The sequence below is a fragment of the Streptomyces sp. TSRI0107 genome, from assembly GCF_001905845.1.
Classification (GTDB): Bacteria; Actinomycetota; Actinomycetes; order Streptomycetales; family Streptomycetaceae; genus Streptomyces.
Genome location: NZ_LIVZ01000004.1, coordinates 339,050 through 396,070, shown reverse-complemented (window position 1 = coordinate 396,070; position 57,021 = coordinate 339,050). Strand labels below are relative to the sequence as shown.

48 protein-coding genes and 1 riboswitch (2 of these 49 only partly in view) are annotated in these 57,021 nt (G+C 73.2%); of the genes, 29 read left to right on the top strand and 19 right to left on the bottom strand.

Annotated elements, in window-relative coordinates; genetic code table 11:
• From AMK31_RS12160 to AMK31_RS12150, 3 genes are all read left to right on the top strand, one after another.
• Positions 1 to 727: the 3' portion of a class II aldolase/adducin family protein gene (locus tag AMK31_RS12160; protein WP_073940471.1), read on the top strand. Its footprint begins 77 nt before the window's first position; only the last 727 of its 804 coding nucleotides appear in the window; the start codon falls outside the window, past its left edge; its stop codon occupies positions 725 to 727.
• Between the two features lie 198 nt (positions 728 to 925).
• On the top strand, positions 926 to 2,215 hold the full coding sequence (locus tag AMK31_RS12155) for a hypothetical protein (RefSeq protein ID WP_073940470.1): 1,290 nt from the start codon (positions 926 to 928) through the stop codon (positions 2,213 to 2,215).
• A gap of 189 nt (positions 2,216 to 2,404) precedes the next feature.
• Complete coding sequence (locus AMK31_RS12150) at positions 2,405 to 2,941, top strand: DoxX family protein (protein ID WP_073940469.1); 537 nt, start codon at positions 2,405 to 2,407, stop codon at positions 2,939 to 2,941.
• A gap of 60 nt (positions 2,942 to 3,001) precedes the next feature.
• Here AMK31_RS12150 and AMK31_RS12145 read toward each other — a convergent pair whose 3' ends face one another.
• Together AMK31_RS12145 and AMK31_RS12140 are read right to left on the bottom strand one after the other, a co-directional pair.
• Entirely contained in the window at positions 3,002 to 3,241 is a 240-nt protein-coding gene (locus AMK31_RS12145) for a hypothetical protein (protein WP_073940468.1), read from the bottom strand.
• Positions 3,228 to 4,712, bottom strand: coding sequence for a PspC domain-containing protein (locus tag AMK31_RS12140; RefSeq protein WP_073940467.1), 1,485 nt, complete (start codon positions 4,710 to 4,712; stop codon positions 3,228 to 3,230). The genes AMK31_RS12145 and AMK31_RS12140 overlap by 14 nt, the downstream gene beginning before the upstream one ends.
• A gap of 143 nt (positions 4,713 to 4,855) precedes the next feature.
• Between AMK31_RS12140 and AMK31_RS12135 the strand changes: the two genes are divergently transcribed.
• Complete coding sequence (locus AMK31_RS12135; protein ID WP_079186812.1) at positions 4,856 to 6,190, top strand: ATP-binding protein; 1,335 nt, start codon at positions 4,856 to 4,858, stop codon at positions 6,188 to 6,190.
• A complete protein-coding gene (locus AMK31_RS12130) occupies positions 6,187 to 6,933 on the top strand; it encodes a LuxR C-terminal-related transcriptional regulator (protein WP_073940466.1) in 747 nt (248 codons plus the stop codon). Before AMK31_RS12135 ends, AMK31_RS12130 begins: the two co-directional genes overlap by 4 nt.
• A 52-nt stretch (positions 6,934 to 6,985) precedes the next feature.
• On the opposite strand, the gene AMK31_RS12125 is transcribed toward AMK31_RS12130, so the two are convergent.
• Both AMK31_RS12125 and AMK31_RS12120 read right to left on the bottom strand, forming a co-directional pair.
• Positions 6,986 to 7,615 (bottom strand): hypothetical protein, encoded by a 630-nt coding sequence (locus AMK31_RS12125; RefSeq protein ID WP_073940465.1) that lies wholly within the window; start codon positions 7,613 to 7,615, stop codon positions 6,986 to 6,988.
• A gap of 120 nt (positions 7,616 to 7,735) precedes the next feature.
• The gene (locus AMK31_RS12120) at positions 7,736 to 8,803 is read right to left on the bottom strand and encodes a C40 family peptidase (protein WP_073940464.1); all 1,068 of its coding nucleotides are present in this window, start codon (positions 8,801 to 8,803) and stop codon (positions 7,736 to 7,738) included.
• Between the two features lie 409 nt (positions 8,804 to 9,212).
• On the opposite strand from AMK31_RS12120, the gene AMK31_RS12115 reads away from it, so the two are divergent.
• Complete coding sequence (locus AMK31_RS12115; RefSeq protein ID WP_073940463.1) at positions 9,213 to 9,566, top strand: hypothetical protein; 354 nt, start codon at positions 9,213 to 9,215, stop codon at positions 9,564 to 9,566.
• Here AMK31_RS12115 and AMK31_RS12110 read toward each other — a convergent pair.
• Both AMK31_RS12110 and AMK31_RS12105 read right to left on the bottom strand, forming a co-directional pair.
• Positions 9,544 to 10,554: a tellurite resistance/C4-dicarboxylate transporter family protein gene (locus tag AMK31_RS12110; protein ID WP_073940462.1), complete on the bottom strand. Its 1,011-nt coding sequence runs from the start codon at positions 10,552 to 10,554 to the stop codon at positions 9,544 to 9,546. The two genes, AMK31_RS12115 and AMK31_RS12110, sit on opposite strands and share 23 nt — an antisense overlap.
• 102 nt (positions 10,555 to 10,656) lie before the next feature.
• On the bottom strand, positions 10,657 to 11,862 hold the full coding sequence (locus AMK31_RS12105) for a C40 family peptidase (RefSeq protein ID WP_073940461.1): 1,206 nt from the start codon (positions 11,860 to 11,862) through the stop codon (positions 10,657 to 10,659).
• Between the two features lie 7 nt (positions 11,863 to 11,869).
• A riboswitch (cyclic di-AMP (ydaO/yuaA leader) is annotated at positions 11,870 to 12,039 on the bottom strand.
• A 105-nt stretch (positions 12,040 to 12,144) separates the two neighbouring features.
• On the opposite strand from AMK31_RS12105, the gene AMK31_RS42090 reads away from it, so the two are divergent.
• Both AMK31_RS42090 and pcrA read left to right on the top strand, forming a co-directional pair.
• The gene (locus tag AMK31_RS42090; RefSeq protein WP_274535962.1) at positions 12,145 to 12,276 is read left to right on the top strand and encodes a hypothetical protein; all 132 of its coding nucleotides are present in this window, start codon (positions 12,145 to 12,147) and stop codon (positions 12,274 to 12,276) included.
• A 53-nt stretch (positions 12,277 to 12,329) separates the two neighbouring features.
• The gene (gene pcrA / locus AMK31_RS12100) at positions 12,330 to 14,807 is read left to right on the top strand and encodes a DNA helicase PcrA (protein ID WP_073940460.1); all 2,478 of its coding nucleotides are present in this window, start codon (positions 12,330 to 12,332) and stop codon (positions 14,805 to 14,807) included.
• A gap of 72 nt (positions 14,808 to 14,879) precedes the next feature.
• Here the strand turns inward: pcrA and AMK31_RS12095 are convergent, their stop codons facing one another.
• Positions 14,880 to 16,424: a M23 family metallopeptidase gene (locus AMK31_RS12095; protein WP_073940459.1), complete on the bottom strand. Its 1,545-nt coding sequence runs from the start codon at positions 16,422 to 16,424 to the stop codon at positions 14,880 to 14,882.
• Between the two features lie 259 nt (positions 16,425 to 16,683).
• Positions 16,684 to 17,619 (bottom strand): esterase/lipase family protein, encoded by a 936-nt coding sequence (locus AMK31_RS12090; protein WP_073940458.1) that lies wholly within the window; start codon positions 17,617 to 17,619, stop codon positions 16,684 to 16,686.
• A 381-nt stretch (positions 17,620 to 18,000) separates the two neighbouring features.
• On the opposite strand from AMK31_RS12090, the gene AMK31_RS12085 reads away from it, so the two are divergent.
• On the top strand, positions 18,001 to 18,417 hold the full coding sequence (locus tag AMK31_RS12085; protein WP_073940457.1) for a cobalamin B12-binding domain-containing protein: 417 nt from the start codon (positions 18,001 to 18,003) through the stop codon (positions 18,415 to 18,417).
• A gap of 7 nt (positions 18,418 to 18,424) precedes the next feature.
• On the opposite strand, the gene AMK31_RS12080 is transcribed toward AMK31_RS12085, so the two are convergent.
• Positions 18,425 to 20,077, bottom strand: coding sequence for a DUF5691 domain-containing protein (locus tag AMK31_RS12080; RefSeq protein WP_073940456.1), 1,653 nt, complete (start codon positions 20,075 to 20,077; stop codon positions 18,425 to 18,427).
• Positions 20,078 to 20,187: 110 nt separating this feature from the next.
• On the bottom strand, positions 20,188 to 21,540 hold the full coding sequence (locus AMK31_RS12075) for an SWIM zinc finger family protein (RefSeq protein WP_073940455.1): 1,353 nt from the start codon (positions 21,538 to 21,540) through the stop codon (positions 20,188 to 20,190).
• A 145-nt stretch (positions 21,541 to 21,685) separates the two neighbouring features.
• Between AMK31_RS12075 and AMK31_RS12070 the strand changes: the two genes are divergently transcribed.
• The 7 genes from AMK31_RS12070 to sucD all read left to right on the top strand — a co-directional run bounded on the left by AMK31_RS12070 (position 21,686) and on the right by sucD (position 32,315).
• Complete coding sequence (locus AMK31_RS12070) at positions 21,686 to 22,807, top strand: ATP-binding protein (protein ID WP_073940454.1); 1,122 nt, start codon at positions 21,686 to 21,688, stop codon at positions 22,805 to 22,807.
• An 85-nt stretch (positions 22,808 to 22,892) separates the two neighbouring features.
• Positions 22,893 to 25,334 (top strand): DUF5682 family protein, encoded by a 2,442-nt coding sequence (locus tag AMK31_RS12065; protein ID WP_079186828.1) that lies wholly within the window; start codon positions 22,893 to 22,895, stop codon positions 25,332 to 25,334.
• Positions 25,331 to 26,566, top strand: a complete 1,236-nt coding sequence (locus tag AMK31_RS12060) for a VWA domain-containing protein (RefSeq protein WP_241842626.1) — start codon at positions 25,331 to 25,333, stop codon at positions 26,564 to 26,566. The genes AMK31_RS12065 and AMK31_RS12060 overlap by 4 nt, the downstream gene beginning before the upstream one ends.
• Positions 26,567 to 26,753: 187 nt before the next feature.
• Entirely contained in the window at positions 26,754 to 27,617 is an 864-nt protein-coding gene (locus tag AMK31_RS12055) for a hypothetical protein (RefSeq protein WP_073940452.1), read from the top strand.
• 174 nt (positions 27,618 to 27,791) lie between these two features.
• Positions 27,792 to 29,780: a hypothetical protein gene (locus AMK31_RS41480; RefSeq protein ID WP_241842625.1), complete on the top strand. Its 1,989-nt coding sequence runs from the start codon at positions 27,792 to 27,794 to the stop codon at positions 29,778 to 29,780.
• Between the two features lie 440 nt (positions 29,781 to 30,220).
• Positions 30,221 to 31,402 carry an ADP-forming succinate--CoA ligase subunit beta gene (sucC, locus tag AMK31_RS12045; RefSeq protein ID WP_073940451.1) on the top strand — a complete coding sequence of 394 codons (1,182 nt, stop codon included), beginning with the start codon at positions 30,221 to 30,223 and terminating at the stop codon, positions 31,400 to 31,402.
• 28 nt (positions 31,403 to 31,430) lie between these two features.
• Positions 31,431 to 32,315: a succinate--CoA ligase subunit alpha gene (gene sucD / locus AMK31_RS12040; RefSeq protein ID WP_073940450.1), complete on the top strand. Its 885-nt coding sequence runs from the start codon at positions 31,431 to 31,433 to the stop codon at positions 32,313 to 32,315.
• A 79-nt stretch (positions 32,316 to 32,394) separates the two neighbouring features.
• Here the strand turns inward: sucD and AMK31_RS12035 are convergent, their stop codons facing one another.
• Positions 32,395 to 33,522 (bottom strand): helix-turn-helix domain-containing protein, encoded by a 1,128-nt coding sequence (locus AMK31_RS12035; protein WP_073940449.1) that lies wholly within the window; start codon positions 33,520 to 33,522, stop codon positions 32,395 to 32,397.
• Between the two features lie 99 nt (positions 33,523 to 33,621).
• Between AMK31_RS12035 and AMK31_RS12030 the strand changes: the two genes are divergently transcribed.
• A complete protein-coding gene (locus AMK31_RS12030; protein WP_073940448.1) occupies positions 33,622 to 35,505 on the top strand; it encodes a cell division protein PerM in 1,884 nt (627 codons plus the stop codon).
• Here AMK31_RS12030 and AMK31_RS12025 read toward each other — a convergent pair.
• Positions 35,502 to 36,272: a hypothetical protein gene (locus AMK31_RS12025; protein WP_073940447.1), complete on the bottom strand. Its 771-nt coding sequence runs from the start codon at positions 36,270 to 36,272 to the stop codon at positions 35,502 to 35,504. The genes AMK31_RS12030 and AMK31_RS12025 overlap by 4 nt on opposite strands.
• Positions 36,273 to 36,597: 325 nt before the next feature.
• Between AMK31_RS12025 and purN the strand changes: the two genes are divergently transcribed.
• Both purN and purH read left to right on the top strand, forming a co-directional pair.
• Positions 36,598 to 37,227, top strand: a complete 630-nt coding sequence (gene purN, locus AMK31_RS12020) for a phosphoribosylglycinamide formyltransferase (protein WP_073940446.1) — start codon at positions 36,598 to 36,600, stop codon at positions 37,225 to 37,227.
• A 17-nt stretch (positions 37,228 to 37,244) separates the two neighbouring features.
• Complete coding sequence (gene purH, locus AMK31_RS12015) at positions 37,245 to 38,804, top strand: bifunctional phosphoribosylaminoimidazolecarboxamide formyltransferase/IMP cyclohydrolase (protein ID WP_073940773.1); 1,560 nt, start codon at positions 37,245 to 37,247, stop codon at positions 38,802 to 38,804.
• Between the two features lie 91 nt (positions 38,805 to 38,895).
• Here the strand turns inward: purH and AMK31_RS12010 are convergent, their stop codons facing one another.
• From AMK31_RS12010 to AMK31_RS11995, 4 genes are all read right to left on the bottom strand, one after another.
• Positions 38,896 to 39,255, bottom strand: coding sequence for a hypothetical protein (locus tag AMK31_RS12010; protein WP_241842624.1), 360 nt, complete (start codon positions 39,253 to 39,255; stop codon positions 38,896 to 38,898).
• Positions 39,256 to 39,426: 171 nt separating this feature from the next.
• Positions 39,427 to 40,959, bottom strand: coding sequence for a protein kinase domain-containing protein (locus tag AMK31_RS12005; RefSeq protein WP_073940769.1), 1,533 nt, complete (start codon positions 40,957 to 40,959; stop codon positions 39,427 to 39,429).
• A complete protein-coding gene (locus AMK31_RS41475; protein WP_073940445.1) occupies positions 40,956 to 41,726 on the bottom strand; it encodes a hypothetical protein in 771 nt (256 codons plus the stop codon). The genes AMK31_RS12005 and AMK31_RS41475 overlap by 4 nt, the downstream gene beginning before the upstream one ends.
• Before the next feature lie 144 nt (positions 41,727 to 41,870).
• Positions 41,871 to 42,527 (bottom strand): hypothetical protein, encoded by a 657-nt coding sequence (locus AMK31_RS11995; protein ID WP_073940444.1) that lies wholly within the window; start codon positions 42,525 to 42,527, stop codon positions 41,871 to 41,873.
• Positions 42,528 to 42,771: 244 nt separating this feature from the next.
• Here AMK31_RS11995 and AMK31_RS11990 point away from each other — a divergent pair, with 244 nt between their 5' ends.
• The 9 genes from AMK31_RS11990 to AMK31_RS11950 all read left to right on the top strand — a co-directional run bounded on the left by AMK31_RS11990 (position 42,772) and on the right by AMK31_RS11950 (position 54,553).
• Complete coding sequence (locus tag AMK31_RS11990; RefSeq protein ID WP_073940443.1) at positions 42,772 to 43,626, top strand: bifunctional methylenetetrahydrofolate dehydrogenase/methenyltetrahydrofolate cyclohydrolase; 855 nt, start codon at positions 42,772 to 42,774, stop codon at positions 43,624 to 43,626.
• 43 nt (positions 43,627 to 43,669) lie between these two features.
• On the top strand, positions 43,670 to 44,134 hold the full coding sequence (locus tag AMK31_RS11985; RefSeq protein WP_073940768.1) for a DUF3017 domain-containing protein: 465 nt from the start codon (positions 43,670 to 43,672) through the stop codon (positions 44,132 to 44,134).
• A gap of 383 nt (positions 44,135 to 44,517) precedes the next feature.
• Positions 44,518 to 45,738: a helix-turn-helix domain-containing protein gene (locus AMK31_RS11980; RefSeq protein WP_073940442.1), complete on the top strand. Its 1,221-nt coding sequence runs from the start codon at positions 44,518 to 44,520 to the stop codon at positions 45,736 to 45,738.
• Between the two features lie 402 nt (positions 45,739 to 46,140).
• Positions 46,141 to 47,130: a malate dehydrogenase gene (locus AMK31_RS11975; protein ID WP_073940441.1), complete on the top strand. Its 990-nt coding sequence runs from the start codon at positions 46,141 to 46,143 to the stop codon at positions 47,128 to 47,130.
• A gap of 190 nt (positions 47,131 to 47,320) precedes the next feature.
• Positions 47,321 to 48,847 (top strand): aldehyde dehydrogenase family protein, encoded by a 1,527-nt coding sequence (locus AMK31_RS11970; protein WP_073940440.1) that lies wholly within the window; start codon positions 47,321 to 47,323, stop codon positions 48,845 to 48,847.
• A 55-nt stretch (positions 48,848 to 48,902) separates the two neighbouring features.
• Complete coding sequence (locus tag AMK31_RS11965) at positions 48,903 to 50,435, top strand: GMC family oxidoreductase (RefSeq protein ID WP_073940439.1); 1,533 nt, start codon at positions 48,903 to 48,905, stop codon at positions 50,433 to 50,435.
• Positions 50,432 to 51,607: a quaternary amine ABC transporter ATP-binding protein gene (locus AMK31_RS11960; protein WP_073940438.1), complete on the top strand. Its 1,176-nt coding sequence runs from the start codon at positions 50,432 to 50,434 to the stop codon at positions 51,605 to 51,607. Before AMK31_RS11965 ends, AMK31_RS11960 begins: the two co-directional genes overlap by 4 nt.
• Positions 51,607 to 53,553 carry an ABC transporter permease gene (locus tag AMK31_RS11955; protein ID WP_073940437.1) on the top strand — a complete coding sequence of 649 codons (1,947 nt, stop codon included), beginning with the start codon at positions 51,607 to 51,609 and terminating at the stop codon, positions 53,551 to 53,553. The genes AMK31_RS11960 and AMK31_RS11955 overlap by 1 nt, the downstream gene beginning before the upstream one ends.
• Before the next feature lie 118 nt (positions 53,554 to 53,671).
• Entirely contained in the window at positions 53,672 to 54,553 is an 882-nt protein-coding gene (locus tag AMK31_RS11950; protein ID WP_079186827.1) for an ABC transporter substrate-binding protein, read from the top strand.
• Between the two features lie 41 nt (positions 54,554 to 54,594).
• Here the strand turns inward: AMK31_RS11950 and AMK31_RS11945 are convergent, their stop codons facing one another.
• From AMK31_RS11945 to AMK31_RS11935, 3 genes are read right to left on the bottom strand one after another with little or no spacing between them, the layout of a single operon-like run.
• Positions 54,595 to 55,314 carry an isocitrate lyase/PEP mutase family protein gene (locus AMK31_RS11945; protein ID WP_385310949.1) on the bottom strand — a complete coding sequence of 240 codons (720 nt, stop codon included), beginning with the start codon at positions 55,312 to 55,314 and terminating at the stop codon, positions 54,595 to 54,597.
• On the bottom strand, positions 55,308 to 55,757 hold the full coding sequence (locus AMK31_RS11940; protein ID WP_073940436.1) for a carboxymuconolactone decarboxylase family protein: 450 nt from the start codon (positions 55,755 to 55,757) through the stop codon (positions 55,308 to 55,310). The genes AMK31_RS11945 and AMK31_RS11940 overlap by 7 nt, the downstream gene beginning before the upstream one ends.
• Positions 55,754 to 56,266, bottom strand: coding sequence for a carboxymuconolactone decarboxylase family protein (locus AMK31_RS11935; protein ID WP_073940435.1), 513 nt, complete (start codon positions 56,264 to 56,266; stop codon positions 55,754 to 55,756). Before AMK31_RS11935 ends, AMK31_RS11940 begins: the two co-directional genes overlap by 4 nt.
• Before the next feature lie 46 nt (positions 56,267 to 56,312).
• On the opposite strand from AMK31_RS11935, the gene pdxR reads away from it, so the two are divergent.
• Positions 56,313 to 57,021: the 5' portion of a MocR-like pyridoxine biosynthesis transcription factor PdxR gene (pdxR, locus tag AMK31_RS11930; RefSeq protein WP_073940434.1), read on the top strand. It continues 680 nt past the right edge of the window; only the first 709 of its 1,389 coding nucleotides appear in the window; the start codon lies at positions 56,313 to 56,315; the stop codon falls past the right edge of the window.

The window sequence follows — 57,021 nt, the reverse complement described above, 5'->3', positions numbered from 1 at the left end:
CGAGAGCGTCGAGGACGAACGCCGGCACCGCAGGGAACGGCTGGCCGGCGCCCTGCGGATCTTCGGGCGGCTCGGCTTCGAGGACGGCGTCTCCGGACACATCACCGCACGCGACCCGGAATTCACCGACTGCTTCTGGGTCAACCCCTTCGGCATGCCGTTCAAGCACGTCACCGTCAGCGACCTCGTGCTGGCCAACGCCGACGGACAGGTCGTCGAGGGCCGCTACCACGTCAACCAGGCCGCCTTCACCGTCCACGCCCAGGTCCACGCCGCCCGCCCGGACGTCGTCGCCGTCGCCCACTGCCACTCCGTGCACGGCCGCGCCCTGTCGGCCCTCGGCGACCTGCTTGACCCCATCACCCAGGAGAGCTGCGCCTTCTACGAGGACCACGGCCTCTACGACACCTACACCGGCGTCATCGTCGACACCGAGGAAGGCCGCCGCATCGCCTCCGCGCTCGGCTCCCGCAAGGCGCTCGTCCTGCGCAACCACGGCCTGCTGACCGTCGGCGACTCCGTCGACGCGGCCGCGTGGTGGTTCCTGTCGATGGAGCGGTCCTGCCAGGTGCAGCTGACGGCGCAGGCGGCGGGCCGCCCGGTGCTCATCGACCACAAGGCCGCGGTGGCGACCCGCGAGCAGCTCGGCGGCGACCTCGTGGCCTGGATCAACTACCAGCCCCTGTGGCAGGACATCAGCCGCAGCGAACCCGACCTGCTGAGCTGACCCCCCTGCCCGCTCTCGGCCATATCGGGATTCTCCCAGCCGGGTCAACACGGTGACCGGGATTTCACTCGCCCTGACCAGACTTGTGGGCCGCGCACGGCGTGTCGTACGGCACAATTCGCTGTCGTCGTAGGGGAGTTGTACGGCGGCGTCGGACGGGCGTCGCGAGGCGGTGGCCGGGAAAGGCAGGCGTCGGGCGTGGCGGTGCAGGAGGCGAGGCAGAGCGCGGAGCCGGGGGCGTACGGAAGTCCCCACGGGGGCGGCTGTACCTGCGGGGGCTGCCCGCACGGGGCGCGCGAGGGACACCGGCGGGCCGTCGCCGCGTTCCTGCTCAGACGCGACGAGTTCGCGGCCGGACAGGGGCTGCCGGCGGCGGTGGTGCACTCCGCCTCGGCGTCCCGGCAGTGGATCTCGGACGAGCTGACCCAGTCCGCCCAGCTCGTCGCCGAACGCGGCCGTGCCGAGGGCGCGGCCTGGCTGGCCCGGCTGTGGCGGAGAACGACGATCACGGTGTGGGCGCTGGTCCTGCTGTTGCTGCTGGTCCAGTCGCTGACCGCGATCGGCGCCGGCTGGACGGCAGCCCGCACCGCCGGGCTGCTCGCCGCGCTGGTCGCGGCCGGTGCGCTGACGGCCGCTTCCTTCTTCCACCGGGCGCGCGGCGGAGTGCTGGCGCCGGTGATCGGCGAGGACAACCGGCTGTCCACATCCCGGGCCGTGGCCGCGGCGTGGGTGCTGTTCGTCGCCTACGCGGTGCTCTTCCTGGCCGGCCGGCTCGCGGCCGCCTCGGACCACGAGGAGCGTGACGCGCTGATCGCCGGGCTCGAACTCGCCCGGGGCGCCGGAGTGGTGACCGTCCTCGCCGTGGTCTGCGCGATCGCCGTGCTGGTGCGGCGCGTGGTCGGGCTGCGGGTGCTCGGCCAGCGGCTGCAGAAGGTCCGCGCGGACCGGCCCCGGGCGGCCGACCTGCTCACCGACGACGCGGGCCGGGGCAGCTTTGCCGACCTGCAGTACGTCGTGATCAGCGCCGTCGCCCTGGTGTTCGGCGTGGTCCGGCTGGCCCGCCGCCCGGACCAGCTGCCCGACCTCCCGTGGGCCCTCGCGGTGGTCGTCCTGGTCTCCGCCGCGACCTACCTGGCCGGCAAGTACGCGGAGGGCGGCCGTCCCGTGATCCTCTCTGTTGTGCGCGCCCGGGAGGCGGGCGACCTGGACGCGCCGATCCGCACCGGCGAGGACATCGAGATCCGCGGCGCCGGTTTCGTCCCGCTCGGCGCGCAGGGCGCCGAGCGGCTGTCGCGGATGGCGGTGCGGATCGGGGCCGTGCACGTCCATGTGCCGCTCGTGCCGGTGGCCGGCGGCTTCAGCAACCCCACCGACACACTCCTCACCGTCCCGGTACCGGTCGACGTCGAACCCGGCCGGGTGACCGTCCAGGTGGTCACGGCGGCGGGCGTGGAGACGAACCCGTATGTGATCGAGGTGACGGACTAGACGGCGGGGCCGCCTGCGACGAAGGGGGTCAAGGGGGCGAAGGGGGCTGGACAGGACGCGTGGGACGCGGGAGCGGAAGCGGGCCACATGCCTGAAAACCGACCGGAACATGAGTGAGCGGGTCCTCTCCTGCGTACGTATCGTCTGATGAGGAGTCACGGCACGGCGGGCGAGAGGCGGCTATCAGCGATGACTTACGGTATTCGTCCCGACACCCACATCTCGCGCTACGGTGGCGGCGGCACCCGGCGGGTGCGGGACACCGCCACCCACTACGCCCTGCTTCCCCTGCGCGTCTTCCTCGGCGTCACCTTCATCTACGCCGGCCTCGACAAGCTCACCGACAGCGCCTTCATGCAGAGCGCCGGATCCGGTTCGGTCGGCGACCTGATGCGCTCCGTCCGCGACTCCTCGGCCATCCCGGCCCTGGTCGACCTCGCCCTGAAGAATCCCGTCGGCTTCGGCTACGCCATGGCCCTCGGCGAACTCGCCGTCGGCATCGGCACCCTCCTCGGGCTCTTCGCCCGCCTCGCCGCGCTCGGCGGCGCGCTGATCTCCCTCTCCCTGTGGCTGACCGTGAGCTGGGCGTCCGACCCGTACTACTACGGCAACGACCTCGCCTACCTCATGGCGTGGACGCCCCTCGTCCTCGCCGGCGCGCCGTACCTGTCCGTGGACGCGGCCCTGCGGACACGGGGACGCCTGCGGGCGGACGGGGACCGGTAGCGGGCGCGTCCGCGACCGACGGCGTCCCCCCCCCGCATCCGCCCGGTGGGGCCGTCGCGGTCAGCCCCGTGCCTCCGGCCGGGCCTCACCGGGGCGGGACCGGGCCGTGTCCCGGCGGCGTATCGCTCTGCCGAGCACGCCCGTCACGCCGGCCAGGAAGAGACCGCCCACGACCAGGGGGATCATCACGAACCACGGTGTCTCCCAAGCACCGCCCGCGTCCCCGGCGTACGTGACACCCGCTGCGGCGAGGAAGATTCCCGCGACGAGCCTCCCCGGCTGGAACTCATGACGCAGCACGGCTCACCTCCACCTGTCCCACTCCGACCCGGAGGTCGAGATCGATCGTGCCGGTGCCCTTGGTGCCCGCCTTCGGCGGGATCGTCACCTGCTTGTACTTGCCCGGCGCCACGTCGACGTCCTGGGTCTTGTCACCCGGCAACTGGATGTCGCCCACCCCCACGTCGATGTCCGCCTTCAGCGTCACGTCCGGCGGCAGGATCACCCGCAGCTTCCCCACGCCCACCTCGGCCCGCGCTGCCAGCGTCTGCCCCTCGGCCGGGTCCAGCCGGGACAGGTCCAGGGTGCCGACGCCGGTCCCCACGTGGTACTTGTCCCGCACGTCCGCCACCGCGGCCGGCTGCCACGTCGTCCGTATCCAGTCCGTGCCGATGTCCTTGGGCAGCGCCGCCGAACCGGCGAGCAGCGCGGCCGTGACCACCGCCATGAACACCGAACCCGCCCCGGTCCGGCCCAGGAACGCGCTGAGCGCGATGCCGAGACCGAAGACGGCGAGCGCACAGGACAGACCGGTCTGCAGGCTGGTGCCGAGCGGATGCCCGTCCCACGTCAGGCCGGTGCCCAGGCCACCCGCGACGAGTGCGAGGAGGAAGACCCAGCCGCCGATCCAGCGGGGACCGCGCGGCTTCGGCGCCGGCCCGCGGGTGCGGCCGGTGTCGCGGCCGTGCGGGTAGGCGTCGAGGTCGAGGCTCACGGCCGCCGCGATGTCCTGTTCCCGGGAGTCCCGAGGGCCCCACAGATATCCCGTGCCGCCGACATGGGTGCCGTCCTTGACGATGGGGTCGCGCCACCACGAGTACGCGGCGAGCACCGGCGGGGCCTGCGCCTCCGGCGGGGCGTCGGCGGCGGCCTGCGCCGCCAGTGGATCCGGGTCGGGCGCACCGCGCCGCTGCGACCAGTAACCGGCGCCCGCGAGAAGCAGGGAGAGCACGACGGCGAAGGTCAGCACGCCGCCGTTGTTCAGCATCGACAGGAAGACGCCGCAGCCGACCAGCGCGAACAGCACCGCCGCCAGCGCGTGGCCGTCGACGCGGCCGGTCAGCAGTTTGCGGACCTCGTTCTCCTCCTCGTCGTCGTACGGGACGAAGAGCCAGGCGAAGCCGTAGAAGATGAGGCCGATGCCGCCGGTGGCCGCCAGCACCGCCAGCGTGATCCGGAAGATCACCGGATCCATGTCGCACTGCCGCCCCAGCCCGGAACAGACACCGGCGATCATCTTGTGCCGCCGGTCCCGCCGGAAACTCAGCGGCCCGTCGCCGGCCTGCGTCTCCGCCGCCGCGTCGGCCGTGCCCGGCTGTCCGTCCTTGCCCAGCCCCGCCGGCGCGTCCCCTTGATCGCGCGCGCCCGCCCGCCCCTGCGTGCCCGCGCGCTCGTGCGCACGCGATTCCGCACCGGCGGAGGCCGTGGGCGCCGGGTCGGACGCGGAGCCCGTGTCGGGCCCGGTGTCCGCGGCGTGCTGGTGATCAGTCATGTGTCCATGGTGACCGCTGAGCCGCGCCGACGGCAGTCGGAACAACCCTGGCCCGACCCTGATATCGCCCCTGACACGGCGCGAGGGCGGCGGGCGCCGGGACGTCCGCTCGGAGATCAGGGGAGTCTCGGGGGTCGACCCTGATGCCCGTGGCCGCCCGGCGTGTGACCATCGATGGCATGCCGGAAGCCGCGCCCACAGCAGCGCCACTCGTCGAACCGCGGCCGCCGCGCAAGCTCTACCGCAGCAGTGACGGACGCTGGCTCGGTGGCGTGGCGCGGGGGCTCGCCGGACATCTCGGGCTGCCCGTGATCTGGGTGCGCCTGGTCTTCGTCGGCCTGTTCATGGCCAACGGCCTCGGCGCGCTGCTGTATGCCGCGTTCTGGTTCTTCGTGCCGCTCGGCGTCGGAGGCGTCGACGCGGACAAGCCGCCGTCCTTCGTCACCACCGAGACCGCACCCGACGGCCGCCGCAGACGCGTCACACGCAAACCCGACCGGGGCCAGATCGTCGCGCTGCTGCTCATGGTCGTCGTGGCCATGGTCTTCGTCAGCAGCGTGAACCTGGGCAGCGGAGCCAAGGCCTATCTGCTGCCCGCCGTCCTCGTCGGCGCCGGTGTCGCCCTCGTCTGGCGCCAGGCGGACAACGCCCGCCGGGCCCGCTGGGTCGAGGTCGGGCGGCGTCGGCGCACGCTCACCCTGCTGCGCGCCGGGGCCGGCGTCCTGCTGGTGACGGCCGGCGTCTCCGGCATCTTCGTCCTGCAGGGCTCCGCCGCCCACCTCGGCTCGGTGCTTCAGGCGGCCCTCGCGGTCCTCGTGGGCATCACGCTGCTCGCCGGCCCGTATCTGGTGCGCATGACGCAGGACCTCTCCGAGGAGCGACTGATGCGCATCCGCGCCCAGGAGCGTGCCGAAGTCGCCGCCCACGTGCACGACTCGGTGCTGCACACCCTGACGCTGATCCAGCGCAACGCGGAGAACGCGAACGAGGTGCGCCGCCTCGCCCGTGCCCAGGAGCGCGACCTGCGGACCTGGCTCTACAAACCGGAGGGCACCGGCAAGGACGAGGCGGACGAACCCGCCACGCTCGCCGACGCGGTGCGACGCAACGCGGCGGAGGTCGAGGACAAGCACGGCGTGCCCATAGAGGTCGTGGTCGTCGGCGACTGCCCGCTCGACGAGGGCACCGGCGCACAGATGCAGGCCGCGCGTGAGGCGATGGTGAACGCCGCCAAGTACGGTGGCGAAGGCGGCGCCGTCCAGGTCTACGCCGAAGTCGAGGGCAGGACGGTCTTCGTGTCCGTCCGGGACCGCGGCCCCGGCTTCGACCTCGACTCGATACCCGCCGACCGCATGGGCGTTAGAGAATCGATCATCGGCCGCATGGAGCGCAACGGCGGCACGGCCCGGCTGCGGGCGGTGCCCGGCGGCGGCACGGAGGTCGAGCTGGAGATGGAGAGGGCGGAGAAGACGTCATGAGCGACCCGACCGAGGCGAACGGGACAGCGGGAGCGGCGGAACCGGCCGAGCCCGCGGAGTCGGCCGGCCAGAGCACCGGTGAGCGTCGGGTGCGTGTCGTCCTGGTCGACGACCACCGGATGTTCCGTACGGGCGTCCAGGCCGAGATCGGCCAGACCGAGCAGACCGGTGTCGAGGTCGTCGGCGAGGCGGCGGACGTCGACCAGGCGGTCACGGTCATCACCGCGACCCGGCCCGAGGTCGTCCTCCTCGACGTGCATCTGCCGGGTGGCGGCGGCGTCGAAGTGCTGCGTCGCTGCGCGGCGTTGATGGGGGACACCGAGCGTCCGGTCCGCTTCCTCGCCCTGTCCGTCTCGGACGCGGCGGAGGACGTGATCGGGGTGATCCGGGGCGGTGCGCGGGGTTACGTCACCAAGACGATCACGGGCTCGGACCTCGTCGACTCGATCTTCCGGGTCCAGGAAGGGGACGCGGTCTTCTCTCCGCGTCTCGCCGGGTTCGTCCTCGACGCGTTCGCCTCCACCGACGCGCCGCCGGTCGACGAGGACCTGGACCGCCTCACCCAGCGCGAGCGCGAGGTGCTGCGGCTCATCGCCCGGGGGTACGCGTACAAGGAGATCGCCAAGCAGCTGTTCATCTCCGTGAAGACGGTCGAGTCGCATGTCTCCGCCGTCCTCAGGAAGCTTCAGCTCTCCAACCGGCACGAGCTGACGAGATGGGCGACGGCGCGGCGGCTGGTGTGACGGCCACCGGGGCGGCGCCTCTCGCCGGAGCCGGAGCCGGAGCCGGAGCCGCTCAGCGGTGTCCCGGCTGCGGTGCCGGCACGGCTCGCAGAGCCCACCGGTAGTGCCGTACGGCCTTCGTCACGCCGATCAGCCCCGTGACCCAGAGGATCAGGCCGATGCCCATGCCCAGGGCGGCGTCGTAGTAGGCCGACCGGCCGGGTTCGGCCTCCGCCGCGGCCGCGAAGGAGGCCCACAGGCCGATCGCGCAGATCAGCATGGAGGAGAGCAGCCAGAAGAGGCTGAGGCCGGGGGAGCGCAGGCGGGCGTCGGTCGGCGGGTGGGTGTCCAAGGCCAGCCAGGCGTCGATGAGTTCCTGTATCCGCCGGTCGCGGCGGATGGCGAAGGCGACCGCGATGACGGACGGGGCGAGTGAGGCGAGGCCGAGGAACGCGAAGACCGGGCCGAGGATGAGGCCGAGAGGGTCCTTCTCCTCGATCTGCTGGAGCGGCAGTACCAGCAGCGACCACCCGATGATCGCCGCGACCGCCAGCAGCCACAGCAGCAGCACCCGGTGCACCCCGAGGCTGCGCCGCCGCAGGTCCTCCAGCGCTCTTCCCCGGTCGGCCAGCAGCGCCGCCCGGTCCGGCCAGGTCCGGATGTGGGGCGGCGGCGGAGGCGGAGGCAACGGGGAGCGGGGCATCGGGACCTTCCGGCGGACGGGGACTGCGTGGACGTGGGAAGCGGCGCACACCGCCTTGGCGCCCGACGCTACCGTGCCGCCGTGCTCATGCCATGCCCGTGTCGCTCCCGTGTGGCGTGTTCACACCACGCGTGTGGCGCCCGCGAACGGCATCTCGTCGATCGGTGCCACCCGTACGGGAGCCGAGGGGTTGGGGGCGTGGACCATCTGCCCGTTGCCGACGTAGATGCCGACGTGGCTGATGCCGGAGTAGAAGAACACCAGGTCACCGGGGAGGAGTTCGGAGCGGGTGACACGGCGGCCGGCGCCGATCTGGGCGTACGTCGTGCGGGGCAGGCTGACGCCGGCGGAGCGGTAGGCGGCCTGGACCAGTCCCGAGCAGTCGAAGGCGTCGGGGCCGGTGGCGCCCCAGACGTAGGGGCTGCCGAGCTTGGAGTAGGCGTAGGAGACAGCCGACGCCGCGCGGGAGTCGGGTGCCGCGACCGCCCCGCCCGGGGCCGTCAGGCCGTCCCGGGCCGCCGTCGCGTCCCGTGAGGCGCGGTCGGTGCCGGTGCCGTCCTGTGCGAACCGCGCCCGCTCCTCGGCCGTGAGCCGGGACAGCAGCCGGCGGGCGGCGTCCAGCTTGTTGGTGACCGTCTTCTTGTGCCGCTCCAGTTCCGCCTGACGCGAGGCCAGCGAGGCCACCTCGACGCGGGCGGCACCGCGCAACTGCTCCAGTTCCCGCAGTTGTTCGCGGACGCTGGAGACGGTGGTGGTCTGCCGGTGCTCGGCCCGTTCGGCGAGCGAGGCGCCGTCGAGGTACCGGTCGGGGTCGTCGGAGAGCGCCAGTTGCAGTGCGGGGGAGAGGGCGCCGCGGCGGTACTGTGCCGCGGCGATGGAACCGAGGCTGTCCCGCTCCGCGTTGAGCCGTTCCGCCCTGCGGGCCGCCTGGTCCTGCAGGCTCGACAGCCGCCGACGGGCCGCCTCCGCCTTCTCCTTGGCGCCGTTGTACTTCTCGGTGGCCACCTCGGCCTCCTGGTACAGCTTGTCCACCTTGGCCTTGACCTGCGCCGGCGTCAGCTCCGGCTCGGCGTGCCCGGTCCCGTCGAACGCCGTCGCGGTGGCCGCGCCCGCCAGCGCGATGGTCGCCGCCGTACGGGCCCGATGGCCGCCGGCCAGGCGTTTCCGGGGCTTGCGGTGCGCTGCCACGTGGACTGCACGTCCTTTCCACGACCGGGGGATCCGCGCGGTCCGGCGGTGGTCCCGCACACGGGAGCGGGACCACCGCCGGGCCTTCTCGGCGGAGACGTCCGGCTGCCGCCCCTGGCCCGGGCGGCGGTGGGGAGCCGGACGCCTGGTGGAGGACGCTAGGCCCGGCTGTATCGGGACGGTAACGGGATGTGCCGAAGTGACGGAAGCGGACCGCCGGACGACCGGATGCGACCGTGATCTCGTCGCGAAAGCGTCGACGGCACGTGGGCCCCTGACCGAAGTGACGATTCTGTGAGCCGTGTGAGGGGCGGGATGCTATGGGCCGCATATATCCACTCGCCTTCGGGCGTCCCAGCGCCGGGGCGGTGTCGGGCGACCGGTGACCGTCTCGTTAGGCTCCGGCCTCATGGACGTACTCATCCATCTCTTCGTCGGCCTGCACATCATCGGCATCGCCTCGCTCCTCGGCGGCTTCCTCACCCAGATGAAGGCGATGGGCCAGGGCACCGCCCGCTTCGTCCCGGCGATGCTGCACGGCGCGCTGACGATGCTGGTCACCGGCGTGATCCTGGTCGGCCTCAACCAGGCCGACGACCAGACGGTGAACAACATCAAGATCGGCGTGAAGCTGGCCCTGCTGATCGTGATCCTCGGCCTCGTCTACGTGAAGCGGGACGACGAGAAGGTGGACAAGGGCCTGTTCGGCCTGGTGGGCCTGCTGACCACGGCGAACGTCTTCATCGCGGTCCTCTGGACCTGAGGCCCGCCGCGCGGTGCCGCGGCGTCCGGGGCCGTACGGCGGCCCGGGCGGCCGCGGCCGCGCCGACGGCGGCCGCCAGGCAGGCGGCCACCGCCATCCACAGCAGCACCTCGCCCGGCCACGCCAGCCAGGAGACGCCGAAGGCGGACGCCACGGACAGCGTCGCCGCCGCCGTCATTCCCATCGGGAACACCGTGGACCAGCGGCGCACGTCGTATCGCAGCCGGGGCCGGGCGATCTCGGCGGTGAGCAGCACGGCGTACCAGGACAGATCCAGCACGAGCAGCGCGAGGGTCACGTCGTGCAGGACGCCCCGGTCGTCGACGTTCCACAGACTCAGGTCCGGGCCGTCCGCGGCGATGAGCTTCGAGCCCGCCAGCGCCGAGATCGCGAGCGCCCCGCCCGCGACCCAGTGGTCCCCGCCGCCCTCGATCACCTCCCGTGGACCGAAGCGGGTAAGGGCGAGCCCGTAGATCACGATCCCCAGCCAGAACAGCACCAGCGCGGCGTGCGCGAGCCAGGCCGCCGACTCCGTCGCGGCGAGGGTGGCGGCGAGCACCGCCAGGCCCTGCGTCGCCACGCACGCCAGGAACACCGAACCCGGCATAGGCCTGCGCCAGTGCCTCACGCTCAGCACCAGCAGCACCGGCCACAGCACGGCGGCCAGCGCCAGCAGCGCCCCGGCCGAAAGCGTCCAGCCCAGCGCGGCCAAGCGGGTACCCAGCACCGCCGTCGCCGCCACGGCGGTCAGCGCGGCCGGCGTGCCCGCCTGGACCAGCCACTGCTGCCGCTGCCCCAGCAGGAGGACGAGGAATTCCGCCGCCAGCGCCAGCCAGGCGGCGCCGGCCACCACCAGGAAGACGCGGGAGACGACCTCGTAGCCCGCCAGATGGAGGCCGACCGAGACGATTCCGGTCGCCATCACGGCGGCCCCGGCCGCCGGCGCGCGCTGCGCCCACCAGGCGCGGAGGGGGGAGGTGCCGGGCATGGCCCGATGCTATGGAGCCCTGCGCGCCGTGCGAGCGGGGCACGCGCGCGGGCGCGGGGAAATGCACGCGGGCGCGTGCAACCGTTCGCGCCCGCGCTCGCGTCAGGCCGGACGCACCACGCTGTGGATGGACGACTCGCCGTCGTAGTAGATCGACTCCTCCCGGACGTACGCCCCGGGCTTCGGCGCGTGGATCATCATCCCGTTGCCTATGTAGATGCCGACGTGGGTGACGTCGTCGTAGAAGAAGACCAGGTCGCCGGGCTGGGCGGCGCTGATCGCGACGGTGGTGCCGGCGTTCACCTGGTCGTAGGTGGTGCGGGGGAGGGTGACACCGGCGGCCTTCCAGGCGGCCTGGGTGAGGCCGGAGCAGTCGTACGAGCCGGGACCCGTGGCCCCCCAGACGTACGGCTTGCCGATCTGCGCGCGGGAGAAGGCGATCGCCTTCTCGGCCTTGGCCGCGTACGTCGAGTCGGTCGAGGTGGCGGTGTCGCCGGTGCCGGTCTCCGCCTGAGAGGTCTCTTCCTGAGCGGTCTCCTGCTGCGCGGTCTCCTGCTGGGCGGCCGCCGCTTCCTCCGCCTCCTGCCGCCGCTGCTCCTCCGCCTGCTCCTGCTGGCGGGCCAGCTCCGCGGCCTTGCGGGCCGCCTCCTCCTGCTTGCGCTTCTCGATCGCCGCGAGCCGTGCCTTCTCCTCGGCGGTCAGCTGCGACAGCAGTTCCCGCGCGTCGGCGAGCTTCTTCTGGACGGTCGCCTTGGCCGTCCTGAGGTCGGTCTGCGACTCGGTGAGCGTCTGGAGGCTCTCGCCGGCCTCGCGACGCTTCTCCATCGTCTCGGCCTGCTGGTCGAAGTAGTCGTCGACCGCGTCCTTCTGCCGGCTGGTCAGCCGGCCCATCAGCTGGTTCTGGTCGAAGTAGTCCTGCGGGGAGTCCGCGAGCAGGAAGGTCGCGGTGTCCGGCACGGCGGACCCGGTGCGGTACTGGGCGGCGGCGTACGAACCCAGCTCCTCGCGTGCCTCGTTGAGCTTCTGGGTCCGCTTGGCGACGTCGTCCAGGAGGGTGTCGACGCGCTTGCGCTGCTTGGTGGTCTTCTCCTTGACCGCGTTGTACTTCTCGGTCGCCGACTCCGCCTGGCGGTAGAGATCGTCGACCTTCTTCTCGACCTCCTCCAGGCTCGGCTTGTCGTCGGCCGAGGGGGTGGCGCCGGCGGTCTGCGAGAGCAGGGCCACGGAGGTGAGGGCCGCGGTGGCGAGGGCGGGGGTGCGTATGCCGGCCACGCGCGGGGTGGGACGCGACTTGCGGTGCGACGCCAAGGGAGGCGACTCCTTCCATCGGCCGCCTACCGGGTTAGCTGTCGGGTTCGGGCGGGTCGTTCGGAAGGGTTGCCCTACGGCTCCTCCCTGAAAGGGAGGGGCCGATTCACCCCAGAGTCGGTTGGGTCCCCGGCTCCGGTCGCCGTGCGGGCGCGCCGGACTCGGCGGAGGCCGCGCGGCCCGGCGAGGTTCGCCGGTGGGGGTCGTACGGCCTGCCCGGAACGGTAGCCAACTCGTGTGGCTGCTGTGAAGGTTGGTGGGTGATATGCCCGATACATTTCCGTGACCTTCCGAAAGGTGTCGCTCGCCGTCGCCGAGCCTGAGCACCCCGTGTCCGACCTGCGCGGTAGCCGGGTGGACGCGGTGCGTGACGCGGCCGGTTTCCCCGTGATCGCCGGACCGCGGCGGCTGTGATGTTCTGCGGGCGGCCCTCGGTTGTCAGTGGGGCGCCCTAGACTCGGAGAGCGATGAGCAGCCTCTTTGACGACAGCTTCCTGGCGGACCTCCAGGCCCCGCGGGCCCACGCGGAGGAACCCCCGCCGCCGCCCGAGGACGATCACGTACCGGAGCCGATCCCGGACGATCTGTTCGGCGGGAAGTTCGACCTGCCCCCGGACCGGGACGAGTACTACCGAGACGGCGCCCCCCGCCCCGCCGTGGACCCCGCCGCGCTCCTGGAAGGGCTGAACGAGAACCAGCGCGCCGCCGTCGTCCACTCCGGCTCCCCGCTGCTCATCGTGGCCGGCGCCGGCTCCGGCAAGACCCGCGTGCTCACCCACCGCATCGCCCACCTGCTGGGCGAGCGCGGCGTGCACCCGGGCCAGATCCTCGCGATCACCTTCACCAACAAGGCCGCGGGCGAGATGAAGGAGCGCGTCGAGCAGCTGGTGGGCCCGCGCGCGAACGCGATGTGGGTGATGACCTTCCACAGCGCGTGCGTGCGCATCCTGCGCCGCGAGAGCAAGAGGCTCGGCTTCACCTCCTCCTTCTCGATCTACGACGCCGCCGACTCCAAGCGCCTGATGGCCCTGGTCTGTCGTGATCTGGACCTGGACCCCAAGCGCTTCCCGCCCAAGTCGTTCAGCGCCAAGATCAGCAACCTCAAGAACGAGCTGATCGACGAGGAGGACTTCGCCGCCCAGGCCTCCGACGGCTTCGAGAAGACCCTCGCCCAGGCCTACGCCCTGTACCAGTCGCGGCTGCGCGAGGCGAACGCCCTCGACTTCGACGACCTGATCATGACGACGGTCAACCTGCTGCGCGCCTTCCCGGACGTGGCCGAGCACTACCGCCGCCGCTTCCGCCACGTCCTGGTCGACGAGTACCAGGACACCAACCACGCGCAGTACGCCCTCGTCCGCGAGCTGGTCGGCACCGGCACGTACGACGAGGACGTCCCGCCGAGCGAGGGCGACATCCCGCCCGCCGAGCTGTGCGTCGTGGGTGACGCCGACCAGTCGATCTACGCCTTCCGCGGCGCGACGATCCGCAACATCCTCCAGTTCGAGGAGGACTACCCGGACGCGACGACGATCCTGCTGGAGCAGAACTACCGCTCCACCCAGACGATCCTCTCCGCGGCCAACGCGGTCATCGAGCGCAACGAGTCCCGCCGCCCCAAGAACCTGTGGACCAACGCCGGCCAGGGCGCCCGGATCACCGGCTACGTCGCCGACACCGAGCACGACGAGGCCCAGTTCGTCGCCGACGAGATAGACCGCCTGACCGACGCGGGCGACGCGAAGGCCGGCGACGTCGCCGTCTTCTACCGCACCAACGCCCAGTCCCGTGTCTTCGAAGAGGTCTTCATCCGCGTCGGCCTGCCCTACAAGGTCGTCGGCGGTGTCCGCTTCTACGAGCGCAAGGAGGTCCGGGACGTCCTGGCCTACCTGCGTGTCCTGGCCAACCCCGAGGACTCGGTGCCGCTGCGCCGCATCCTGAACGTGCCCAAGCGCGGCATCGGCGACCGCGCCGAGGCGATGATCGACGCGCTCTCCCAGCGCGAGAAGATCAGCTTCCCGCAGGCGCTGCGCCGCGTCGACGAGGCGTACGGCATGGCCGCGCGGTCCACGAACGCGGTCAAGCGGTTCAACGCGCTCATGGAGGAGCTGCGCACGATCGTCGAGTCCGGCGCGGGCCCGGCGACGATCCTGGAGGCGGTGCTCGAACGCACCGGCTACCTCGCCGAGTTGCAGGCCTCGACCGACCCGCAGGACGAGACCCGGATCGAGAACCTCCAGGAACTCGCCGCAGTCGCCCTGGAGTTCGAGCAGGAGCGCGCCGAAGGCGAGGCGGGCACGCTGGCCGACTTCCTGGAGCAGGTAGCGCTGGTCGCCGACTCCGACCAGATCCCCGACGAGGAGGACGGCGACGGCGTCATCACCCTGATGACCCTGCACACCGCCAAGGGCCTGGAGTTCCCGGTCGTCTTCCTCACCGGCATGGAGGACGGCGTCTTCCCGCACATGCGCGCCCTCGGCCAGACCAAGGAGCTGGAGGAGGAGCGCCGGCTGGCGTACGTCGGCATCACGCGCGCGCGGGAACGGCTGTATCTGACGCGGTCGTCGATGCGCAGCGCCTGGGGCCAGCCGCAGTACAACCCGCCGTCCCGCTTCCTGGAGGAGATCCCGCCCACGTACGTCGACTGGAAGCGCACCGGGGCCGTCGCGGCTCCGGCGGGCCCGGTCTCCGGTGTGGCGGCCTCGCTGTCGTCGTCCCGCTCGCGCTCGTCGGCGTCCGGCGCCTCCGGGTTCGCCACCAGCCGGACCGCGGAGAAGTCGGTGGTGTCGCTGGCCGTCGGCGACCGGGTCACGCACGACCAGTTCGGGCTCGGCACGGTGGTCGCGGTGAAGGGCACCGGCGCCAATGCCGAGGCGACGATCGACTTCGGCGACGCCAAGCCCAAGCGCCTGCTGCTGCGCTACGCGCCGGTGGAGAAGCTCTGACGTGAGAGAGCCCCCGCCGGACACGGCGGGGGCTGCGGGCCCGGAGCGGGCGGGGGCCGGCGGCGCGGAAGGCTACGAGGGCTCCAGTCCGTGGCTGCGCAGCCAGGACAGCGGGTCTATGGCCGAACCACCGCCCGGGCGGACCTCGAAGTGCAGGTGCGGGCCGGTGGAGTTGCCGGAGTTGCCGGAGTACGCGATCGGGTCGCCGGCCTTGACGGTCGTACCGGAGGCGACGCGGTACGTGGAGAGGTGGCAGTACCAGGTCTCCGTGCCGTCCTTGGCGGTCACGATCATCATGTTGCCGTAGGCGCTGTTCCACTCGGTGCGGACGGTGCCGTCGGTCGCGGCCATCACGGTCGTGCCGTAGGCCACCGGGAAGTCGATGCCGGTGTGCAGGGACATCCAGTTGATGCCGGACTGGCCGTAGTAGGCGCTGAGTCCGTGCTGGGCGACCGGGAGGGCGAACTTCGGGCGGAGCCGCTCCTTGCGGGCGGCCTCCTCGGCGGCGCGCTTGCGCTCGGCCTCCTGCTGGGCCTTGAGGTCGATGCGCTCCTGGGTCCGGCTGGCCCGGTCGGCGAAGTCGTCGGCCTCCGCGGAGAGGCTTTCCAGTTGGGTGTCCAGCTTGTTGTTGGCCGCGGACGGTTTCACCGGCTGGGCGTCGGCCGCGGTCGTCGAGGACTCCTGGGCGTCGTCGGAGGAGAAGGTTCCGACAGAGGCGGCCGCGATGCCCGCGACGCCCATCACACACGCCGACGGCACGGCGACGGTCAGCAGCGCGGACCGTTTGGCGGGCGTACGGCGGCGGGAGCGGGAGCCGCTGCGGGAGGCCGCGCGCCCGACCGGGGCGGGGGTACTCTCCTCCTGGTCGTCGAGGAGCGTGGTGACGGTGGGAAGTTCGCCGGTGGCGGCCGGGCCGTCCTCCGGAGGAACGGTTTGCCCGTGCTCCTCGTAGGAGGTGCCGTCGTCGTAGCCGGAACCGGTGGCGTCCTCGTGCGACGGGGTGTCCTCGTAAGCGGGGGTGCCCTCGTACGCGACCTGGTCGAAGGTGGCCGTCGCCTGCTGCTCGGGCTCGCCGCCGTCGGTGTTCCACTGCGTGGCGTCGTACGCCCCGGTGTCGAAGGCCTGCGTGCCCCACTCCCACTGCTGGGTCTGGTCGGCCGGACCGCCGGACTGCTCGGGCTGCAGCCAGGCGCTCGCGTCCCACTGGCCGCTGACGTCGGGGGCCGTGGACTGGTGCGGGATGCCGCCGAACTGCTGGTAGCCGGTCGCCCAGGTGGTGCTGTCGTAGGCGCCCGTGTCGTAGGCGGCGTGGTGCTGGGCCGCGTACGGGTCCTGGCCTAGGGTCTGGTGGCTGCCGGTGGACCACTGGGTCGCGTCGTACGCGCCGGTCTCGTGGCCGCCCGCGTTCAGATCGCCGAAGAGCGGGTCCGCCTGGAACGTCGTGGTGGGCCCGGTCGGGTGGCCGGCGGCGTCAAAACCGCTGGCCTGATAGCCGCCGTATGTGGTGAGGTCGCCGTAAGGGGCTTCCTGGGTGCCGTACGACGCATAGGGCGCCGAGGCGGCGTCGGAAGCCGGAGCCGGGGTGGTCATACTCCCCGACGGGTGACGGTCGTTCACCAACTTCTCTTTCGCCTCGACAACAGGGGCTGCCAGAGCAGTGCGGCGACTGTACCCGGCGGTACGCGGGCACGACAATCTTCGGCAGGTTTCGTGCGCGGGGGAAACGGGCATTCGGCCGTGTTTCGGGGGAGGGCGGGCACGACTTTGGCTTTGTGTTCGGTGAGCGTTCGATTTCTTACGGCTTTTCGACGTCGGTGAACGGGCTGTGACAACCGGGTGTTGAGGTCCCTGGAGGGTTTCCTGGGGTGGGGGATGCTCAGGCCACGGTGATGCCGCCGGTGTCCGGAGCGGTGTCCGGAGCGGCGTTCGCGATGGCGTCCGCGGTGGTGCCCGAATCCGTCTGATGCGCCTCGTCGAGAACCTGCCGTACGACGGAGGCGACGGCCGGGTGCACGGGCAGCGCGAGATGCCCGATGCCGGTCACCCGGATGTTGCGGGTCGTCAGGTCGGGGTGGTCGAGGCGGGCGGCCTCCGGCGGGTCCATCACATGGTCGAGATCGCTCCAGAAGCTGACGAACCGCGTACGGCAGCCGGGCGCGGGCCCCGCCAGTTCCTCCAGCACGTCGGAGCCGGGGCGCATCTGCCGTGCGATCGGGTGCGCGTTGGCGAGCCGCGCGACCCGGGTGCCGGAGTGCGGGGTGCCGAGCGTGACCAGTGTGCGCACGCGGTGGTCGCCGCCGAGCCGCTGCACGTAGTAGCGCGCGATCAGGCCGCCGAGGCTGTGGCCGACCACGTCCGCCCGTTCGCTGCCCGTGCGCTCGCAGATCTCCTCGATGTGCCGGCCGAGCAGGGCGGCCGCGGTGCGGATGTCACAGGTGAGCGGTGAGTAGTTGAGCGATTCGACCCGCTGTCCGCCGTGCTGGGCGAGGCTGCGGCGCAGCAGGACGAAGACCGAGCGGTTGTCGATGAACCCGTGCAGCAGGACGACCGGCGGCCGGTCCTGCGTCGGCAGCCGCAAGGGCGCCGTCCCGGGGGACCGTGACGGCGATGGCGGGGCCGAGGGGCGGCGTTCCTGGGTGATGCCGGAGGGGTAGAGCAGGAGGTGGCCCGCGAGGATCGCGATCTCCAGGGCGGTCGCCTTCAGGAGCGCCGTGGACAGGCCGGTCAGGCCGCCGGGGAGGAGGCGGCGGACGGATGGCAGCGGCAGTGAAGGAAGGGGCGGAAGTGCCCCGATGATCGGTAAGGCCTTCATGGCCGACCTCCTGTCGGCACGCGGGAGGACGGCTCCGGCCCCCGTATGCCCTTGGGGGAGGCCGCGGCGGAGGTGGGCGACGCGGCTCCCGTCGCGCAGGGTCCCGGCCCGGCCCGCGGGTCGTCGGCTGCCGCGGCGGGTGGGCCGCGAGGGCTCGGAACGGTGCGCTGCGAATGTGTCCCACGTGTGATTTCCCCCTCGCTCTCCACCGCGAAACTGCCGGTTGCGGGATGCTGGAGATAACGTTCGTTCACTTCCCGGTGGTGGCGGACCGCGCGGTGCGCGCGCAGCGCGTGTGTGAGGGGCGCCACAAGTGCGGCATATGTGATGTGTGCGGTGCTTGACGGTACGGATGGATGTAGTCGCTTCATGGAGGCAGTGATGGGTGTGGCAGCCGGTCCGATCCGCGTGGTGGTCGCCAAGCCGGGGCTCGACGGCCACGATCGCGGGGCCAAGGTCATCGCGAGGGCGCTGCGCGACGCCGGTATGGAGGTCATCTACACCGGGCTTCACCAGACTCCCGAGCAGATCGTCGACACCGCGATCCAGGAGGACGCCGACGCGATCGGGCTGTCCATCCTCTCCGGCGCGCACAACACGCTGTTCGGGGCGGTGATCGACCTGCTCAAGGAGCGTGACGCGGCGGACATCCTGGTCTTCGGCGGCGGGATCATCCCCGAGGACGACATCCCTCCGCTGAAGGAGAAGGGCGTCGCCGAGATCTTCACGCCCGGCGCGACGACGGCGTCGATCGTGGAATGGGTGCGGGCGAACGTGCGGCAGCCGGCCGAGGCGTAGCCCCTCGTCAAGCGCCGGACGGAGCTTCGCCGCCGGCCGGCGCCGGTCCCAGCTCCTCGGCCATCGCCGCCCGCAGCCGCAGCGTGGTCACCAGACGCTGGAACGCCTCGGCCCAGTACCCGCCCGCCCCCGGTGACGCGTCCTCCGCTTCCTCCGGTGCGGCCAGGAGGCCGTCGAGGCGGCGTGCCTCCGACGGGTCCAGGCAGCGTTCGGCCAGTCCCATCACCCCGCTGAAGCTCCACGGATAACTCCCCGCGTCACGCGCGATGTTCAGCGCGTCGACCACCGCCCGCCCCAGTGGCGCGGCCCACGGCACCGCGCACACCCCGAGCAGCTGGAACGCCTCCGACAGGCCGTGGGCCGCGATGAACCCCGCCACCCACGCGGCCCGTTCGTCCGCGTCGAGCGTGCCCAGCAGCTTGGACCGCTCGGCCAGGGACACCGCCCCCGGGCCGCCCGCCTCGGGTGACGAGGGGGCACCGAGGAGGGCTCTGGACCACTCGGGGTCCCGCTGCCGGACCGCCGCCCGGCACCAGGCGGCATGTAGTTCGCTCCGCCAGTCGTCCGTGACCGGCAGGGCCAGGATCTCCCTGGGCGTACGGCCGCCCAGCCGGGCCGGCCAGGTCGCGAGCGGCGCCGACTCCACCAGCTGTCCGAGCCACCACGACCGCTCGCCCCGCCCCGCCGGGGCCTTGGCGATCACGCCGTCGCGCTCCATGCCGGCGTCGCACTCGTGCGGTGCCTCGACGACGAGCGTCGGGGTGTCGGCGGTGTGGTCGACGGCCACGCAGGCCGCCGCGCGGGACGCCATCCGCCCGGCCAGCGCCGAGCCCGGCAGCGCCGACAGCAGTTCCGCCGCCGTCGCCCGGACGTTGCGGCTCCGGTCGGCGAGCGCCTGCTCCAGGAACGGCTCGTCCTCGGGGCTCAGCCCGGTGCGCAGCGAGTCCAGGAACATCAGCCGGTCCTCCGCGCGCTCGGTCGGCCAGGTCCCGGCCAGCAGCTCGCGCGCGGCCGCCGGATCGTGCGCCCGGACCGACGCCAGCAGGGCGACCCGCTCGGCGAAAAGGCCCTCCTGCCACAGCCGCCGCACCCCGTCCGCGTCCGTCGGCCGGGGGAGCGCCGCGTCGCCTCCGGGTGCCGAGCGCAGGGCGAACCGCCAGTCCGGGTTCAGCCGGGCCAGCCACAGGGCGCGCGGCCCCGCGAACGCCAGCGCCGCCGGCCGCAGGTCCGTGCGTCCCCGGGCCGCGTCCAGCAGCGCGGGCAGAGCTTGTGGTGGTGCCGCGAAGCCGCGGGCGTTGGCCGTCGCCAGCCACTGCGGCAGCAGCTCCATCAGATCGGGTGCGCTGCCCCGGCGCCCGCCGCCCGCCGTACCGGACCGGTCGGCGAGCAGCATCGCGAGCCTGCGGGCCGCCGGGGCGGGCAGCGCCGGGCGCGGGTCCTCGGGTGCCGGTTCCGGGCGCCGCGCCGCCCGCGCGGGGCGCAGCCCGGCACGTCTCCGTACGGTCTCCACGGCGGCCGCGTCCAGCAGTGCCGCCGGAGCCTGGGGGCCCGGCGCGACGCCGGGTGGCGTACGGCGCTCCGTGCCGAGCAGCGCGGCGGTGACGAGCTCCTCCCAGGTGCCCGGGGCGGGTGGATGCGCGGGAGCGGAGGTCCTGGTCACGAGGTTCCTTTCCTCCGGGCGCTTGCCGGAGTGGTCGAGGGCCCATCGGTGGCGGGTGTCCGCGCGGCGGGACGGACACGCCTGCCGGGACGGCGAGGAGGGCTGCGGCCTCAGTGCAGGGGCACCGCCTCCCCGGCACCCCGCGGCCAGGCCGTCAGGGGGGTGAAGCCCTGGTGGCCGCATTCGCCGAAGACGGTGACCGGGGCGCCGCCCGAGAGCGCGACCAGGCGCCACAGGCCGGGCCGGGAGCGGGCCGACGGCGTCAGCGGCAGGGCGGTGTCCTGGTCCGCGTCGGCCAGCTGCCAGGAGTCGCCGTCCGGGGCCGGCACCACCCGGTCGAGGGTGACCGGGACCGAGTCCAGCCACGGGTCGTCCCGCAGCGCCTCGCCGTAACGGGCGGCAGCCTCGGCCGTCGTCACGCCCGGTGGCCGTATCGCCGACGGCGCGGGGGGCGCGAACCGTTCGCCCAGGGACGCCCGCGGCTGTCCCGCGCCCGGGTAGGCGGACAGCTCCGCGTCCAGGGTGAGCCCGACCGGCAGCGCCAGCTCCGGCGCGCGGCCGGCGGCGCCGTACGACAGGAGCAGCGCGGTGCGGCGCGACTCGGCGCCGTACAGCCAGATCCGGCGGGTCGTCAGACGGCTGTCCGCCACGTCGTACTGGGCGAGGACCAGCCAGTGGTCGCGCACCGGCGGGCCGTCCGCCGACGCGGGCAGCCCGACACGGGAGCGGACCGTCGCCGCCAGGGCGCCCGGCAGGTGCTCGCGCCGCAGCCAGCCCTGGTCGAGGAGATGCAGCAGCGCGCACTCCTCCAGCAGACGCACCGGCCAGTCCGGCCCCGACGCCGGGATCGCCCCCAGTTCCCGGACCCGTGAGGCGAGCCCGGGAGCCTGGGCGTCGACCATGCGGGCCGCGGTCTCCTCCCACAGCCCGTACCCCGCCTGCTCGGCCGCGGCCAGGCCGCCGCGCAGCAGGTCCGCCAGACGGTGCTCCAGCTCCGTCGCGCCCGCCGTGACCCGCTCGGCCCGGCGCTCCGCCCGGCGCCGCGCCGCCTCCGGATCACCCGGACCGGGCGCGGAACCCCCCGCGTCGGCCGCGTCCCGCTCCGCCGCGCGCCGTCGTCTGCCGGCCAGCCACTCCCCGGCCCACTCCGGTGCCCGGCCCTGTGCCTCCGCGACGTCCCCGCCGGCCCACAGCAGCAGCAGTCCGAGCGCGTGCTTGCACGGGAACTTCCGGCTCGGGCAACCGCACGTGAACGCGGGGCGCGACGCGTCCGTGACATCGACGACCGTCTGATACGGCTTGCTGCCGCTCCCCTTGCACAGCCCCCACACCGTCCCCCCGTCCGTCCCCGTCTCGGACCACGGCCCGGCCGCCCCGAGTTTGCCGCCCGCCTTGCGTGACGCGGCGTCAGGCGCCAGTGCCAGCACCTGGTCCGCCGTCCAGCGCACCCCCTGCTGAGTCATGTCATCGAAGGTAAGTCCCGCCACTGACAATCGGCTCGGCGAGCGCCGCCGTGAACGCGTTCGCGCAGGTCGGAACGGATTGTCAGTGGTGTGGTGCACGGTTGATGGCAGACCGAACCGGCCGAGCTGGAGGGGGATCTTCGCCATGTCCGTGTCCGTGGAACCGACACCCGTGCGACCGGCGGCGGGAGAGGCGTTGCGGCCGCACGCCGAGGACGCCTTCGCGGACGAACTCGCCGCGCTCGCGGCGCAGGACGACCGGCCGCGCCCGGCCCGCTGGAAGCTGTCGCCGTGGGCCGTCGCGACCTACCTGCTCGGCGGCACACTGCCCGACGGCACGGTGATCACACCGAAGTACGTGGGCCCGCGCCGCCTCGTCGAGGTCGCCGTCACCACCCTCGCCACCGACCGTGCCCTGCTCCTGCTCGGTGTGCCCGGCACCGCCAAGACCTGGGTCTCCGAACATCTCGCCGCCGCGGTCAGCGGCGACTCCACCCTGCTCGTGCAGGGCACGGCCGGCACCCCGGAGGAGGCGATCCGCTACGGCTGGAACTACGCGCAGCTGCTCGCCCACGGCCCGAGCAGGGACGCGCTGGTGCCGAGCCCCGTCATGCGGGCCATGGCCGAGGGGATGACGGTCCGCGTCGAGGAACTGACCCGTATCCCGGCCGACGTGCAGGACACGCTGATCACCATCCTGTCGGAGAAGACGCTGCCGATACCGGAACTGGGCCAGGAGGTGCAGGCGGTCCGCGGCTTCAACCTGATCGCCACGGCCAACGACCGCGACCGCGGGGTCAACGACCTGTCCAGCGCGCTGCGCCGCCGCTTCAACACGGTGGTGCTGCCGCTGCCGGAGAGCGTCGAGGCGGAGGTCGACATCGTCTCGCGGCGCGTCGGCCAGATCGGCCGCTCCCTCGACCTGCCGGCCGTGCCCGACGGCATCGACGAGATCCGCCGGGTCGTGACCGTCTTCCGCGAACTGCGCGACGGGGTCACCGCCGACGGCCGGACGAAGGTGAAGTCGCCCAGCGGCACCCTGTCCACCGCCGAGGCGATCTCCGTCGTCACCAACGGCCTCGCTCTCGCCGCCCACTTCGGCGACGGCGTGCTGCGGCCGGGCGACGTCGCCGCGGGCATCCTCGGCGCCGTGGTCCGCGACCCGGCGGCCGACCGGGTCGTCTGGCAGGAGTACCTGGAGGCGGTGGTGCGCGAACGCGACGGCTGGACCGATTTCTACCGGGCGTGCCGGGAGGTGAGCGCGTGAACGGCAACGGGGGCGAGAACAACGGCAACGGCGGCAACGGCAGTGGCAACGACCTGGGGTGGCCGCGGAGGCGAGGGGGGACGGTGTGACGGGCGTCGACGGGGGTGAGGCGGTAGGGAACGGCGGGACCGGCGGGAACGGCGGGAACGGCGGGGCTGTCGGGCGTGACGGGACGGCGGCCCCGGGTGGACGGCCCGGTTCCGTCGAGCCGTTGCTGCTCGGCGTACGGCATCACGGGCCCGGGTCGGCGCGGGCCGTGCGGGCGGCGCTGGACGCGGCGCTGCCCCGGGTCGTGCTGATCGAGGGCCCGCCCGAGGCCGACGCGCTGATCCCGCTGGCCGCCGACGAGGAGATGCGGCCACCGGTCGCCCTCCTCGCCCACGCCGTGGACGAACCGGGCCGGTCCGCGTTCTGGCCGCTGGCCGAGTTCTCCCCGGAGTGGGTGGCGGTCCGCTGGGCGCTGGACCACGACGTCCCGGCCCGCTTCATCGACCTGCCGGCCACGCACACGCTGGCGTGGGGCGCGGACACGGCGGAGGAACACGCGGGGGAACCGGAGCCGTCCGCCGCCGGTGCCGATGTGCGGGTCGATCCGCTGGCCGTGCTCGCCGAGGCCGCCGGTTACGACGACCCCGAGCGCTGGTGGGAGGACGTGGTCGAGCACCGGGGGGCCGGTGACGGGGACCCGTTCGCGCCGTTCGCCGCGCTGGAGGAGGCCATGGGGTCGCTGCGGGAGGTGTACGGCGTCGGGGGCCACGACCGGGACCTCGTGCGGGAGGCGTACATGCGGCTCCAGGTCCGTGCGGCGCGGCGCGAGTTCGGGGGCGGCGTGGCCGTGGTCTGCGGGGCCTGGCATGTGCCCGCCCTGCGGGAGAGGACCACCGTCGCCGCCGACCGGGCCCTGCTGAAGGGGCTGCCCAAGGTCAAGGCGGACATGACCTGGGTGCCGTGGACGTACCGGCGGCTGGCGAGAGCCGGCGGGTACGGGGCGGGTATCGACTCGCCGGGCTGGTACGGGCATCTGTTCGCCGCGCCGGACCGGCCCGTCGAACGGTGGATGACCAAGGTGGCCGGGCTGCTGCGGGACGAGGACCGGCTCGTCTCCTCGGCCCATGTCATCGAGGCGGTCCGGCTGGCCGAGACGCTCGCCGCGCTGCGCGGCCGCCCGCTGCCCGGGCTGGGCGAGACCACCGACGCCGTCCGCGCGGTGATGTGCGACGGCTCGGACGTGCCGCTGGCGCTGGTGCACGACCGGCTGGTGGTGGGCGACGTCATGGGGGAGGTGCCGGCGTCGGCGCCCGCCGTGCCGTTGCAGCGGGACCTCACCCGGCTCCAGCGCAGGCTGCGGCTCAAGCCGGAGGCGTCGGAGCGCGAGCTGGAACTGGACCTCCGCAAGGAGACCGACGCGGGCCGGAGCAGGCTGCTGCACCGGCTGCGGCTGCTGGGCGTGGCGTGGGGCGAACCGGCGGTCTCGCGCGGCGGCACCGGCACCTTCCGGGAGACCTGGCGGCTGCGCTGGGAACCGGAGTTGTCGGTGCGGGTCGCGGAGGCCGGCGTGTGGGGGACGACGGTGGTCGGCGCCGCGACCGCCAAGGCCGAGGCAGACGCGCTCGGTGCGCGGGGCCTCGCCGAGGTCACCGAGCTGGCCGAACAGTGCCTGCTGGCCGAACTGCCGGACGCGCTGCCGACGGTGATGCGGGTGCTCGTCGACCGCGCGGCCCTCGACACCGACGTCGGCCATCTCGCGCAGGCGCTTCCCGCGCTCGTCCGTTCCCTGCGCTACGGCGATGTGCGCGGCACGGACACCGGGGCGCTGGCCGAGGTCGCCGGGGGTCTCGCCGAGCGGGTCTTCGTCGGCCTGCCCCCGGCGTGCGCCGCGCTCGGCACGGACGCGGCCGAGGAGATGCGGCGTCATGTGGACGCGGTGCACGGGGCAGTGGCGCTGCTGGGCGAGACGGCCTCCGCTACCGGGCCGCGTGACGGCCGCAAAGGCCTGCGGGGGCGTTGGCAGGCGGTGCTGGGGGTGCTGTCCGCGCGGGACACCGTGCCCGGAGTGCTCCGGGGCCGGGCGGTGCGGCTGCTGCTGGACGACGGAGTGCTGGGGCAGGAGGAGGCGGCGCGGCTGATGGGGCTCGCACTGTCACCGGGGACACCGCCGGGGGACGCGGCCGCGTGGATCGAGGGGTTCGTCGGGGGCGGCGGGGGCGGAATGCTGCTCGTGCACGACGAGCGGCTGCTCGGCCTGGTCGACGGCTGGCTGACCCGGGTGCCGGCGGAGGCGTTCACGGACGTGCTGCCGCTGCTGCGCCGCACCTTCTCGGCGTACGAGCCGGGTGTGCGCAGAACCCTGGGCGAGCTGGTGCGGCGCGGGCCCGGCGCGAGGGGCAGCGTGGCAGGCACCGGGAGCGGCCTGCCGGGGTTCGCTCCAGAGCCGGACGCCGAGCGGGCGGACGCGGTCGTGCCGGTGGTGCGGCTGCTGCTGGGGCTGGACAGCGAGGAGAACCGACTGGCGGGGGTGGGCACATGACGAGCGAGGGGACCCAGGCGGCCCAGGTGATCAAGCCGACCGAGCCGACCGAGGCGACCGAGGCGACCGAGCCGACCGAGGCGACGGGTGCGGCGGAGGAGCGGCTGCGGCGTTGGCGGCTGGTGCTCGGCGGGGAGGCGGCCGACGGCACCGGGTACGCGCTCGGCGGGCGGGACGCCGCGATGGACGGTGCGCTGAGCGCGCTGTACGGGAAGCGGGACAGGCAGTCGGCGGGGAAGGACCGGGCGGCGGGGCTCGGGGCGTCGGCGCCCGCCGTCGCGCGGTGGCTCGGGGACATCCGGACGTACTTCCCGTCCTCCGTGGTCCAGGTGATGCAGCGGGACGCCATCGACCGGCTGGGGCTGTCCACGCTGCTGCTTGAGCCGGAGATGCTGGAGGCGGTCGAGGCCGACGTGCACCTGGTCGGCACGCTGCTCTCGCTGAACAAGGCGATGCCCGAGACGACGAAGGAGACGGCACGGGCGGTCGTGCGCAAGGTCGTCGAGGACCTGGAGAAGCGGCTCGCCACCCGCACCCGGGCCACCCTCACCGGCGCGCTGGACCGCAGCGCCCGCGTCCGCCGTCCCCGCCACCACGACATCGACTGGAACCGCACGATCGCGGCGAACCTCAAGCACTACCTGCCCGAGCACCGGACGGTCGTGCCGGAGCGGCTCATCGGGTACGGACGGGCCGCGCGGTCCGTGCGCAAGGACGTCGTCCTGTGCGTCGACCAGTCCGGGTCGATGGCGGCGTCGGTGGTGTACGCGTCGGTGTTCGGGGCGGTGCTGGCGTCCATGCGGTCGATCAGCACGCGGCTCGTCGTCTTCGACACGGCCGTCGTCGACCTCACCGACCAGCTCGACGACCCGGTCGACGTGCTGTTCGGCACCCAGCTGGGCGGCGGCACGGACATCAACCGGGCCCTGGCGTACTGCCAGTCGCAGATCACCCGGCCCGGGGAGACGGTGGTCGTGCTGATCAGCGACCTCTACGAAGGCGGCATACGCGACGAGATGCTGAGGCGGGTCGCGGCGATGAAGGCGTCGGGAGTGCAGTTCGTGGCACTGCTCGCGCTGTCGGACGAGGGGGCGCCCGCGTACGACCGGGACCACGCCGCGGCGCTGGCGGCGCTCGGGGCACCGGCGTTCGCCTGTACGCCCGACCTCTTCCCGGAAGTGATGGCCGCGGCGATCGAGAAGCGGCCGTTGCCGATACCGGACACGGTGTGACGTCCGGGAAGCACGGTACGAGACCTGCGGGAAAGGGGACATGACTACCCATCGGTAACAGGGGGCTTGCGCAACCTCAGGAGTCCCGTGCGAGGATCGACGCCTCCCAGGGCTTTCACTGCCGTCTGCCGCCCAGCCGGCACCTGCCCCGCCGCCCCGCCCCGTCGCACGGAGGAACCTTCCCCTCTTGACCTGGTCAGCAGCCCTGCCTGGTGCCGCTGCGCGTGTGCTGCGCGCCGCGGCCGGGTGGCGTGCGCTGCAGTTGGCCATGCTGGTCGGAGGGTTGTTCCTGCTCGGGGTGTTGTGCGGGGAGCGGGCCGAGGCGGCCGAGGGTTCGCCTGCGAGCGCCGAGAGGGTCACGGAGGCTTCGCCGGGGGCCCAGGCCCCGACCGAGGCCCAGGATGAGCTCAAGGGCAAGGTTCAGGCGGGTGTCGAGGCCGGGGCCGAGGCCGTACGGCCCCTCCGGGGTGTCGTCGAGTCGGTGACGCGGACGCTGGCCGAGGGGCAGGCGGCGGCACCGTCGTTGCCCTCGCTCCCCTCCCTTCCCCGCACGCCGGACGACCCGTCCCTCCCGGACCTGCCCGAACTGCCGGAGCAGCCGGTCCCGACGCCGGTCGACGTCCTCCCGGAGCCGCAGCAGCCGTCGGAACCGGAGCCGGAGTCGTCGGCCCCGGCCGGGTCCGGTGACCGCGAGGCCGTGCCTTCCCACCGGGCGGACGACTCCGTGAAGCCGCGCCCCCAGCACGGGCCGCACCGCACCCTCACCGCCACCACCGCACCCGCGCCCGCCGAACTCCCCGCCGACGGTGACTCCATCGGCGTCGGTACCGGCACCGGGCACGCCCCCGCCCACCCCGCGCCCGCGGACGGCGACAACGGCGTCCTCGGCAGTCGTACGGCCGCCGACAACGGCAGCTCGCGGCACGGTGACGCGTGCGCCGTGACCGCGCAGCACCGGCTGGCGCCGTCGCTCGTGCCGGGCGGTCTCGCGCGGGCCGAGGCGGGCGAGACGCGGGATCGGTACCGGGACATTCCCGTCTTCCCCGGCTAGGCAGGCCCTTCCCCCGCCCTGACCTGCCGCGCGGGGGCGGAACAGGTCTGCCCAGCCACCCGGAGTTCCCACCTCCGGAATGTCCCCAAGCCCGGAGTCCGTCCGGTCCCGGCCGTCGCCTCGTCGCGCCGACGGACTCCCCGGCGTCGAACCTCGAAGGAACAGACGCACGCAATGAACAAGAACATCCGCCGCTCGATCGTCATCGCCGCCGGAGTCACCGGCGCGTGGGCACTCGGCTCCACCGTCGCCAGCGCCGACGAACTGCCCGCCTCCTCCCTCTCCCTGCCCGACGCCACGGACGCGACGGTCACCGCCGACGTCACCGAGACGCTGGACGGCACCGTCTCCGGCGTCACCTCGACGGTCGCCGACACCCTCGGCACCGCCGAGCAGACGGTTGGGAGCGTCACAGCGCCGACCGCCTCCTCCGCCGACCAGGCCCGCCGTTACGTCGACGCCCGGATCTCCGTCCCGAACGCCACGCAGGCCGCGCACGCCACGCAGGCCGCGAAGACCACGACGGCCACCAAGGTCACCACCGTCACCCAGACCACCGAGGCCACGAAGCCCACGAACGCCACCAAGGTCCGCGGCGCCCAGGCCATCCAAGGAGCCCACGCCGCGCGCGCCGCCGCCGAGGGCCGGGCCGCCGGCACCGCCGAGGCGGTCCGGGACGCGCTGCCCGACGCCCCCGCCACCCCGCACCACACGATCGACTACCTCTTCGGCCCCCTCTCGGCCTTCGCGCCGGAGCTGGAGCAGGCCCTCGCGGGCGCGCAGACGCGCCTGCACGGAACGCAGTCGGCGGCCCGTGCGGGCGCGACCCGTACGGCCACCGGCGCGCAGAGCGCGGCGCAGGCCGGGCTCGCGGGAACCCGGTCCCACCTCGCCGGAGCGGCCACCGTCGCCCGCGCGGAGGCCGGCGAGGCGGGGACGGCCGCCCAGGCCTCCGTCGCCTCCGTGCCGAGCCACGTCACCGGCCAGGTGAGCACCGTCGGCGCCACGGCGGCCGCCCTGCCCGCCCAGGTCGCCCCGGTCGTCCACGAGACCGGCGCCTCCGCGATCCCCCCGCTCGTCACCTCCGCGGTCCACGGTGTGCAGCCGGTGGCGGGCGAGGCGGTGCACGGGGTGCGGCCCGTCGTCACGCACGTGGTGCAGGGTGTAAGGCCGGTGGCCGCCGGTGCCGTCCAGGGCGTGCGGCCGGCCGCGGGTGAGGCCGTCGCGGGCGTCACGCCCGTCGTCACCGACGCGGCGCACGGCGTCACGCCCGTCGCCACTCAGGCCGTGCACGGCGTGACCCCTGTCGCCACGGACGCCGTCGCGGGTGTCGAGGGCACCGCGACGCACGCGGTGGATGCCGCGACCGCGTTCGCGTACGGCGTCGTCGCCGACGTCCGGCCGGTCGCGGACGGCGTCGTCCAGGGCGTCCAGCCGGTCGCAGGCGACGCGGTGGCCGGTGCCCAGCCGGTCGTCGCGCACGCGGTGCACGGTGTGCAGCCGGTGGCCGCCGGTGCCGTCCAGGACGTGCGGCAGATCGCCGGGGAGGCCGTCGCCGGTGCGTGGACGGTGGCCGACGGCGCCGTCGCCGAGGTGCCCGGATACGCGGCCGGGGTCGTCGCGGACGTGCCGCCGTACGCCACGGGGCTCGTCGGCCAGGTCGACGGGAACACCGTGCTGCCGCCGGTCGCGCACACCGCCGTGCGCGGGGTGGTGCCGGTCGCCGGGCAGGCCGTCGCGGACGCGGGCGGGCTGACGTACGGCGTGACGGGCGACGTGCGCGGCTTCGGGGAGGGTGTCGCCGCTGACGTGCCGCCCTTCGCCCACGGCGTGACCGGGCAGGCCGGGGGCTTCGCGGAGGGTGTCGCGGGAGCCGTCCAGCCGGTCGTGGAGACCGTGTACGACACCGTGCGCCCGGTCGTCGACGGCGTCCACGGGGTCGGCGGCAGTGCCGCCACGCTGGCGTACGGCGTGACGGGTGAGGCGGTCCCGTTCGCGGGCGGTGTCGCCGGTGACGTCAGCCCCTTCGCCGGGGATCTGACCGGCACCGTTCACTCCACCGGCGGAACCCTCGCCGGGCACGCGGTGACCGGCCTGCAGGGTGTCGCCCGATCGGTCACCCCGGGGTACGCCCAGGACGCCCACGACGTGTACGGCGCCTGACCCACAAGCCCCGCGGGGCTACGCGCCGGACGGCCGAAAACCGTCGGTCCGGCCGGGCGGACGCCCCGCGGTGAGGGCCCGGCGATCCCCGTTGGGGTGGGGATCGCCGGCCCGAGCCCCGAGGGGGACGCTCGTTCGTCCCCCTCGGGGTCTGTACGAGGAACCTCACCGGGTCGACCCCAACCCGGTGAGGTTCCGCCCCGTTCGCAAAGGCCCCGGCACGCCGTGCCGCGGATCGCGGCATCATGTGACAGGTATCACCGCTCGTGTGTGACTCGCGATTTAGATAGCCCTGGCAACCGGCGATAACCTGCGAGACGGACATGCCGCGCGCTCGGACACCGTGTGCGCCTCCCTAGTGACAGCGGACGTCACGTTGCCCTTCGCGGCACGCCCACGCATCCAACGAACCGCGAGATCACTGATAGGGACGGAAGCGCGTGGACCTGTTCGAGTACCAGGCGAGGGACCTCTTCGCCAAGCACGATGTACCGGTGCTGGCCGGTGAAGTCATCGACACGCCTGAGGCGGCGCGCGAGATCACCGAGCGTCTGGGCGGCAAGTCCGTCGTCAAGGCGCAGGTGAAGGTCGGTGGTCGCGGCAAGGCCGGTGGCGTGAAGCTGGCCGCCACTCCGGACGAGGCCGTCGCCCGTTCGACGGACATCCTCGGCATGGACATCAAGGGCCACACGGTCCACAAGGTCATGATCGCCGAGACCGCTCCGGAGATCGTCGAGGAGTACTACGTCTCCTTCCTCCTCGACCGTGCCAACCGCACTTTCCTGTCCATCGCCTCCGTCGAGGGCGGCATGGACATCGAGGAGGTGGCGGCCACCCGTCCGGAGGCCGTCGCCAAGACGCCGGTCGACGCCATCGACGGCGTGACCCCGGAGAAGGCCCGCGAGATCGTCGAGGCCGCGAAGTTCCCGGCCGAGGTCGCCGACAAGGTGGCCGACGTGCTGGTCAAGCTGTGGGACGTCTTCATCAAGGAGGACGCCCTCCTCGTCGAGGTGAACCCGCTGGCCAAGGTCGCCTCCGGTGAGGTCATCGCCCTCGACGGCAAGGTGTCGCTCGACGACAACGCCGAGTTCCGCCACCCCGACTTCGAGGAGCTCCACGACAAGGCCGCGGCCAACCCGCTCGAGGCCGCCGCCAAGGAGAAGAACCTCAACTACGTCAAGCTCGACGGCGAGGTCGGCATCATCGGCAACGGCGCGGGTCTGGTCATGTCGACCCTGGACGTCGTCGCGTACGCCGGTGAGGCTCACGGCAACGTCAAGCCGGCCAACTTCCTGGACATCGGCGGTGGCGCCTCCGCCCAGGTCATGGCCAACGGCCTGGAGATCATCCTCGGCGACCCGGACGTCAAGTCCGTCTTCGTCAACGTCTTCGGTGGCATCACCGCCTGTGACGAGGTCGCCAACGGCATCGTCCAGGCCCTGAAGCTCCTCGAGGACCGCGGCGAGGAGGTCACCAAGCCGCTGGTCGTCCGCCTCGACGGCAACAACGCCGAGCTGGGCCGCCAGATCCTCACCGACGCCAACCACCCGCTGGTCCAGCGCGTCGACACCATGGACGGCGCGGCCGACAAGGCCGCCGAGCTGGCCCACGCCGCCAAGTAAGCACTCAGGACGAGGACACCAACACACCATGGCTATCTGGCTCAACAAGGACAGCAAGGTCATCGTCCAGGGCATGACCGGCGCCACCGGCATGAAGCACACCAAGCTCATGCTCGGCGACGGCACCAACGTCGTGGGCGGCGTGAACCCGCGCAAGGCGGGCACCACCGTGGACTTCGACGGCACCGAGGTACCGGTCTTCGGCACCGTCAAGGAGGCCATCGAGAAGACCGGCGCCAACGTCTCCGTGATCTTCGTGCCGGAGAAGTTCACCAAGGACGCGGTCGTCGAGGCCATCGACGCCGAGATCCCGCTGGCCGTCGTGATCACCGAGGGCATCGCCGTGCACGACTCGGCCGCCTTCTGGGCGTACGCCGGCAAGAAGGGCAACAAGACCCGCATCATCGGCCCGAACTGCCCCGGCATCATCACCCCGGGCCAGTCGAACGTCGGCATCATCCCGGGCGACATCACCAAGCCGGGCCGCATCGGCCTGGTCTCGAAGTCCGGCACGCTGACGTACCAGATGATGTACGAGCTGCGCGACATCGGCTTCTCGACCGCCGTCGGCATCGGTGGTGACCCGATCATCGGCACCACCCACATCGACGCCCTCGCCGCGTTCGAGGCCGACCCCGAGACCGACCTGATCGTCATGATCGGCGAGATCGGCGGCGACGCCGAGGAGCGGGCCGCCGACTTCATCGCGAAGAACGTGTCCAAGCCGGTCGTCGGCTACGTCGCGGGCTTCACCGCGCCGGAGGGCAAGACCATGGGTCACGCCGGCGCCATCGTCTCCGGTTCGTCGGGCACCGCCCAGGCGAAGAAGGAGGCGCTGGAGGCCGCGGGCGTCAAGGTCGGCAAGACGCCGACCGAGACGGCGAAGCTGGCCCGGGAGATCCTGGCCGGCTGAAGCCCCCTTGGCTGATCGTCGGTGGGCCCGCCCCCTGTGTGGGGGCGGGCCCACCGCCGTTTTCTCCCTCGCCCCGGGCTCACCCGGCTTCCGGAACCAGCCTCTCCGGCCCGCTCACCAGCTCCTCGCGGAGCTTCTTCCGCAGCTTCAGCTCTCGTGCCGACAGCGGACCCGGTGCCGCGCGCGGGGGCACCCCGCGCACCTTTTCACCGGGCGGTACCGGCGGCTCGTAGTGCGTCGGTGCGGTACGGGCCGTCAGGGCGGTCGCGCCGATCAGGGCCGCGGTGAAGGCGATGGCGGCTCGGGTCCAGAAGCGCGCCCGGCGTTCGCTGCCGCCGCGCACCACGGGGGGCCGGGCGGCGCGCAGCCGCTCCGCCGAGGCCAGTTCCGCGAGCCGCCGGTGCAGTACGGCCGGGTCCGACAGCTCCGGCAGCCGCGTGGCCACCTCCTCGCGCGCGTGCAGCAGCCGGTTCGCCGCCGCCGGGGTGCTCGCCTCCGTCTCCGCCGCGGTCTCCGGCAGCCCGAGGCCGACCCCGTCGAACAGCACGAGCGTGCGGCGGTAGGACGGCGGGAGGGCCAGCAGCACGTCCAGCAGGGCCCGGTCCGAGGCGTTCGCGGGGGGCGCCTCGGGGTGCCGGTAGCGGGGGCGGAAGCGGTGCCAGGGGGAGAGGGCGTAGTCGTACGCCACCGCGCGCACCCAGCCCGCCGGGTCCGGGTCGACGGCCACCTCCGGCCACCGCTGCCAGGCCTGCTGGAACGCCCGCTCCACGGACTCCCGGGCGAGTTCCCGCCGCCCGGTGAGGAGGTACGCCTGGCGCACCAGGGCGGGAGCACAGAAGGCGTAGAGGGCGTCGAAGGCCTGGGCGGGGGTGAGGGGGGAGGCGGCGGGCTCGGGGTCTACGAGGGTGCTGAGAGGCTCGGCTGAGACAGCTGATGCGGCCGAGACAGCTGATGTCGTCGGCGCGGTCGGCACCGCCGACACAGCCGGCACTTCCGGCACCGCTGGTGCGGCCAGCTCGGCCAGTAACTGCGCGTACGCCTCCAGCCTGGAGCCGCGCGGCGTCGTGCGGCCCGACTCCCACGCGCGCACCGTGTGCCGGCTGACGCCCATCCGGGCGGCGAGCTGAGCCTGCGACAGCGACGCGGCCTCCCGCAGGCGTCGGCGCTCCTTGGGCGGGGGAAGCGGGGATGCGGGACTCCGAGTCACCGGTCGTCGCCCCTCCGTACGAAAAGGCACATAAGCACATATTGAGCGACACAGCGGAGGTTCGCCTGTTACGACGGAAAAGCGCGTGTCGTTGGGAGCATGACGGGCGTGAACCGGATGACCGAGCGCCGACCGTCGTTGTCGCCCCTGCTCACCCCGCTGACGGCCCGGCCGCCCGGGCTGGCCGACGGCCTGCTGGGCGGCGCCCTCGCGGCCGGGCTGGGGCTCGGCTCGATCGCCGTCCTGGTGATGGTGCTGTGGATCAGCTCGCCGTACCCCGACAGCGGACCCGGCGGCGCACTGCACATCGCTGCCGCGCTGTGGCTGCTGGCACACGGCGCCGAGCTGGTCCGCCCGGACACCCTCTCCGGCGTGCCCGCGCCCGTCGGCGTCACCCCGCTGCTGCTGTTCGCGCTCCCGGTGTGGCTGCTGCACCGGGCGGCGCGGGACGCGGCCGAGGGTGAGGACGACACCGGGCCCATGGTGGAACCGCGGACGGCGTGGGCCGGGGTGGTGCTCGGCTATCTGGCCGTCGCGACCGGTGCCGTGATCTACACGGCGGGCGGGGCGCTGCGGCCCGCGTGGCTGTGGACGGTGCTGTGGCTGCCTCTGGTCGCCGCGGTGGCGGCCGGCCTCGGCGTGTGGACGGCGTACGGCCGTCCCATCGGCCCGCTGGACCGGGTGCTGGTGCGGCTGCCGCGCGGTGTGCGCCGCTTCGTCCGGGGGCCGGGAGGACGGGCGGGCCGCGAGCGGCTGGCGCTCGCGGCCCGGGCCGCCGGAGCCGGGACCGCGGCGTACGTCGGGGGCGGGGCGCTGCTGGTGGCGGTGTCGCTGGTGTGGCACGGCGGGGCCGCGCGGATGTCGTTCGCGCAGCTGACGGAAGGCTGGTCGGGGCGGTTCGCGGTACTGCTGCTCTGCGTCGTGCTGGTGCCGAACGCGGCGGTGTGGGGCGCGGCCTACGCCCTCGGCCCCGGCTTCATGCTCGGTGCCGGCCGGGTCACGGGGCCGCTGTACGCCGATCCGGCGCCGCTGCTGCCGCCGTTCCCGCTGCTGGCGGCCGTGCCGGACGGCGGTCCCGGAACGCCGCTGCACTGGGCGACCGGGGTGGTGCCGGTGGCGGCCGGGGTGACGGTGGGGTGGTTCGTGGGCCGGGCGGCGCGGCCCCGCTGGTCGCTGGGGCGCACCTTCGCCGGGGCGCTGCGCGCGGCCGTGCTGTGCGCGGCGCTGCTCGCACTGCTGGCCGCGCTGGCGGGCGGCCCGCTCGGCGTCGGAACGCTGGCCCGCTTCGGGCCGGTGTGGTGGCAGGTCGGAGCGGCGGCGCTGGCGTGGACGACGGTCGTGGCGGTGCCGCTGGCGGTGGTGGTGGCGGCGTGGCGGAGACGGGCCGCGCGTCGGCAGGCCGAGGCCCCCGAGCCCGCCGAGCCGCAGGTCCCGGGCTCCCGGGGCGCGGAGCCGAAGTCCACGAAAACGAGGCTCGCGGCGCCCGAGGCCGCCCAGCCGCCGGTCACCGGGCCGCCGGACGACCCCGCGAAAACCCCGGGCCCGGCCCCGACGGCCCCCGACGCCGACGAGCCGTACGACTTCCTCCCCACCGAACCCTGGCGCGACGAGGACGCCGCCGTACCCGAGGCCCGCTCGGCGGCACCGAGGCAGGCCTCGACGGACACCCCGCAGTCAGAGGACTCACAGGAGCCGGGGAAGCCGGAACAGCCGGAGAAGGCCGAAGCGCCCGAAGAATCGGCAGAGCCGGAAGGGCCTGGGAATCCAGACGAACCGGAGGACCGAGACGAAGGGAAGTCGGAGGCGCCGGAGAATCCCGATGATCCCGGGATTCCCGAAGCCCTGGGGAATCCCGAGAGCCCGGAAACCCCGGAAGACCCCTCAGAACACCCCTCAGAAAATCCCGGACCGGAACCCCGGGAGACGACCCTGGAAACCTCAGAGGCAATCGAAGCAATCCCCGAGCCGCTGAAAACCCCTTAGCCGCTGTTCCCCAGAACCCCCCGCAGCTCCTCCGGCAGCAACTGCTTGCACGCCTGCTTCGACTCGTTCGTCAGCGCGTCGTTCACGCACGTGTAGTAGTCCTGGTAGACCAGCTGCGCCGTGAAGGACGCCGCGACCAGGGCGATGGCGAGGGACGCGGTGACGAGGCCGCTGATCGCGGCGGCGGTCTGCGGGCGGGCGGGCGGCACGGGGGCCGGGGCGTCGGGGTCCGGCGTGCGGGGCTTGGCGCGCAGCGCGCTGATGCCCCAGTACAGGGAGAGCGCGCCGAGCAGCAGGGCGACGTACGCCCAGGAGAAGAGGGCGAAGAAGAAGGCCCACATGCCGGCGAGCAGCGCGTACCGCGCGCGGCGCTGGGCGGGGTCCGTCGGGTCCCAGCGGAGCCCGCCGGGGCCGCCGCCCTGCCCGTCCGGACCGCCGCGAGGCCGCTCGCCGAAGCCGCCGGGGGAGCGGCCGGGCTGCCGGTCGCTCCACTGGCTGCCCCACGACGGACGGCCGCCGCCCTCACCCTGCGATCCCTCGCCGTCGGCCGGCCGGCGCGGCTGCCAGGGCCGGTCGGGGGTGCCCTCCGGCGGCGGGGCGAACGGGTTGTCGTCCTTCCCGGCGTCACCGCGCTCGTCGCCCTCGGGCCTGGCCTGGGGCGCGTCGGGCGGGGAGGTGGGGCGCTCCCGCAGCAGCACGCCGCTGCGCTGCCCTCCCTGCGCCGACTGCGGGGTGAGCGTGAGGAGTCGCAGGCTGCGGTCCGGCATCAAGTGAGCGTCTTCCCCTGGTGAGTGCGGCTGAGTACGAACGAGTACTACTGACTTGAGACAACTGACGGATACGGCTGGGACGAGGCCGTCACCTTACGAACGCGCCGTGCGCACCGCGCGTTCCCGCCCCGGCTCTCCCAGACGCTACCTTCCGGCCACGCCCCCGTCCCATGGGGGCCGCCCGGAGTGCCGGTATCGTTGCTGACGGTCGGCCGCTTCGTAGGCTTCCCCGTATCCGGGGGCGCGATGCATTCGTACGAACGCACATACGGCGCCGTACTCGGCCGACCGTACCGTCGTACCCCCGAGAAAGGGCCCCACCGTGGCCGCCAAGCCCGTGGCCAAGCGCCTCGTCGTGCTGGTCTCCGGATCCGGCACCAACCTCCAGGCGCTGCTCGACGCCATCGCCACGACCGGCGTCGAGGCGTACGGAGCCGAGATCGTCGCCGTCGGCGCCGACCGCGACGGCATCGAGGGGCTGGCCCGGGCCGAGCGGGCCGGACTGCCCACCTTCGTGTGCAGGGTCAAGGATCACGCCACCCGCGAGGAGTGGGACGCCGCCCTCGCCGAGGCCGTCGCCGCGTACGAGCCCGACCTCGTGATCTCCGCGGGGTTCATGAAGATCGTGGGCAAGGAGTTCCTGGCCCGCTTCGGCGGGCGGTTCGTGAACACCCACCCCGCCCTGCTCCCCAGTTTTCCCGGCGCCCACGGCGTCCGTGACGCGCTCGCGTACGGCGCCAGGGTCACCGGCTGCACCGTCCACTTCGTCGACGACGGCGTCGACACCGGGCCGATCATCGCGCAGGGCGTGGTGGAGGTCCGGGACGAGGACGACGAGAGCGCTCTGCACGAGCGCATCAAGGAAGTCGAGCGAAGGCTGCTCGTCGAGGTCGTGGGGCGGCTCGCCCGCAACGGCTATCGCATTGAGGGACGAAAGGTAGTTATCCAGTGACCGCCGACAGCACTGTCATGGCCGAGGGCGACAAGCGGGCCATCCGCCGCGCGCTCATCAGCGTCTACGACAAGACCGGGCTCGAGGGATTCGCCCGGGGGCTGCACGAGGCCGGCGTCGAACTCGTCTCCACCGGCTCCACCGCCGCCCGTATCGCCGCCGCCGGCGTCCCCGTCACCAAGGTCGAGGAGCTCACTGGCTTCCCCGAGTGCCTGGACGGCCGGGTCAAGACCCTGCACCCCAAGGTGCACGCGGGCATCCTGGCCGACCTGCGCCTGGAGGACCACCGGCGGCAGCTGGAGGAGCTGGGCGTCGAGCCGTTCGACCTCGTCGTCGTCAACCTCTACCCGTTCCGGGAGACCGTCGCCTCCGGTGCCTCGCCCGACGAGTGCGTCGAGCAGATCGACATCGGCGGCCCGTCGATGGTCCGCGCCGCCGCCAAGAACCACCCGTCCGTGGCGGTCGTCACCGACCCCGGATCCTACGCCGCGGTCCTCCAGGCGGTCCGCGAGGGCGGCTTCACGCTGGGGCTGCGCAAGCGGTTCGCCGCCGCCGCGTTCCGTCACACCGCCGCGTACGACGTGGCCGTCGCCGGCTGGTTCGCCGAGTCCTACGCCCCCGACGACGACAGCGGCCTGCCCGGCTTCCTCGGCCAGACCTACACCCGCCAGAACGTGCTGCGCTACGGCGAGAACCCGCACCAGCCGGCCGCGCTCTACGTCTCCGGCACCGGCGGTCTCGCCGAGGCAGAGCAGCTGCACGGCAAGGAGATGTCGTACAACAACTACACGGACACGGACGCCGCCCGCCGTGCCGCGTACGACCACGACGAGCCGTGCGTCGCCATCATCAAGCACGCCAACCCGTGCGGCATCGCCGTCGGCGCGGACGTCGCCGAGGCGCACCGCAAGGCGCACGCCTGTGACCCGCTGTCCGCGTTCGGCGGTGTGATCGCCGTCAACCGCCCGGTGTCGAAGGAGATGGCCGAGCAGGTCGCCGAGATCTTCACCGAGGTCATCGTCGCGCCCGACTACGAGGACGGCGCGCTCGAGGCCCTCACCAAGAAGAAGAACATCCGCGTCCTGCGCTGCCCCGAGGCCCCGGCCAACCCCGTCGAGGTCAAGCCCATCGACGGCGGCGCCCTCCTCCAGGAGACCGACCGTCTCCAGGCTCCCGGCGACGACCCGTCGACCTGGACCCTGGCGACCGGCGAGGCGCTGAGCGAGGCGGAGCTGGCCGAGCTGGCGTTCGCCTGGAAGGCCTGCCGCGCGGTCAAGTCGAACGCGATCCTGCTCGCCAAGGACGGCGCCTCGGTCGGCGTCGGCATGGGTCAGGTGAACCGGGTCGACTCGGCGAAGCTGGCCGTGGAGCGGGCGGGCGCCGAGCGCGCGCAGGGCTCGTACGCCGCGTCCGACGCGTTCTTCCCCTTCCCCGACGGCCTGGAGATCCTCGTCGAGGCCGGCGTGAAGGCGGTCGTCCAGCCGGGCGGCTCGGTCCGTGACGAGCTGGTCGTGGAGGCCGCGAAGAAGGCGGGCGTCACGATGTACTTCACGGGGACGCGCCACTTCTTCCACTGAGGCACTGAGGCAGTGAGGCACTGAGGTCCGAAAGCGTGTCGGCCTGCCGGTTCGATGACCGGCGGGCCGACACGTGCCGCGGGCCGTCGGGTCAGCAGGACGGCAGCGGGTCCGTCTCCGAGACGATGTCGTTGTCGCTCATCCAGCCCCACTCGCCGTTGTCCGCCTGGGTGTGGACCCAGCGGTTCGGGTGCGGGCCGCCGTGGTTCTGGCCGCCGTCGAACTTGCAGACGAAGAAGGACGGGTTGGAGTACATCCGGCCGACGACCTGGTTGCTGTTCGCACCCGCGTAGACGTTGGCGCCGGTCGCGTTGTTGCAGTACCAGACGGAGCCGTCCTGCCAGCAGGGCGCGGCGGCCTGGGCGCTGCCGGCGGCGGTCAGGGTGAGCGCGGCGCCGGCGGTGACGGTGGCGGCGCCGAGGGCGAGGGCCTTGCGGAGCATGGTGGTCATGACTGTTCCCCCAGTCGTTGTACGGGTGGTACCTCGTCGTACGGCTGGTACGAGCGGTACCGGTGTCACGGCGGGCGGCCCCGGCACTCCCCCGAGAGAGCCGGGACCGCCCTCGGTCGTGCTCCACCGTGCCGCCCCGCCGCCTGCTGGGGTACCTCGGAACTCTGAGGGTCACTTCGCGCGCGGTGGCGTGTACTCCTTGAGGTAGTGGGCGACGCGTTCCGCGTAGGCGCGGGCCTTCGGCGGCACCCCGCCCGTCTCGTTCACCGTCTTGTACGACGTCCGGTACGCGGCGGCGGCCAGCACCCGCCGGTCCCCGGGCAGGGAGGACTTCAGCCGTGGCTCGACGGAGCAGAGGTAGCGGCCCATCGCCGGGATCGACTCGGCGGGGGTGAGGGGCGGCCTGGGCGTCTCGGAGGCCGGGAGCCCGTCCTCGCGGATCCACCAGCGCAGCACCCGCGGCGTCCAGCGGGCGATGCCGTACTCGTCCAGCGCCGGATCGGCGAGGTCGGGGTCGAAGTCGCTCTCCACCTTCAGCATCGCCGCGATGAGCGGCGGGGTGATCTCCGGCTGGGTGCAGGCGTGCGCCGCGTCGACGATGAGCCGGCGGTAGGCGACCGGGATGCCCTTGTCGGTGCGCAGCTCACGGGCGCCGTGAGCCGCCGCGGCGGCGGCACCCGCCCGCCCGGCACCGGCACCGGTGTCATCCGTCCAGGCGGTGACGCCGTAGCCGAGCGCCACGGCCACGGCCGTCGTCGCCGCCGCGGCCAGTACGGCGGTACGGCTACGAGGGCGGAGGCGGCGCGGGCGGGCCTCGCCCGCCGCCTCCCGGACGCGTCGCAGCAGTGCCTCCCCGCCGATCCGCTCCCGGTGCGTGCGGGCCAGACAGGCGCCCACGATCTCCCGCCAGTCCTGCGGCAGATCCGGGGCCAGGCGCAGCTCGTCGGTGCCGCGCGCGTACGCGGCGGCCGCGTCGCGGCGGGCCGCCGGGGTGCCGCCGGGCAGCGGGAAGGCCCCGGTGAGCACCAGGTGGACGAGGACGCCGAACGCCCAGACGTCGGCCGACGGGCGGATCCGGCGGCCGCGTTCGCCGATCTCCGCCCACAGCAGTTCGGGCGGGGTGTAGTCCGGGGTGGAGAAGGCGGGCGTGTAGGCGTGGGTGCCCTCCAGTTCGGCGGCCATGTTGAAGTCGGCCAGCCGTGCCGAACCGTCCCTCATCAGCAGCACGTTCGCCGGTTTCAGATCGCCGTGCACCCAGCCCGCCGCGTGCAGCTGGTGCAGGCCCTCGCAGATCTGCGCCAGCAGCGCGGGGCCGGCGGGCGGGCGGGGAGTGCGGGCCAGCAGCGCCGCCAGGGAGCCCTCCGCCCGCTCCAGCACGAGGACGGTCGCGCCGTCGAGCCCCGGGCGGCCGGGGTCGTCGACGGTCAGCGTCTCGTACATCCGGATCAGCCGGGGCCGGGCCACCCGGCGGTGCAACTCGACCTCGCGGTCGACCAGTTCGCGCAGGTGGGCCAGGTGGCGGGGCGTGCTGGTGCCGGTCGGCAGGAACTTCAGGGCGGCGGTCCTGGGCAGCCCTTCGCCGGTCCGCCGCCCCTCGTAGACGCTGCCGAACGCGCCCGTCGCGATGGGTCCCCGCACCTCCCAGGCACCCACCCGGTACCCGCGCGGCACCGGTACCGCGTACGGCCCGTCCCGTCCGGTCACCCGGCGGCCCGGCCGGTGGCCGTTGCCGTGGCCGTCGCCGGGTGCCGGGTGGCGAGGACGCACAGGTCGTCCTCGCGGACCAGGTCGAAGCGGAGCGCCAGGGACACCAGGGACTCCTTCTTGCCGTTGAGCCGGGGCCCCGGGTCGGCGGTCTCCGGCGCGGGCTTCAGCCGCAGCTTCACGGCGAGGTAGTCGATGTTCCACTGCACCGACGTGCGGGAGGCGGCCGGCCAGCCCGGACGCAGCCGGTCCACGACCTGGTCGACGGTGGGCAGCGGGGCGTGCGGTTCGCCGCGCAGCCGGGGCTCGCACAGGGCGGCCAGCACCGCGAAGTACCGCTTGGTGGGGTCCAGGGAGAAGGCGGGCGCGGTCGTCGCGCCGTCCGCACCGGACTCGGGGCGCAGATAGTCGTGCCGCGGCGCCCACACCTCCACCGGCAGCAGATCGCCGGCGGCGGGCAGCACGATCCGGGAGAACTCGAACGGCACGGGCGCGTCGAGCCGCCCCGGCCCGACCTTGATGTGCTCGCCGGCCCCCTCCGGGTTCTCCACGACGTACGTCTGGTCCCGGCTGAGGTTGCTCAGTATCCAGAAGGCGCCCTGCGCGGCGATCTCACCGGCTCTGCGGGAGACCCCTTCGTGGGCGATCAGCAGTTCGTTGCCGGCGCCGCGTCCGAAGGCCAGCCGCTCGCCGGGGGCGAGCCGGAACCGGTGGTCGCGGCGCTCGTCCTCCTCGGCCGGCGGAGGTACCACGATGATGCTGTACAAGGTCCGTCTCCCGTGCCCCGACCCGTTGCCCGACACTCGTCGGGCCCGACAGCTACCCAGGCCGGGGCGGGGTGACGCACCAGGGCCGTGTCCCCCCTCGAACGGGTGAGACACGGCCCTTGGGTGTGAACGGCGACCGTGCGCTCAGTAGCGCGGGCGGGCGAACCAGGCGGTGCCGCTGGGGACGACCGGCGCGGCCGTGATGATGGCGCCGAAGATCACCCACAGCAGCGGGAAGATCACCGCCGAGGCCATCCCGGAGTCCAGGCCGACGAACAGGCCGAGCAGACCGACGATGGTGCCGAGGGCGCCGTAGATCACCGTGGTGATGCGGATGCCCTGGCCGCCCCTGCCGAACTTCACGCCGAGCGTGATGGAGAGCGCGGCGAGGCCCAGCGCGATCAGCGCGAGGAACACCAGCAGGCCGGCCGCCATGTCACCGCCCTCGCCGATCGCGCTGAACGGGTCGTCGGAGGAGGTCGACAGGTCGTCGGCGGCGTCCGTGACGTCGTTGACGAAGGCCGCCACGTACAGCCAGGCGAGGCCCGCCAGGATCTGCACCGCGGAGATGATGAAGAGGAAGACGCGGGCGGTGGTCAGCAGCCCCGGCATGGACTGCGGGCCCATCATGTTGGCGCCCGGGTAGCCGGGGTACGCCGGCTGCTGCGGGTAGCCGTAGCCCTGCTGCGGCGGTACGCCGGGCGGGGGCGGGGACTGCTGCGGGTAGCCGTAGCCCGGTGCGGCCGACGGCGGCTGCTGGGGCGGCTGCCCGTAGGGGTTGTTCGGGTCGCCGAAACTCATGGCGGTCTTTCCTCCGTTTGCCGAAGTGCGGGGACGACGCGCGGCGCGATGCGGAGGAAGGTTCTACAGATGCGGTTCGTCCCCCCGGTACTGCCCGCGGCACTGTGGCCACAATCGTTCTTCAGCCACCGGTCGATTGTCCAGCCGCGCCCTCCAGGTGTTGTGCAAGTGCAACAAGGTCACGACTCGGGAACCGAGCACCCGGATTGGAACCGGGGGCCGGTCATCCGGGAGGATGGGGGCCATGACCGCCCAGATTCTCGATGGCAAGGCCACCGCAGCCGCGATCAAGTCCGATCTGACCGCCCGCGTGGCGGCGCTGAAGGAGAAGGGCGTCACGCCCGGCCTCGGCACGATCCTCGTCGGGGACGACCCCGGCAGCCAGAAGTACGTCGCGGGCAAGCACCGCGACTGCGCCCAGGTCGGCATCGCCTCCATCCAGCGCGAACTGCCGGCCACGGCGACGCAGGAGGAGATCGAGGCGGTCGTCCGCGAGCTGAACGAGGACCCCGCCTGCACCGGCTACATCGTCCAGCTGCCGCTCCCCAAGGGCATCGACGAGAACCGGATCCTGGAACTCATGGACCCGGACAAGGACGCCGACGGCCTGCACCCGATGAACCTCGGCCGCCTCGTCCTCAACGAGCCCGCCCCGCTGCCCTGCACCCCCAACGGCGTCCTCACCCTGCTGCGCCGCTACGGCGTCGAGATCAAGGGCGCCGAGGTCGTGGTCGTCGGCCGCGGCGTGACCATCGGCCGCCCGATGCCGCTGCTGCTGACCCGGCGCAGCGAGAACGCCACCGTCACCCAGTGCCACACCGGCACCCGTGACCTGTCGGCGCACCTCAAGCGCGCGGACATCATCGTCGCCGCCGCCGGTTCCGCCCACCTGATCCGCGCCGAGGACGTCAAGCCGGGCGCGGCCGTCCTCGACGTCGGTGTCTCGCGCAACGCCGAGGGCAAGATCGTCGGAGATGTGCACCCCGACGTCGCCGAGGTGGCCGCCTGGATCTCCCCGAACCCCGGCGGCGTCGGCCCGATGACCCGGGCCCAGCTGCTGGTGAACGTGGTCGAGGCGGCGGAGCGCAGTGTCGGCTGAGGAACGCGGCGCGGGCGGCACCACCGGCGCCGACGAGCCGCGCATCACCGGCAGCACCCCCGAGACCGTCGAGGTGCGGGAACCGGTCAGCGCGCCCGACGCCGACGGCAGGCCGCGCCGGGCCACCCGTCGCTTCCCGCTGTTCACCCGGGACACCGCCCGGCCCGAGGGCGGCGGCCGGGCCGCGTCCGGGGCGGCCCCGGCGCCCGCGCGGCAGTGGCCGATGCTCGCCGTGCTGGTGACGGTCGGTCTCGGACTGCTGCTGACCGCCTTCGACGCGTTCCGGCTCGGCACCCTGCTGGTGGGTGTCGCGCTGCTCGGCGGCGCGGTGCTGCGCTGGCTGCTGCCCAGCGTCGGCATGCTCGCGGTGCGCTCCCGTTTCACGGACATCGCGACCTACGGCCTGCTGGGCGTCGTGATCGTCCTGCTGGCGTTGATGGTGCAGCCGGAGCCCTGGCTGGAGATCCCGTTCCTGAAGGACACGCTGCACTTCACGGTCAGCGGCTGAGCGCCGGTACGGCGGCCCGTCCCCACCCCCGTCGGGGGACGGGCCACCGCCCACGAACAACCTCCCGCACCTCGAACAGCCCGTTCAACGTCTGTCAGTTCGCTGTGGCACGGAAGTGACCGTTCCGCTACGGTGTCCGCGCGTTGGGGCTCCTGATACGGACGAGACGGACCATGTGTCCCCGTTGTGGCGATGTTCCGACAAGTTCGCGGATGTGTAGCCAAGGCGCTGCACAGCGTGGCTAATGTGTGCCATCAGGCAATAAGGTCGGGCAATCTGGACGGCGCGGGGGTGCGCCGCCGCCGGGGGAACTGAGATCCTGACGACGCGCATCCCAGTGGGCGGGGGAAGAGCAAGCACTACCGGGGGAAGAGGGGGAAGCAATGCCTCGTTGGAAGGCCTTGCCGGACGAACTCGATCCGCAGATCAGGGAGTTCACCAGCCAGCTGCGGCGGCTGGTGGACCGCAGCGGCCTCAGCGTCGCCGCGGTCGCCGACCGCACCGGTTACAGCAAGACGTCCTGGGAGCGTTACCTGGGCGGCCGGCTGCTCGCCCCCAAGGGCGCGATCGTGGCCCTGGCCGAGGTCACCGGCACCAACCCGGTCCATCTGACCACCATGTGGGAACTCGCCGAACGCGCCTGGAGCCGTTCCGAGATGCGCCACGACATGACCATGGAGGCCATCCGGATCTCCCAGGCGCGCGCCGCGCTCAGCGAGTTCGGCCCGCCGCCCGCGAGCGCCAAGGGCGGCAAGACCGCCCGCCGCGGCGGCAGCGCCACCGCCACACCGGGCATCGCCGGCCCGGCGGGAGTCGCCCCGACGGTGCCGCCGCAGCCGACCGCGTCGGACGCGGACACCCGGACGCCGCCGGCCGGCCAGGGCTCCTCCGGGGGCAACTCCTGGGGGCTCGCGGGATACACGGGCCCGTCCTCGGCGGGCGGCCGGACGGCGGGGGGCCGGACGGCCGGTGGGGGTGTGGGTGCGGGTGCGGGGGCCGGCTCGGGTGCCGGTTCCGCCTCCGTCGCCGCCGCCTCCGGACCGGGCGGCAGGACCCCCGGCGGTACGACCGCGCCCGCCGGACCCGCCGGACCCGCTTCCCCCGGCGGCGGCAAGCGGCAGCTGACGATGTTCCTCGCGGGCGCCGTCGGCGCGCTGGTCGTCATCGCGGGCGCGTTCTGGGTCACCAAGGGCGGCGACGACGGCGAGGCGAACGCGAAGGCCTCACCCTCACCCTCCGTCACCACGGACGCCTCGCTGCCGCCCGGCGTGGAGTGCAGCGGCGCCGGCTGCACCGGCAAGGACGCGGAGCTGATGGGGTGCAGCGGCGACCTGGTGACCACCGCCCGGACCGCCACCGTCGGCACCACGGTCCTGGAGGTGCGGTACAGCGAGACCTGCGGCGCCGCCTGGGGCCGCATCACCCAGGCGGCGCCGGGTGACGAGGTCGTGGTGACCGCGGGCAAGGTCCGGCAGAAGGGCTCGATCACCGTCGCCGGCGACACCATCGCGTACACCCCGATGGTGGCCGTGAAGGACGCGGGCGAAGCGGTCGCGTGCGCGACGCTGACGACGGGCGAGAAGGGCTGCACGCAACAGCCGTAGCGGACGGATTCCCGCAGGGGATCACGAAGGGGATCACGCAGGGATCACGCAGGGTCTCCCGGAGGGGGAACCAGCCGGTGGAAATCGGCCGGGCGAAACAGGCATGGCCGTGCGGATCCCGGGCAGGCGGAAAGTACCCCCACGGGAGTCCGGCAAGAATTCGGTACCCCCGCACGGCGGCCGCCTTCGTCTCCCCTCTCCCGGACGGGCGGCCGCCTTTCTTTGTGGGGCCGTCCCGTCCGGCAGTCGGGCGGTCTGTGGGCTGGGCCACACCCACCCGGCGGTCCGTGATCCCGGATGCGCGATAGCCTGACCCGCGGATATCTCTTGACGCCAAGAGATCGATCATCCGAACCCCCGGGGCAGGGACGCCCCACCGCCAGCTGTCATACGGAGAACGCCATGACCCGCACTCCCGTGAACGTCACCGTCACCGGCGCGGCCGGCCAGATCGGTTACGCCCTGCTCTTCCGCATCGCCTCCGGCCAGCTGCTCGGCGCGGACGTGCCGGTCAAGCTCCGCCTCCTGGAGATCACCCCCGCGCTGAAGGCCGCCGAGGGCACCGCGATGGAGCTGGACGACTGCGCGTTCCCGCTGCTCCAGGGCATCGACATCAGCGACGACCCGAACGTGGCCTTCGACGGCGCCAACGTCGCCCTGCTGGTGGGCGCCCGCCCGCGCACCAAGGGCATGGAGCGCGGCGACCTGCTGGAGGCCAACGGCGGCATCTTCAAGCCGCAGGGCCAGGCCATCAACGCCCACGCCGCGGACGACATCAAGGTCCTCGTCGTCGGCAACCCGGCCAACACCAACGCGCTGATCGCGCAGGCCGCCGCCCCGGACGTACCGGCGGAGCGCTTCACCGCGATGACCCGCCTGGACCACAACCGCGCGCTGACCCAGCTCGCGAAGAAGACCGGCTCGACGGTCTCCGACATCAAGCGTCTGACCATCTGGGGCAACCACTCCGCCACCCAGTACCCGGACATCTTCCACGCCACCGTTGCCGGCAAGAACGCCGCCGAGGTTGTCAACGACGAGAAGTGGCTGGCCGAGGACTTCATCCCGACCGTCGCCAAGCGCGGCGCCGCCATCATCGAGGCCCGCGGCGCCTCGTCGGCCGCCTCCGCCGCCAACGCCGCCATCGACCACGTGTACTCGTGGGTCAACGGCACCGCCGAGGGCGACTGGGTCTCCATGGGCATCCCGTCGGACGGCTCCTACGGCGTCCCGGAGGGCCTGATCTCCTCCTTCCCGGTCACCTGCAAGGACGGCAAGTACGAGATCGTCCAGGGCCTGGAGATCAACGAGTTCTCCCGCTCCCGGATCGACGCCTCCGTCAAGGAGCTGGAGGAGGAGCGCGAGGCGGTCCGCGGCCTCGGCCTCATCTGATCCCACCGCTTCACCCGCGAAGGCCCCGTCCCCGGACGGGGCCTTTTCCGTGCCTGACATGCCCCAAATGCCCGCATTTTCAGTGACGCAGCGCACGTTCGACCGTGAATTCCGCATGCAATCGAGGGCGAAGGGCAGGTGCTCCCGGTCCTGAACGGGGGACGCACAGGAACGGAAGGCAGCACCAGGCATGGCGGACAGTACGGAACTCCACACCCGGAAGAGCATCCACGCGGCAGGCGAATGGCGGCACGCCGTCTCCGGAGCCACGCGCGAGATCCTCGACCCCGCGGACGCCGCACCGTTCGCCCTGGTCGCGGAGGGCGACGAGAAGGACGCGGACCTCGCCGTCGAGGCCGCCCGCAGCGCCTTCGACGGCGGCGCCGGCGCATGGCCGCGCACCCCGGTCGCGGAACGCGCCGCCCTGCTGCGCCGCGTCGCCGACCTCCTCGTACGCGACCGGGAGGAACTGGGGCTCCTGGAGAGCCGCGACGCGGGCAAGACCGTGGAGGAGGGCCGCGTCGACATCGACTGTGTCGCCGACGCCTTCCGCTACTTCGCGGACCTCGTCGCCGCCGAGGCTCCCGGCCGGGTCGTCGACGCGGGCTCACCCGACGTCCACAGCGTCGTCGTCCACGAGCCGGTCGGCGTCTGCGCGCTGATCACCCCCTGGAACTACCCCCTGCTCCAGGCCAGTTGGAAGATCGCCCCGGCGCTCGCGGCCGGCAACACCTTCGTGGTCAAGCCCAGCGAGATCACGCCGATGACCACGATCGCCCTCATCGAGCTGCTCACCGAGGCGGGACTGCCCGCCGGTGCCGCCAACATCGTCACCGGCCCCGGTCACACCGTCGGCGCCCGGCTCGCCGAGCACCCCGACGTCGACCTGGTCTCCTTCACCGGCGGCCTGGTCAGCGGCACCAAGGTGGCCCAGGCCGCCGCCCCGACCGTGAAGAAGGTCGCCCTCGAACTCGGCGGCAAGAACCCCAACGTCGTCTTCGCCGACGCCTGCGCCACCGAGGAGGGCTTCGACACCGCCGTCGACCAGGCCCTGAACGCGGCCTTCATCCACAGCGGCCAGGTCTGCTCCGCGGGCGCCCGCCTCATCGTCGAGGAGTCCGTCCGGGACCGCTTCGTCACCGAACTCGCCCGCCGGGCCTCGCGGATCCGCCTCGGCCGCGGCACCGCCGACGGCGTGGAGTGCGGGCCGCTGGTCTCCGAGCAGCACCGGGCGAAGGTCGAGGCGTACGTCGCCTCCGCGCTGGCCGAGGGCGCCGTACTGCGCACCGGCGGCAAGCGCCCGGAGCCGTCCGCCGAACGGCCCGCCGCCGGCTGGTTCTACGAGCCGACCGTCCTCGACGCCTGCCACCGCGAGATGCGGGTGGTCCGCGAGGAGGTCTTCGGACCCGTCCTCACCGTCGAGACGTTCCGCACCGAGGACGAGGCCGTCGCCCTCGCCAACGACACCGAGTACGGCCTCGCGGGCGCCGTCTGGACCGCCGACGCGGGCCGGGCCCGCCGGGTCGCCGGCCGGCTGCGGCACGGCACCGTCTGGATCAACGACTTCCACCCCTACCTCCCGCAGGCCGAGTGGGGCGGCTTCGGCAAGAGCGGAACGGGCCGCGAACTCGGCCCCGCCGGGCTCGCCGAGTACCGCGAGACCAAGCACGTCTACCAGAACCTCGCCCCGCGGCCGGTGCGCTGGTTCGCCGGCTGAGCCCACGACCCCGGCCCCCTGCTTCGTTCTTCGACCCCCCACTGGAGTGCGACCCATGTCCGAGAACACCCACGTCTACGACTACGTCGTCATCGGCGGCGGCACGGCGGGCTCCGTCATCGCCTCCCGCCTCACCGAGAACCCCGACGTCACCGTCGCCGTCATCGAGGGCGGCCCCAGCGACGTCGGCCGCGACGACGTGCTCACCCTGCGCCGCTGGATGGGCCTGCTCGGCGGCGAACTCGACTACGACTACCCGACCACCGAGCAGCCACGCGGAAACTCCCACATCCGGCACAGCCGCGCCCGGGTGCTCGGCGGCTGCTCCTCCCACAACACGCTGATCGCGTTCAAGCCGTTGCCGTCCGACTGGGACGAGTGGGAGGAGGCCGGCGCCAAGGGCTGGGGCTCGGTGCCCATGGAGGCGTACTTCGCGCGCCTGAAGAACAACATCGTCCCCGTCGACGAGAAGGACCGGAACGCCATCGCCCGCGACTTCGTCGACGCCGCGCAGAGCACGCTCGGCGTGCCGCGCGTCGAGGGCTTCAACAAGAAGCCGTTCAACGAGGGCGTCGGCTTCTTCGACCTCGCCTACCACCCGGAGAACAACAAGCGGTCGTCGGCGTCCGTCGCGTACCTCCACCCGGTGATGGACGAACGGCCCAACCTGACGATCCTGCTGGAGACCTGGGCGTACCGGCTGGAGCTGGCCGGCACCCGCGCCGAGGGCGTCCACGTGCGCACCAAGGACGGCGAGGAACTGCTGATCCGGGCCCGCGACGAGGTCGTGCTGTGCGCGGGCGCGGTCGACTCCCCGCGGCTGCTGCTGCACTCCGGCATCGGCCCGAAGGCCGACCTGGAGGCGCTCGGCATACCCGTGGCGCTCGATCTGCCCGGCGTCGGGGAGAACCTCCTCGACCACCCCGAGTCGGTGATCGTCTGGGAGACCCACGGGCCCATCCCGGAGAACTCGGCGATGGACTCCGACGCGGGCCTGTTCGTGCGCCGCGACCCCGAACACGCGGGCCCCGACCTGATGTTCCACTTCTACCAGATCCCCTTCACGGACAACCCGGAGCGGCTGGGCTACGAACGGCCCGCGCACGGGGTGTCCATGACCCCGAACATCCCCAAGCCGAAGAGCCGCGGCCGGCTGTACCTGACCAGCCCCGACCCGGCCGTGAAGCCCGCCCTCGACTTCCGCTACTTCACCGACGAGGCCGACTACGACGGCCGCACCCTCGTCGACGGCATCCGCATCGCCCGCGAGATCGCCAAGTCCGAGCCGCTGGCCGGCTGGCTCAAGCGCGAGGTCTGCCCCGGCCCGGAGATCGTGGGCGACGCCGAACTCAGCGAGTACGCCCGCAAGGCCGCGCACACCGTCTACCACCCGGCGGGCACCTGCAAGATGGGCGCCGCCGACGACGAACTGGCCGTCGTCGACCCCGAGCTGCGCATCCGCGGCCTGCAGGGCATCCGCATCGCCGACGCCTCCGTCTTCCCGACCATGACGGCCGTCAACCCGATGATCGGGGTGCTGATGGTCGGGGAGCGGGCCGTCGACCTGATCGGTGGTGACGCCCGATGAGTACCGCCAACCCGAAGCCCGAAACCCTCACCCCTCCCGTGTTCTCCGTCGAGAACCTGTGGAAGGTGTTCGGCCCGAAGGCCGACCGCGTCCCCGCCGACCCCGGGCTGGCCGCCCTCACCCCCGCCGAACTGCGCTCCCGTACCGGCTGCACGGCGGCCGTCCGCGACGTCAGCTTCGACGTCCGCAAGGGCGAGGTCTTCGTCGTCATGGGCCTGTCCGGCTCCGGCAAGTCCACGCTGGTGCGCTGTCTGACCCGGCTGATCGAGCCGACGTCCGGCACGATCGCCATAGACGGCGAGGACGTCCGCGCCATGGACAAGGCCCGGCTGCGCGAACTGCGCCGCCACCGCGCGGCGATGGTCTTCCAGCACTTCGGCCTGCTCCCGCACCGCACGGTCCTCGACAACGTGGCCTACGGCCTGGAGATCCAGGGCGTGGGCAAGGCGGAGCGGCGCGCGAAGGCCGCCGAGGTCGTCGCCAAGGTCGGCCTCGCGGGCATGGAGCAGCGGCGTCCCGGGCAGCTGTCGGGCGGCCAGCAGCAGCGGGTCGGGCTCGCGCGGGCGCTGGCCGTGGACCCCGAGGTGCTGCTCTTCGACGAGCCGTTCAGCGCCCTCGACCCGCTGATCCGGCGGGACATGCAGGACGAGGTCGTCCGGCTGCACCGCGACGAGGGCCGCACGATGGTCTTCATCACCCATGACCTCAGCGAGGCCCTGAAGCTCGGCGACCGGATCGCGCTGATGCGCGACGGGCGGGTCGTGCAGCTCGGCACACCCGAGGAGATCGTCGGCTCCCCGGCCGACGACTACGTGCGCGAGTTCGTCCGTGACGTCCCGCGCGAACAGGTCATCACCGTCCGTACGGCCATGCGGCCCGCGTCCGCGGACGAGGCGGCCACGGGTCCGGCGGTGGCCCCGCACGCCACCGTCGCCGAGGCCATCGAGGCCGTCGCCCGCAGCGGCGAACCCGCCCGCGTGATGGACGGGCCGCGCTGCGTCGGGGTCGTGGACCACGAGGGGCTGCTGGACGTCGTGGCCGGCGTGACGGAGGTGTCCGCGGGCGGCCGTGCCGCCGGGGTTGCCGACTGCCAGAAGGGCTTGGGGGAGGTACCCCGCCGGCGCGGGCTGGCGGAGCACCCCGACGCGAACCCCCACGTGGAGGCGGTCTGATGGCGACGATCACCGCAACGCCCGCACGCGGCCTCCCCGCGCTCCTGAGAAACCGCGCCGCGGCCAAGCTGGCGGTCCTCGCCCTCGCCGCGGTCGTCCTCGTACCCCTGGCGCACGCCCGCTGGGCGTCCGGCACCTGGCCCGACGCCCTGACCGTCGACCTCACCGCCCCCCTCACCGACACCAGCGACTGGATCATCGACAACCGGGACAGCCACCCGCTGTTCCTGTACTTCTTCGGCCACGTCAGCAACGCGGTCGTCCTCTCCGTACGCGCCGTCTACCTCGCCCTCCTCGCCGTCGGCTGGGCGGGCGTGACGGCACTCGGAGCCTTCGTCGCCTGGCGGGTCGCGGGCGTGCGGCTCGCGCTCGGCACGGCGGCCGCGTTCCTCGCCTGCGGGCTGCTCGGCATGTGGGTGCCGACCATGCAGACGCTGGCCCTGATGGCGGTCGCGGTGCTCGCGTCGGTCGTGGTGGGCGCCCTGCTGGGCCTCGCGGCCGGACTGTCCGACCGGATGGACCGGATGCTGCGTCCCGTCCTGGACACCATGCAGGTGCTCCCGGCGTTCGCCTACCTCCTGCCCGTCGTCCTGGTCTTCGGCATCGGCGTGCCCGCCGCCGTCCTCGCCACCGTCGTCTACGCCGCCCCGCCGATGGCCCGCCTCACCGCGCTCGGGCTGCGCGGCGCCGACCGGGGCGTGCTGGAGGCCGTGGAGTCGCTGGGCGCGACCTCGCGGCAGCGGCTGCTGACCGCCCGGATCCCGCTGGCCCGCAAGGAACTCCTGCTCGGCGTCAACCAGACGATCATGATGGCGCTGTCCATGGCGGTGATCGCCTCGGTGATCGGCGCCGGCGGTCTCGGCGACCGCGTCTACCAGGCGCTGGCCTCGGTCGACGTGGGCGCGGCGCTGGCCGCGGGCATCCCGATCGTGCTGCTCGCGGTCGTCCTCGACCGGGTGACGGGCGCGGCGGGCGGCGACACCCGCGGCGCCGGGCGAGCCGTCCGGCCGTACGCCCTGGCCGTCGTCGCCGCCGTGGCCGTGGCCGTGGCCGTCGCCGGGCGCCTGGCGGGCCGGGCCGAGTGGCCCGAGGCGTGGACGGTGAACATCGCCGAGTCCGTCAACCGTGCCGTCGACTGGATGACCGCCCACCTCTACTCCGGTGTGCCCGTCATCGGCGGCACCGCCGACTGGGCGGGGCACTTCACGACCTGGGTGCTCGACCCGCTGCGGGACGGCCTGCAGTGGCTGCCGTGGTGGTCGGTGCTGCTCGTGGTCGCCGCCCTCGCCTGGCTGATCGGCACCTGGCGCACCGCGCTGACCGCCGTGCTCGCCATGGCCGCGATCGGCGTGCTCGGGGTGTGGGAGCCGTCGCTGGACACGCTGTCGCAGGTGCTGGCGGCCGTCGCCGTCACCCTCGTACTGGGTGTCGCGACCGGTGTCGTGGCGGCCCGCAGCGACCGTTTCGAGCGGCTGCTGCGGCCGGTCCTGGACGTCTGCCAGACGATGCCGCAGTTCGTGTACCTGATCCCGGTCGTCGCCCTCGCCGGCGTCGGCCGCGCGCCCGCCGTCGCCGCGGCCGTCGTCTACGCGCTGCCGGCCGTCGTCCGCATCACCACGCAGGGCCTGCGCCAGGTCGACCCGGCCGCCCTGGAGTCGGCCCGCTCGCTCGGCGCGACCGGCGGACAGCAGCTGCGGCAGATCCAGCTCCCGCTGGCCCGGCGGTCCCTGCTCCTCGCGGTCAACCAGGGCGTGGTGCTCGTCCTCGCCGTCGTCATCATCGGCGGCCTGGTCGGCGGCGGCGCGCTCGGCTACGACGTCGTCTTCGGCCTCGCCCAGGGCGACCTCGCGACCGGCCTGGTCGCCGGTGCCGCGATCGTCTGCCTGGGGCTGATGCTCGACCGGGTGACCCAGCCGACCGACCGCCGTACGACGAAGGGAGCGTGACGTGTTCCGTCGCACCACACGCCGTGACACCACGCGCCGTGGCACCGCAGGCCATACCGCCCTGATCGCCTCGTCGGCCGCCGTGCTGACGCTGGCCACCGGCTGCGGCGCCGCCGACATGACCCAGCAGGCCTCGCCGTTCGCGAACGCCCGCGGCGCGAAGACCGTCACCCTGTCCGTGCAGTCCTGGGTGGGCGCCCAGGCCAACGTGGCCGTCGCCCAGTACCTGCTGGAACACGAACTGGGCTACCGCGTCGACACCGTCCAGGTCGACGAGGTCCCCGCCTGGGACGCCCTCAGCCAGGGCCGCGTCGACGCGCTCCTGGAGGACTGGGGCCACCCCGAGCAGGAACAGCGGTACGTCAAGGACAAGAAGACCATCACGCCCGGCGGCGACCTGGGCGTGACCGGGCACATCGGCTGGTACGTCCCCACGTACCTCGCCGAGCAGCACCCGGACATCACCGACTGGAAGAACCTGAACAAGTACGCCGACCTGTTCCGCACCCCGGAGAGCGGCGACCAGGGCCAGCTCATGGACGGCTCCCCGTCCTACGTCACCAACGACAAGGCGCTGGTGGACAACCTGGACCTGGACTACAAGGTCGTCTTCGCCGGGTCCGAGGCCGCGCAGATCACCCAGATCAAGCAGTTCGCCAAGGAGCGGAAGCCCTTCCTGACGTACTGGTACTCGCCGCAGTGGCTGTTCGAGAAGGTGCCGATGACGGAGGTGAAGCTGCCCGCCTACAAGGAGGGCTGCGACGCCGACCCGGCGAAGGTCGCCTGCGCCTACCCGCACACCCCGCTCCAGAAGTACCTCAACACCGACTTCGCCGAGAGCGGCGGCGACGCGGCGGCGTTCCTGAAGAACTTCGAGTGGAGCACCGAGGACCAGAACGAGGTCTCCCTGATGATCGCCGAACAGAAGCTCAGCCCGGAGGAGGCGGCGAAGAAGTGGGCGGAGCGGCACGAGCCGACGTGGAAGGCGTGGCTGCCGTGACCGCTGCCGTACCGCTGCCGTGACCGCCGCCCCGGCCGCTGTCAGGCGCGGATGCCTTCGGCGATCTCCCGCAGCGCGGCCGTGGCCCGCTGCTGGAGACCCGGCCCGAAGGTGATCCGGGTGGCCCCTCGCGCGCCGAGCTCGGCGAGCGAGGGGCCGTCGCCGTCCAGGCGCGCGAAGACGTTCAGCGGCCCCTCGACGCCCGCCCGCAGCCGCGGCAGCACGTCCACGGGGGCGCCGATCGGATAGACGCAGTCGGCGCCCGCGGCCACGTACCGCCGTGCCCGCCCGATCGTCTCCGCCACGTCCGGGACCTGCCGTACGAAGGTGTCCACGCGGGCGTTGATGAACAGCCGGTCCCCCGCCTCCGCCCGCACCTCGGCCAGCCACTCGGCGTGCTCCCGCGGGTCCTTGAGGACGCCGTGGCGGGAGTCCTCCAGGTTGCAGCCCACGACGCCCGCCTCCAGCAGCCGCTCCACCAGCTCCTTCGGCGTCAGCCCGTAGCCGTCCTCCACGTCCGCCGACACCGGCACGTCCACCGCCCGCGCGATCCGCGCGACCGCCGCGAACATCTCGTCGGCGGGTGTCTCGCCGTCGGCGTACCCGAGGGACGCGGCGACACCCGCGCTCGGCGTCGCCAGCGCCGGGAAACCCGCCGCGACGAGGGCCTGCGCGGAGGCCGCGTCCCAGGGGCCGGGCAGCACCAGCGGGGTGCTGCGGCCGTGGTGCAGCGCGCGGAACACCTCCGCCTTGGTCACCATTCCGTGCTCCCCGGCGGGATCCGCCGGCCGACCATCAGCCGGTTCCAGCCGTTGATGACGGTGATCAGGGCGATGAGGTGCGCGAGTTCGGCGTCCTCGAAGTGCTTGGCCGCCCGCTCGTACACCTCGTCGGGGACAAAGCCGTCCGTGAGGACGGTGACCGCCTCGGTCAGCGCGAGCGCGGCCCGTTCGCGCTCGTCGAACACGTCGTCCCCGGCCTCCTGCCAGACGGCGAGGAGATCGAGCCGGCGCTCGCTCACGCCGTGCCCGCGGGCGATCGCGAGATGCATGTCCAGGCAGAACGCGCACCGGTTGAGCTGCGAGGCGCGGATCTGGACGAGTTCGGCGAGGGCCGGGTCCCCGAAGCCCTTCTTCGCGGCGGCGCTCAGGGACCGCATCGCCGTGCGGACCTCGGGGGCCAGGTGGGTGGTGCGTGCGGTCACTTGTGGCCGCCCGGCTGGTAGTGGCCCGGCGTCATCCGGCAGGTCACGCCGAACCGGTTCCAGGCGTTGATCACCGTGATCGCGGCGATCAGCTGCGCCAGCTCGGCCTCCTCGAAGTGCTCGGCTGCCTTCTCGTACACCTCGTCCGGCACGAACCCGTCCGTCAGGACGGTCACCGCCTCCGTCAGCTCCAGCGCCGCGAGCTCCTTCTCGGTGTAGAAGTGCCGGGACTCGTCCCAGGCGCTGAGCTGGATGATCCGCTCCACGCTCTCACCGGCCGCGAGCGCGTCCTTGCTGTGCATGTCGATGCAGAGCGCGCAGTGGTTGATCTGGGAGGCGCGGATCTTCACCAGCTCGTACAGCTTCTGGTCCAGGCCCTGCCGGGCGGCCGTGTCGAGCCTGATCATCGCCTTGTAGACATCGGGGACCAGTTTGGCCCACTCCAGGCGCGGAGTGGTCTCGGCGGCGTATCGAACGGTCTGCGTACCGGTCGTCGTCGTTGTCGTCATGCCTCGACCCTAGAAACCGACCGGCCCAGGCGTATGGTCCATTTCCATGGCGAAACCATGGGCCACTCTGGGCATCGACCTGCACCTGGAACCGGCCGGCGGCGGAGTGCGCCGCGGCCTCACCGACGCCCTGCGCGACGCGGTCCGCACCGGCCGGCTCGCCCCCGGCACCCGGCTGCCCTCCTCCCGCACGCTCGCCGTCGACCTCGGACTCGCCCGCAACACCGTCGCCGGCGCCTACGCCGACCTGGTCGCCGAGGGCTGGCTCACCGCCCGCCAGGGCTCCGGCACCCGGGTCGCCGACCGCGCCGTACCGCCGCCCACCCGGCGTCCGGCCCCCTCGCCGAACCGCACCGGCCGCCCCGCGTACAGCCTCGTCCCCGGCACCCCCGACCTCGCCTCCTTCCCCCGCGCCCAGTGGCTCAAGGCCGCCCGCCGCGCCCTGGCCACGGCCCCGAACGACGCCCTCGGCTACGGCGACCCGCGCGGCCGCGTCGAACTGCGCACCGCCCTCGCCGGCTACCTCTCCCGAGCCCGCGGCGTGCGCGCCGACCCGGACCGGATCGTCGTCTGCGCCGGGTTCGCCCACGGGCTGCGGCTGCTCGGCCAGATCCTGCACGCCCGCGGCGAACGCGCCCTGGCCGTGGAGTCGTACGGCCTCGACGTCCACTGGGACCTGGTCGAGCGGGCGGGACTGCGGACGGTGCCGCTGCCGTTCGACGCGGCCGGCACGGGACTCGACGGGCTGGACGGAA

Excerpts from the sequence above, each read along its gene's own strand:
- AMK31_RS12150 (WP_073940469.1), top strand. The coding sequence starts at position 2,405 with ATGACTTACGGTATTCGTCCCGACACCCACATCTCGCGCTACGGTGGC.
- AMK31_RS12140 (WP_073940467.1), bottom strand. The coding sequence starts at position 4,712 with ATGACTGATCACCAGCACGCCGCGGACACCGGGCCCGACACGGGCTCC.
- AMK31_RS12135 (WP_079186812.1), top strand. The coding sequence starts at position 4,856 with ATGCCCGTGGCCGCCCGGCGTGTGACCATCGATGGCATGCCGGAAGCC.
- AMK31_RS12130 (WP_073940466.1), top strand. The coding sequence starts at position 6,187 with ATGAGCGACCCGACCGAGGCGAACGGGACAGCGGGAGCGGCGGAACCG.
- AMK31_RS12125 (WP_073940465.1), bottom strand. The coding sequence starts at position 7,615 with ATGCCCCGCTCCCCGTTGCCTCCGCCTCCGCCGCCGCCCCACATCCGG.
- AMK31_RS12115 (WP_073940463.1), top strand. The coding sequence starts at position 9,213 with ATGGACGTACTCATCCATCTCTTCGTCGGCCTGCACATCATCGGCATC.
- AMK31_RS12110 (WP_073940462.1), bottom strand. The coding sequence starts at position 10,554 with ATGCCCGGCACCTCCCCCCTCCGCGCCTGGTGGGCGCAGCGCGCGCCG.
- pcrA (WP_073940460.1), top strand. The coding sequence starts at position 12,330 with ATGAGCAGCCTCTTTGACGACAGCTTCCTGGCGGACCTCCAGGCCCCG.
- AMK31_RS12090 (WP_073940458.1), bottom strand. The coding sequence starts at position 17,619 with ATGAAGGCCTTACCGATCATCGGGGCACTTCCGCCCCTTCCTTCACTG.
- AMK31_RS12085 (WP_073940457.1), top strand. The coding sequence starts at position 18,001 with ATGGGTGTGGCAGCCGGTCCGATCCGCGTGGTGGTCGCCAAGCCGGGG.
- AMK31_RS12075 (WP_073940455.1), bottom strand. The coding sequence starts at position 21,540 with ATGACTCAGCAGGGGGTGCGCTGGACGGCGGACCAGGTGCTGGCACTG.
- AMK31_RS12070 (WP_073940454.1), top strand. The coding sequence starts at position 21,686 with ATGTCCGTGTCCGTGGAACCGACACCCGTGCGACCGGCGGCGGGAGAG.
- AMK31_RS12060 (WP_241842626.1), top strand. The coding sequence starts at position 25,331 with ATGACGAGCGAGGGGACCCAGGCGGCCCAGGTGATCAAGCCGACCGAG.
- AMK31_RS41480 (WP_241842625.1), top strand. The coding sequence starts at position 27,792 with ATGAACAAGAACATCCGCCGCTCGATCGTCATCGCCGCCGGAGTCACC.
- sucD (WP_073940450.1), top strand. The coding sequence starts at position 31,431 with ATGGCTATCTGGCTCAACAAGGACAGCAAGGTCATCGTCCAGGGCATG.
- AMK31_RS12030 (WP_073940448.1), top strand. The coding sequence starts at position 33,622 with ATGACGGGCGTGAACCGGATGACCGAGCGCCGACCGTCGTTGTCGCCC.
- AMK31_RS12025 (WP_073940447.1), bottom strand. The coding sequence starts at position 36,272 with ATGCCGGACCGCAGCCTGCGACTCCTCACGCTCACCCCGCAGTCGGCG.
- purH (WP_073940773.1), top strand. The coding sequence starts at position 37,245 with ATGGCCGAGGGCGACAAGCGGGCCATCCGCCGCGCGCTCATCAGCGTC.
- AMK31_RS12010 (WP_241842624.1), bottom strand. The coding sequence starts at position 39,255 with ATGACCACCATGCTCCGCAAGGCCCTCGCCCTCGGCGCCGCCACCGTC.
- AMK31_RS11995 (WP_073940444.1), bottom strand. The coding sequence starts at position 42,527 with ATGAGTTTCGGCGACCCGAACAACCCCTACGGGCAGCCGCCCCAGCAG.
- AMK31_RS11990 (WP_073940443.1), top strand. The coding sequence starts at position 42,772 with ATGACCGCCCAGATTCTCGATGGCAAGGCCACCGCAGCCGCGATCAAG.
- AMK31_RS11980 (WP_073940442.1), top strand. The coding sequence starts at position 44,518 with ATGCCTCGTTGGAAGGCCTTGCCGGACGAACTCGATCCGCAGATCAGG.
- AMK31_RS11975 (WP_073940441.1), top strand. The coding sequence starts at position 46,141 with ATGACCCGCACTCCCGTGAACGTCACCGTCACCGGCGCGGCCGGCCAG.
- AMK31_RS11970 (WP_073940440.1), top strand. The coding sequence starts at position 47,321 with ATGGCGGACAGTACGGAACTCCACACCCGGAAGAGCATCCACGCGGCA.
- AMK31_RS11965 (WP_073940439.1), top strand. The coding sequence starts at position 48,903 with ATGTCCGAGAACACCCACGTCTACGACTACGTCGTCATCGGCGGCGGC.
- AMK31_RS11960 (WP_073940438.1), top strand. The coding sequence starts at position 50,432 with ATGAGTACCGCCAACCCGAAGCCCGAAACCCTCACCCCTCCCGTGTTC.
- AMK31_RS11955 (WP_073940437.1), top strand. The coding sequence starts at position 51,607 with ATGGCGACGATCACCGCAACGCCCGCACGCGGCCTCCCCGCGCTCCTG.
- AMK31_RS11950 (WP_079186827.1), top strand. The coding sequence starts at position 53,672 with ATGACCCAGCAGGCCTCGCCGTTCGCGAACGCCCGCGGCGCGAAGACC.
- AMK31_RS11945 (WP_385310949.1), bottom strand. The coding sequence starts at position 55,314 with ATGGTGACCAAGGCGGAGGTGTTCCGCGCGCTGCACCACGGCCGCAGC.
- AMK31_RS11935 (WP_073940435.1), bottom strand. The coding sequence starts at position 56,266 with ATGACGACAACGACGACGACCGGTACGCAGACCGTTCGATACGCCGCC.